We start from the raw sequence: 57,671 nt of genomic DNA on the forward strand, positions 1-57,671 counted from the left end.
TGCGTGTCGGCTTAATGTGCATCCGTCAGGATGCCCTGCACGTTTGGTTCGTTCATTCTTTGTTCAGTTTTCAAAGGCCAATCCGTTATCACGTGTTACGTGATGTTTCGTTCGTGACAACTTCTTAATATTATCACCTGCGCAACTCTTTGTCAACACTTTTTTAAAATTTATTTTTTCGTGTTTTCCATGAAGTGCTCGCGGCAACTTTTATATAATAGCATCTACCTTATAAATGGTCAAGAAATATTGATAGTTTTATATTGACTTATTTATTGTTATATCTTCTCATTATAATTAAAATGCTCGGTGCCACATTCTAAAGGAATGCAACACCGAGCCCCTAGAAGATGGGACATGCAGGGCTCGAACCTGCGACCCACTGATTAAGAGTCAGTTGCTCTGCCAACTGAGCTAATATCCCATACGATTCTCTTTATTTGAGAACATAGATTATTTTACTCCTGCATTAACAAAAATGCAATAAAAGAAACAAAAAAGAAGAATGAATTTCAAAAAAATTCATTCTTCTTTTTTTAAGCTGGCTCTGGGATATAGGACATCGAAGAAAACTTATTAAATTCCTTCTTGAATAGTAGCTTAACTGTCCCACGAGCCCCACTACGGTTTTTTTCTATGATAACTTCTACTATATTATTCTCGAATTCAGATTCATCTTTCTCTTCTGATCCTTCACGCTCATAGTAATCATCACGATATAAAAAAGCAACGATATCCGCATCTTGTTCAATAGAGCCTGATTCACGAATATCACTTAGAACGGGGCGCTTGTCTTGACGCTGTTCAACACCACGTGAAAGTTGGGATAATGCAATAACAGGCACTTTCAATTCTTTGGCTAATTTTTTCAATTGACGCGAAATGTCTGAAACTTCTTGTTGCCTACTTTCTCTATTATTACCTTCTATTAATTGAAGATAATCAATTACTATTAAGCCAAGTTGCCCTTGTTCTTGTTTCAATCGCCGCGCTTTAGCACGTATTTCAGCAATCCGTATTCCTGGAGTATCATCTATAAACACTTTAGATTGCCCTAGCGTTGCCATTGCCATAATCAAGTTAGACCATTCTTCTTCCGACATTTGTCCTGTACGCAAATGTCCTGCATCTATGTTTCCCTCAGCGCAAAGCATCCGGTTTACCAGTGATTCTGCACCCATTTCTAAACTGAAAATAGCAACAACTTGGTCTGCTTTCGTGGCTACATTTTGGGCAATATTTAAAGCAAAAGCTGTTTTACCCACCGCAGGACGAGCAGCTAGAATGATTAGTTCTTCTGGTTGTAGTCCGGCCGTCATTTTATCTAAAGCGATATACCCGGTTGGTATACCAGTAACGTCTCCGGTTTGTTGAGACAGCAGTTCGATATTTTTTAATGATTCATTAACGACATCAGAGATGCGAATGAATCCCGATCTGTTCCTTCGCTCCGATACCTGCAGAATACTCTGCTCTGCACTATCTAAAATGACTGCTAACTGATCATTTTCGTCAAATCCTTGTTGTACGATTTCCGTTGCTGATCTAATCAGATTTCTCAAAATTGATTTTTCTTCGACTATTTTGGCATAGTATTCAACGTTCGCTGCAGTAGGAACAAATGTGGCAATCTCACTAAGATAATCCAATCCTCCAACATTTTCCAATTGATCTTTACTTTCCAATTCATTTGTTACTGTAACTACGTCTATGGCTTCATTTCGATTAAACAAATTCATAACCGCATCAAATATAATTTGATGGTTTTTTCTGTAAAAATCTTTTGGTTCAAGGTATTCCAGAACATTTACTATTGTTTCAGGATCAAGAAAAATAGATCCAAGAACTGATTGCTCTGCTTCCATACTATGAGGTGGTGTGCGATCTCGGAATGTTTCTTCCATATTATCTTCATCCTTCTTTGATTACTATTGATACTTTTTTCTATTTCCGGCTCCACTATTGTACTTCAATTTCTCTTTGTTTACAAACCAAAAACAAGAACGAACGTTCGCTGTTAAAGTAAATAAAAAAGCTGCTCAGGCAGCTTTTTTATTCTTCCACTATGTGTACTGTTAATGTCGCAGTTACTTCAAGATGCAAACGGACATTCAACTTTGTAAACCCTAATGTACGGATTGGTTCTTTTAAATCAATTTTTCTTTTATCTAACTTAACTTTATATTGTTTATTAAGTTGTTCAGCAACTTGTTTACTTGTAACGGATCCGAAAAGACGTCCGTCTTCACCAGATTTAGCATTAATTTTTATTACTGTTTCATCTTTTTCCAGGAAAGCCTTTAACTCTCTAGCCTCATCAAGTTGCTCTTGTGCTTTTTTATCTTCAGCTTTTTTCTGACCTTTTAATGCGGATACGTTCGCATTAGTTGCCTCTTCTGCCATACCATTCTTAATCAAGAAGTTTTGTGCATAGCCATCAGCAACATTTTTTACCTCTCCCTTTTTACCCTTACCCTTTACATCTTGCAGAAATACTACTTTCATTTTGGTTCTCCTTTCGGTTCATCTTTATTAGTAATGACATGAACCAATTTTTCTTTAACTTCTAAAATGGTGCTATCACTAATTTGAGTTGCAGCATTTGATAGGTGTCCGCCCCCACCTAATTTTTCCATAATTCTTTGGACATTTACTTGCCCCAGGCTTCTGGCACTGATTCCAATTCTACCATCCTTACGTTGCGAAATGACAAACGAAGCTTCAACATTTTCCATTGAAAGCATAGTGTCTGCTGTTTGAGCCGCGACCACTGTATCGTAAACTTTTCCGTCTTCTCCATATACAACCGCCATTCCAGGGCTAACAAATTCCATAGTTTCCAATAGATGACTTCTCAATAAGTAAGTATCTAAATCTTCTTTTAGTGCCTTCTGGATTAGAATGGTGTCTGCACCATTAGACTGAAGGTAGCTGGCAGCGTCAAAGGTTCTTGACCCCGTTCTCAAACTGAAATTCCGTGTATCTACTATAATACCGGCCAGCATTGCCGTTGCTTCGATTTTCTTGATTGTGTCAATATCATTCGTTTGGTATTCAAATAGCTCTGTAATCAATTCTGATGCTGAAGAAGCATACGGTTCAATATAGACAAGAACTGGATTTTTGGGGAATTCTTCTCCACGTCGATGATGATCAATAATCACTACCTTATTTGAAATAGCCATTAATTCTGGCGCAGGAACCATGCTTGGTTTATGAACATCTACCAATACAATTAATGAATCTTCAGTCACCATTTCTTTCGCTTTTTCAGAATCGATAAAATATTTGGATATATTTGTATCTTTATCAATCACATCCATCATACGAATCATGTCATTTGATAATTGTTCTGTTTCCATTATTATCCAGGCTTCTTTATTATTCATCTGAACAATTCGTCGAAGACCTAAACAAGATCCCAAAACATCCATGTCTGGATAGTTATGACCCATGACAAAAACTTTGTCGGAATTTATGATTAATTCTTCCAACGCTTGGCTAATCATCCTTGCACGAATGCGCGTTCGTTTTTCCATAGGGTTCGTTTTCCCGCCATAAAAACGGGCTTCTTCATCTCCACCTCGGACAACAACTTGATCTCCACCACGAGCTAATGCTAAGTCAACATTAGTTTGTGCCAGCTGGGCAATATCTTTCCACTTCACCTGATTTGATGTTGACTGATGGGATATACCCATACTTAGTGTAAGCGGAAAATTTTGTTTGGAAGTTCTTTCTCTAATTTGATCAACAATTTCAAATTTACTTGCTTTAAGTCTCTCGAGTGCTTTTTTTGTCATTAACATAATGAAGCGATCATCATCGACTCTTTTAAGATAGACATTATTGACATTAGCCCAATTTGTTAATTGGTTAGTTACATAATTGTTAACATTGGATTTTTTTCGATCATTCATGGATTGGACTGCTTCATCGTAATTATCAATAATGATGTTACCAAAAACAACTTTATCATTTTCATATTTTTCTTCTATGATTGCGTATTCAGTAATATCCATTAAATAGAGAACGCCGATGTCATCCTGAATAATCATTTCAAAATAACGATCTCCCCACTTTATCTTCTTCATCTGGTCACTGTTATACTCCAGTATCCACTTTGCTAGTTCTTCATCAACCTCATCAATTTTCCTACCCAAAATATCCTTCTTTTGAAAATAACGAATTAAATAGGGATTGGTCCATTGAATTTCATGTTTTTCATTATAAAGAAGAATCCCTATAGGCATCTGTATCAGTGCCTCTTGTTCTCCTTTTTTGATTCTATAGGATAAATCAGACACATATTTATTCGTTTCCTCTATCAGATAATCAGTAGAATAGTATAACAACCAGGCCGTTGTAATTACCAATAGCGTAATTGCTATACCTATTTTCCAATCAGCTAAAAAAGTTAAAACGATTAACAGTACCAATGAAATCAAAATGATTGTTGATGGGGTTTTTATTCTCTCTTCCCGCAAAAAGGCAGGGAGGTTAGCAATCTTTTCCCTTATTTTCATTGTTACTCCTCTTCTATTTATAGTTGGGTTTAGTGTATTTATTTTAACATAAGGTCGTTTTTATAGCCACAATTGGAAAATGGCATCAACGTTCCACGTGGAACATTATCTTGCCTTTACCAGTGGCAGCTTCACTATTGTTTCACGTGAAACTTTTCATGCTTTTTTACTAATATGTTTCACATGAAACATATTAGTAAAAAAACCGTTGCTTATACTTATTCTATAATTTTTAGTCTACATACTTTTATAATAAATATGCTTGTTGATTACTCTATTAATTTTATATTTAAAAAGCTTCATGTTGTTGATAACTTTTAATTGTTATCCCCAAAAAAAGTTATCCAAGCTGTGCATAACTTTTTTTGGGGATGTTCATCTCCCTTACATACCAAGGTTATTTAAAGTTTATTCACATGTGGATAACAAAAAGAAATATTGATTCAATTATCTTTTGCATATGTGTATAACTTTTGACGCTTGTGGAAAACATTTTTTTGCAATTTTATCCCTGTATAAAAATTCCAGCAGATATGTATAGTCTAAAATACAATAAAAGACCCCAGATTATCATGTGATAATCTGGGGTCTTGATTTTAGAGTTATTATTCTGCAACAGTGAAAGGCATCAAAGCAATAATACGAGCACGTTTGATTGAAACAGTCAACGTTCTTTGATGTTTAGCACATGTACCAGTTACGCGACGAGGTAAAATTTTACCTTTTTCGGATACGTAACGTTTCATAAGATCAGTATCTTTGTAATCTACATGATCAATGTGATTTGCGCAGAAGTGGCATACTTTTTTACGCTTACGTCCGCGACGGGCACCACCACGTTGTTGAGCCATGTTATTTCCTCCTTTTTTACGATCCAATTAGTTCAAGATATTAGAATGGCAAGTCGTCATCAGAGATGTCGATTGACTGTCCGCTTGACAGGAATGGATCTTCATTCGAATTATAGTCATTAAAGTTGTTTGGTTGATTATTTTGGTTCGATTGGTAAGACGATTGATTATTATTTTGATTGTATTGATTTGAATTGTTATGGGAAGCAGGGCTAGAAGAATCATTTCCTTTTGGCCTTTGCTCTGTAACATTTCTCGATTCAAGTAGGGTAAAGTTTTCTGCAACAACTTCCGTAACATAAACACGTTGGCCTTGTTGGTTTTCATAGTTACGTGTTTGAATACGTCCTTGAATTCCTACTAATGAGCCTTTTCTAGTAAAGTTAGCAAAGTTTTCTGCAGCTTTTCGCCACATAACACAATTAATAAAATCCGTTTCACGTTCACCAGATTGGCTTTTGAACTGACGGTCCACTGCAATAGAGAATGAACCTATAGCTGTACCATTTGATGTATAACGTAAATCGACATCTTTGGTTAATCTACCTGTTAGAACAACATTATTAATCATCTTTTCTTACATCCCCCTTAAAATGTTTCACATGGAACATTTTATGCTTCTTGTTTGATGATGATATGACGAAGAATATCGTTATTGATCTTAGCTAGACGGTCAAATTCTTGAATCGCTGTAGCTTCAGAAGTTTCGATTGTAGCGATATGGTAGATACCTTCGCGGAAATCGTTAATTTCGTAAGCTAAACGACGTTTTGACCAGTCTTTTGATTCAATAATTGTAGCGCCATTATCAGTTAGGATTGTGTCGAAGCGTTTAACCAATTCAGCTTTATCTGCTTCATCGATGTTCGGACGGATAATGTAGTTAATTTCGTATTGAGTCATTGTACTGTCACCTCCTTATGGACTTTGGCTCTCACTTTGTGCAAGAGCAAGGAGAGTATTCTTTTGAAATACTCACGTTTAAATATTTTACCACAAGCCATCTAAAGTTGCAAGAAAATAATTAAACCCCCAGAAATAAATTTCTTCCGGGGGCTTTTAGACTATTCTTCTTCTGATTCCTCAAAAATCTCCTCTGCAAATTGTTGCATATCGGATTTGATTTCCTCATCAGATTTTCTTACGTGTGCTACTTCTAATTCATCAATCAATTCTTCCTCTTCAGGCTCTACTACAGCCATCGTTGAAACTTTAGATTCATCATCCAAGCGCATTAAACGTACACCTAATGTCGCTCTACCTGTTTGTGAAACATCTTTAGCATGGAAACGAATCATTACACCTTTATTGGTGATAATCATGATATCGTCTTCTTCCTTAACAGTTCTTAAACCTACCAGGTTACCGTTTTTCTCAGTAATATTGGCTGTCTTGATTCCTTTACCACCACGACCTTTAATGGCGTACTCATCAATATTGGTACGTTTTCCATATCCTTTTTCAGTAATGACAAGAACTGTTGTGTCTTCTTCAAGAATATCCATTCCTACAATGAAGTCATTTTCTCGTAACCTTGCCCCACGAACTCCTGTGGCAGTACGACCCATGGTCCGAACATCATTTTCATTGAAGCTGACGGAGTAACCGAAGTGTGTACCTAAAATAATGTTTTTATTGCCATCAGTTAAAACGACCTTGATTAATTCATCGCCTTCATTCAGATTAATAGCACGCAAACCACTTTGGCGTATATTAGTGAATTCAGGAGTTGCTGTCCGTTTAACAGTACCTTGTTTGGTTACGAAGAATAAATGTTCTCCTTCAACCGGTTTATTACCGGATAGGTTGATAATAGTTTGAATTTTTTCACCTGCATCAAGGTTCAATAAGTTAATAATCGGTAGTCCTTTAGCGGTACGGCCGTATTCCGGAATTTCATAACCTTTTGTTTTGTATACCTTGCCTTGATTTGAGAAGTAGAGAAGGGTGTCATGTGTAGAAGTGGTTAATAATGTCTCAATGAAATCATCATTATGAACACCCATACCTTGAACGCCCCGACCACCACGTCTTTGCGCACGGAATTCACTATTTGCCATGCGTTTAATATAGCCGTTGTATGTCAAACTGACGATGACTTCTTCTTCGTCAATCAAATCTTCATCGTCCAGAGATAACACTTCTCCGACCATCAACTCAGTACGACGATCATCCCCGAAACGTTCCTGGATTTCCAATAGTTCATCGTAGATAATTTGGAAAATACGTTGTTCGCTGGCCAAAATATCGGCTAAGTCAGCAATAAGTGCTTGTAGATCATTGTACTCACCTTCAATTTTGTCGCGTTCCAAGCCTGTCAAACGAACCATACGCATATCTAAAATAGCTTGTGCTTGTTTATCTGATAGACCGTAGTCATCTATAAATTTTTGTTTCGCGACATCTCCACTTGGAGAGCTTCTCAAAATATTAACGATTTCGTCAATATGATCCAGCGCAATTCTTAAACCTTCTAGAATATGCGCACGTGCTTCCGCTTTTTTCTTGTCATAACTCGTACGACGACGCAATACTTCTTTTTGATGTTCCAGGTAATGTGACAAAATGCTCTTTAGGCCTAATGTTTCTGGAATACCATTAACAATCGCAAGCATATTGAAACCGAATGAAGATTGTAGCGGCGTCAGTTTATATAAATTATTTAAAATAACTGAGGCACTAACATCTTTACGGACATCGATGACGATACGCATACCATCACGGTCTGATTCATCCGCCAAATCAGTAATACCTTCAATTCTTTTATCACGTGCCAATTCAGCAATACGCTCAACCAACTTGGCTTTGTTTACAACATAGGGTAATTCTGTAATCAAAATACGTTCTTTACCATTTTTCAATGTCTCAATTTCGACGCGTCCGCGTACAATAATGGAGCCACGACCCGTTTCATATGCTTTACGGATACCGGATTTCCCAATAACAATCCCACCCGTTGGGAAGTCAGGACCAGGTAAAACGTCCATCAAATCTGCCGTTGTAGCATCGGGATTATTCATTAATACATGAAGAGCTGAAATAACTTCTGTTAAGTTATGAGGTGGGATATTCGTTGCCATCCCAACAGCGATACCAGAAGCTCCGTTAACAAGAAGGTTAGGGAAGCGTGCTGGTAAAACATCTGGCTCACGTTCACTACCATCGTAGTTGTCATGAAAATCAATCGTATCTTTGTTAATATCACGTAATAACTCTAATGCGATTTTAGACATTCTTGCTTCAGTATAACGCATGGCAGCTGCACCGTCGCCATCGATTGATCCAAAGTTTCCGTGACCATCTACAAGCATATAACGGTAACTAAAATCTTGTGCCATTCGCACCATGGATTCATAAATTGCACTATCGCCGTGAGGGTGATATTTACCCATTACGTCCCCAACGATACGGGCTGATTTTTTATGGGACTTGTCAGGAGTAATTCCCAATTCATTCATACCATACAAAATTCGGCGATGTACCGGTTTTAACCCATCACGAACATCCGGAAGGGCACGCGAAACGATAACACTCATCGCGTATTCTAGGAACGATTTTCGCATTTCTTTGCTGAGATCACGGACTTCCATGCCAGCATCTAATTCTTTATTTTCTCCGTCCATTTACTTGATGACCATCCTTCCTACACATCTAGATTTTCTACGTATTCAGCATTTTCTTGAATAAAATTACGTCTAGGTTCAACTTTTTCACCCATTAACATACTCAATACGTTATCAGCATCGATTGCGTCATCAACTGAAACTTGGGCAAAACGGCGATTTTCTGGGTTCATTGTTGTTTCCCATAATTGTTCCGCGTCCATTTCACCTAAACCTTTATAACGTTGAACTGATGGTTTTGGTGAAGCTGGTATAGTTTTCAAATACGCATCCAACTCTTCTTGGCTTTGTAGGTATACTTCTTTTTTACCTTGTTTAACCTGGAACAAAGGAGGCTGCGCAATATAAACATATCCCGCTTCTACAAGTGGACGCATATAACGATAAAATAGCGTCAATAATAGGGTACGAATATGAGCCCCATCGACGTCCGCATCGGTCATAATCACCAATTTGTGGTAACGCGATTTGGATACATCAAATTCTGCCCCAAATCCTGTTCCCATTGCCGTGAATAAGGAACGAATTTCTTCGTTAGCCAAAATCCGATCCAAAGAAGCTTTTTCAACGTTCAAGATTTTACCTCGAATTGGTAAAATTGCCTGGAATATACGCGAACGACCTTGTTTCGCTGATCCGCCCGCAGAATCCCCCTCCACGATAAATAGTTCTGATATAGATGGATCCTTACTGGAACAGTCAGCCAGTTTACCAGGAAGGTTACTGATTTCAAGTCCACTCTTCTTTCGTGTTACTTCACGGGCACGTTTAGCTGCCAAGCGTGCTCTAGCTGCCAAAATTCCCTTCTCAACGATTCTTTTAGCTGTTTGAGGGTTTTCCATCAAGAATTTCTCAAGCATGCTTGAGAAGAGGCGATCTGTGATTGTACGAGCCTCTGAGTTACCTAATTTCGTTTTGGTCTGACCTTCGAATTGAGGATTGGGATGTTTGATGGATAGAACCAAGGTCAATCCTTCACGTACATCTTCTCCAGTCAAATTCTCTTCGTTTTCTTTCATGATTTTAGCTTTTTTAGCATAATCATTTATGACCCGTGTCAAAGCAGTTTTTGCACCCGATTCATGTGTCCCACCTTCGTAGGTATGGATATTATTGGCAAAACTGAATAAGCTTGTGTGATAGCCATCTGTATATTGAAGGGCAACCTCAACCTGAATGTCATCTTGTTCGCCTTCAACATATACAATTTCATCAAATAAGGGTCTCTTATTTTGGTTTAAGTACTCTACATAACTTTTAATACCGCCTTCATAGTGGTATTTATTCACGATTTCTTTTTCGGGACGCTTGTCTGTGATGGAAATATTTAATCCTTTATTCAAGAATGCTAGTTCACGAACACGAACGGTCAATTTCTCGAAATCGAAGACAGTCGTCTCTGTAAAAATCTCATCATCTGGCCAAAATTGTACAACTGTACCATGTCTATCTGTTTCACCCACAACATGCAATTCCTCAATAATATCGCCACGTTCAAAAGAAATTTGGTGAATCTGACCATTTTTATGGACTTGTACAGTCAATTTCTTGGAAAGGGCGTTAACTACTGAAGCACCAACACCATGCAAACCCCCAGAAACTTTGTATCCGCCACCGCCAAATTTACCACCTGCATGCAAAACAGTATAAACCGTTTCAACGGCAGGGCGACCTGTATTCGCTTGAATATCTATGGGAATTCCCCGACCATCATCGGAAACAATTACACTGTTGTCCTCTTCAATTGACATATTTATCTCAGATGCAAAACCTGCTAAAGCCTCGTCGATTGAATTATCAACAATTTCCCAGACCAGGTGATGCAAGCCTGCTGCACTTGTTGAACCAATATACATACCAGGACGCTTACGAACAGCTTCAAGTCCTTCTAAAACCTGAATTTGACTGGCATCATATTGCTGAGCTAATTCTTTTTTATTTTGTTCAAACTCTGCCATTATTTTATGCACCTTCCTTATTCACTGAACCGTTTTCGATATAAAATATCGTAGGTTCTTCAATTTTGTTCCGTTTTATACCATCCAGACTTGTGGTCGTTAAAAAGGTCTGGACTTTCTTCTCAATTGTTTTTAAAAGATGTGTCTGTCGATCGTCATCTAATTCCGACAAGACATCGTCCAATAAAAGAATTGGATATTCGCCCAAAACCTCATTCATGCATTCTATTTCCGCTAATTTCATACTCAAAACGGTTGTCCTCTGTTGCCCTTGAGAGCCGAATTGATGAACATTTTTATCATTCACATAAAAAACAAGATCATCGCGGTGCGGACCAAACAAAGTTGTACCTTGCTCACGTTCGCGTTCCCCAACCCGTTTCTGTTCAGCCAATAGCTTTTCAAACAGTTGGTCTTTGTCATCGTTTTTTTTATAGTCAATTGTTGACTTATAGCGAATCCGTAGATGCTCTTTTCCATTAGAAATTTGATTATGTAAGGGATCGGCCCATTTTTCCAATTGTTCCACAAAAGTCAGACGTGTTTTTATGATGCTTGTTGCCTGAAGGATCAGCTGCTCCGTCAGAACATCAAGATAGACCAAATCGCGTGCTTGACGCATCAACAATTGCTTTAAATATAAGTTTCGTTGCTTCAATAGTCTTTGATATTGCACCAAGTCGAATAAATAAACGTGGCTCATTTGGCCTAATTCCATATCCAAAAATTTCCGTCTATTGCTCGGGGGACCTTTTACTAAGTCCAAATCTTCCGGAGCAAATAAAACCACATTAAGTTTACCAACGTAATCAGACAGTCTTTTTTGTTCTAAATGATTCACTTTAGCTATTTTTCCCTTTTTAGTAAATTTCAACTCAAGGGGATAATCGCTGGCGCGTCTTTCTATCTTACCCGACAAAGTGGCAGTATCCTCTTGCCAACGAATCATCTCTTTTTCGTTAGCAGTACGAGGACTTCTTGCCATTGATAAAGCATAAATTGCTTCCATCAAGTTCGTCTTACCTTGGGCGTTCTCACCTAAAAAGACATTGATACCGGATGAAAAAGCCAGCGTCAATGCCTCATAATTACGGAATTGGCGAAGCGTTATTTCTTTAAGAATCATGGTGAAGATTCATCAACGGTTTCATTGCTTTGAATAAAAAATTTACCTTCGTTAGGTAATTCAACCATCATGCCCGGATATAGTTTCCGTCCCCGACGATTTTCTTTTTCATTATCTACAAAAACAACGTATTCAGATAAATACCATTTTGCCATTCCACCGCTGGAAATAACGTCTATGTGTTTAAGTAATTGTCCCAGTGTAATGAAATCTTCATCAATATAAACAATATTTTTCAAGATTTTCACCCTATTTCATTAAAATAAGCGTGGAACCTCTCGAATCCACACTTTCCACTTATTATTATACACTTTTTTGGGTGAAAATTCAAATAGAGGGCAAAAAAGTGCCTTTCTAACGATTATAGGTTATAAACGACAAATATATACAATTTGTTCAAAAGCCATATATAAATCAAAAAAGAAAGAAGCATGAACGCCTCTTTCTTTTTTTTGATTTATTAATATGTTCTCACAGGTGTAATTAATTGTATGAAAGATTGTGGTATTTCTGTATTGTCGTCGGCTGGTACAACCGTAAACGGACGAATTGGTGCAGTGAAACCAATGACAACATTTTGATGACCAAATGTTCTAAGCGCATCTTTCAAATAATCAGGGTTGAAAGAAATCACTAACGGATCTCCAGTTGCTTCCGTGTACTCTAATTCTTCCTCAACCGTTCCGATTTCAGGTGAATTCCCCGACAATTCAACATGATCAGCAGAAATAGACAACTTAATGACATTATTTTTGCCTTCATGTGATAGAAGGGAAGCGCGATCTGTAGCTTGCAACAAGTCATTCGCATTAATAGTCAACTCTGTAACTGAGTTTGCTGGTATTAATCGATTTGTATCTGGATAGTATCCTTCTAAAAGACGTGAGTAGAAGTACAGGTTTTCAGCTTTAAATAGAACTTGGTTCTGAGTAACCATCATTTCGATTGTATCTTGATCTTCTATTATTTTTGAAAGTTCGGTCAAACTTTTACCAGGAATAATAACTTTATAACTCTTGTCTTTTAATGATTCCGGAACATTAATCGGAATAATACGTTGACTTAAACGGTGACTGTCAGTCGCAACGGCTTTTAATTGACCATTTTCAATAGTGATGTTAACACCGGTCAGGATAGGGCGGCTTTCTTGGGTTGATGTTGCTATAACAGTATGCTGAATAACTTGTTTAAACAAGGTTGTTGGTAATGTAATAACTTCATTTGAATCAATTACCGGAAAGTTGGGATAATTATCGACATCAATACTATTGATATTAAAAGCCGCATGGGCAGACGTAATGGCTGTTTGGAAATTATCTCCCACTTCTATCGTTAATTTTTCATCCGACATTTTTCTTACAATTTCATTGAAGATACGGGCAGGAAGAACAATGCCGCCTTCTTCAATAACTTCTAATTGATTGTCTTCATCTGAGACTGGGACAAATATTTCGATAGAGATATCAGAGTCACTACCACTCAACATTAAACCACTTTGATCGATAGTCATTTTAACCCCGGTTAATACAGGAATAGTCGTTCGGGATGAAATAGCCCGTTGAACATCTGCTAGGTATTTCGTGAATTTGGATCGATTAATTGTAAACTTCATATTGCTTCCCTCCGTCATAAATTATATTAATAAAAAATAGTAGTAGTAGTAGGGGCTGTTGATAGTGTGGAAAACAGTTTGGAATGCATAAAAACAAAAGATTTCCACATGTGGACAACTTGTGCATAAAGATGTTTAAGAATAGTTGAATTATCCACACCCACCAAAATCTATTTATTTTTCAATTTTTCAGTGATGGTTTTTATTTCATGTTCCAGGCTGCTGTCTTTTTTGATGGCGGTCTGAATTTTATCATAAGCATGAAGAACTGTTGTATGATCTTTACCACCAAACTCCTGTCCAATTTTAGGCAAGGAGCTATCTGTTAACTCTCTGGAGAGGTACATAGCAATTTGGCGGGGAAGAACGATACCTTTTGTACGCTTTTTCCCTTTTAATTCTTCAATGGTTATTTGATAAAACTTGGAAACAGTTTGCTGAATCACATAAATACTGAGTGCTTTAGGTTTATCAGTCGGCAAGATGCTTTTTAATGCATCAGCAGCCAGGCTGGTTGTAATGTCTTTACCTTGAATAGCTGAAAAGGCTTGGACTCTTACCAAAGCACCTTCTAGTTCCCGAATATTGGAGTCGATTTGACCCGCAATGTAACTCAATGTGTCATCCGGGATTTCTAACCGTTCACTGTTTGCTTTATTTCTCAAAATTGCAATCCGTGTTTCCAAATCAGGTGGAGTTATGTCGACGGACAGTCCCCAAGCAAAACGAGAGACTAATCTTTCCTGCAATTTTGGAATTTCATTGGGTAACCGATCACTGGTTAGAACAATTTGTTTCCGTTCATCATATAAAGCGTTGAATGTATGGAAAAATTCTTCCTGCGTTCCTTCTTTATCGGCAAAGAACTGAATATCATCAACTAAAAGTAAATCGACACTTCGATATTCATTCCGAAATTGTTCCTGGGTTCGATTCTGAATGGAATTGATAAAATCATTAGCAAAAGTTTCACTGCTGACATATTTTACTTTGGCATCTGGGCGTAATTGCATCATTTGATGGCCAATCGCATGCATCAAATGCGTTTTACCTAAACCTACCCCTCCATAGAAGAAAAGGGGATTATAAATTGTTCCTGGTTCTTCTGCCACGACGAGTGCAGCAGCATGTGCCATTTGATTTCCTTTACCTATAACAAAAGTGTCAAAGGTGTATTTGCTATTTAGTTGTGCCTGTTTAAACGGTTTTTTTCCGTTAACATGAGGCCTTTCTTTTTCGATAGCAGGCATTTCTTCATTTTTTATCATGAAAATAGGCGATATTTCTTTATTTGTAAATTCATAGATGCCTTCGACAACCCTTGTAGCCAGATTATTTTGCCAATAATCCTTGTGAAGGGAAGACGGAACTTCGATAATGATATTTGTTTCCGTTAAACGAACAGGGACAGCACTATCGATCCATGTGTCGTAGCTGACTTTGGAAAGCGATTCTTTGAATTTTTCTTGTAGATAGCGCCAGAGAGAATAAATATCTTCCAATAGGAGCTTCCTCCTTCTTTTAAATTTTTGATTGTTTTCGCAAATATCAAGTATACATTATTTTAGCATTCCTGTGAAAGGTTTTCCACAACTCTTTAATCTGTGCATAAACATTTCCCAAGGCAGTTAAAAAGTTTTCCACAAGCTGAAAAACAGATGGGGATAATTTCATGAAAAAGAAAAACAGCTAACAAGAATTGTGGATAACCATCAGAAGACAAAGGTTGATATCGTTGGGTTTTCGATGCTTACCCACAAGTTGTGGAAGTTATCCCCTGTTTTTCATTAACAAACTGTTCCTATGTGGACAACTGCTGAAAAAGGTTGGGATAAGGGGTGGGGGGTATTTTGTTTATACCGGGGACTGTGCAAAATAGAGAGAGAATGTGGATAAAAAATATTTTATTTGTTTTAAAAAAAGGTTTATCAATTCAATAAAATGTGCTATTATAATCGAGTGAGTCAAAAATACTTAGTTTTACTTGACAGATAGCCTAATGTTTCCTTATAATGTTTGGGACTATCTAGAAGAATTTTGCATATGTCATTATAGAAGCAAACATTATCAGGAGGTGCAAAAAAATGAAAAGAACTTTCCAACCGAAAAAACGTAAACGTCAAACAGTTCATGGTTTCCGTAAACGCATGAGTACAAAAAACGGCCGTAATGTATTAGCAAGTAGACGCCGCAAAGGCAGAAAAGTATTGTCTGCATAAGATCACTGACCGTCAGTGGTCTTTTTTTTTACATAAAACTTATAGGAAAGAGGATACAGGATGCGTAAATCTTTTCGAGTAAAAAAAGAAAAAGAGTTCCAGAATGTATTCCATACTGGCTCTTCAAAAGCAAATCGCCAGTTTGTCATCTATAAAATGCCTAAAGAAGGACAGGACCATTTTCGAGTGGGGTTGTCCGTTGGTAAAAAAATTGGTAACGCAGTCACCCGTAATGCTGTAAAAAGAAAAATCCGTCAGGCTCTTTTAGAATTAAAACCGCAAATTAAGTCTGAAATTGATTTTATAATTATTGCACGCCAACCAACTGCGAATTTAACTACAGAAGAAATTAAAAAAAATCTGCTACATGTGTTAAAATTAGCACATGTAATATAGTTCAAAGGAGGAAATTTTGTTGTCTAAGCGGAAGCGATTACTTTTATCTTTGGGACTGGTTATGGTCATGCTGGTTTTGTCGGCATGTGGTAACACGGCTCCCATCACTTCTGAGAGTACTGGATTTTGGGATGGAATTGTTATTTATAATTTTTCTCGTTTCATTATTTTCCTATCAGAAATGTTCAATAATAGTTATGGTATGGGAATTATCATCTTTACATTTATTATTCGGGTCGTTTTAATCCCATTAAATTATTTCCAAACAAAGAGTACACGGAAGATGCAAAAAGTGCAGCCCCAAATCAAAGAGCTGCAAGCAAAATATGCATCCAAGGATACACAGACCCGTGAATTACTGCAATCGGAAATTTCTCGAGTTTATTCTGAAAATGGTGTGAATCCATACGCTGGTTGTTTACCAGCTGTTGTTCAAATGCCAGTGATGATTGCTTTGTATCAAGCCATCAGTCGTACAGAAGTACTACGTGAAGGAACATTCTTATGGATGAACTTGGGAGAACGTGACCCATACTTCATTTTACCGGTATTAGCTGCAATATTGACTTACTACACATCTAAATTGACGATGATGTCTCAACCAGATGGTGGTGGCCAAGCTAAAGCTATGCTGTATACAATGCCAGCAATGATTTTATTCGTAGGTATTTCTTTACCAAGTGCGTTATCATTATATTGGGTAGTAAGTAATGCATTCTCTGTTGGTCAAACATTGATCATGAATAATCCTTACAAAATCATTGCAGAACGCGATGAAGAGGAACGGGCTAAGAGAGAACGTGCAAAAGCGCTGGAAAAAGCTAGAAATCCGAAGAAAAAGAAAAGAAAATAATTTGTTCTTTGAAATGGAAGGATGGACAATTGATGGAAAACGAAAAAATTGTAGTGCGCGAGACAACGGTTGATCAAGCAATCAGCAAAGGGTTAGCTCAACTAAATTTAGGCAGCCATGAAGTAGACATCAAAATCATTTCTGAAGGGAAAAAGGGACTTTTCGGTTTTGGCCAAAAGGACGCTGAGGTGGAATTAACACCTAAAGTGCTCCCGGAAATGGATGAACCAGGTGACATTGCTATTTTTGAAAATGAGGAACGTGCCAATCATCTTGCTGAAAACCCGGAAACTGAAGCTCCTGTAACCCAAGAGGACAACTATGATTATTCTGATACGTTGGAATATGCTGATGAAGATGAAGAAGAGGAAGATTTCGATGAAGAACCTGCTTCTGAATCCTCACGCCAAGAAGCTATTTCAAGTGTTAGCGATTATTTAACAAAAACTGTTGAAGTTTATGGTGCACCTGCCGAAGTGACAGCAGAAGTAAAACATAATATCATCACTTTCCAGATCGATACCAACAAACCAGGTTTAGTCATAGGTAAACATGGAAAAATTATTAATGCGTTACAAATATTGGCACAAACTATTTTCCAACAACATGAACGCAGTCGCGTGTCTGTTGTGGTTAATGTGGGAGATTACCGGGAACGCCGGGCGAGCATCCTGGAAAACATTGCGGATCGTACAGCGGAACGTGTACTGCGTACAAAGCAACCAGTCTTCCTTGAACCGTTACCAGCTTTCGAACGGAAACAAATCCATGCTTATTTAAGCAAAAACAAACGTATTTCAACTCACTCTGAGGGTAAAGAACCACATCGTTACCTCGTAGTAGAAATATCAGAATAAAATTTTCAAAAAGCTATCTCTTCGTTTTGGAAGAGATAGCTTTTTTATTTGGGAAACAATAAACTGGTATTAAAAGGGAGGAGTTCACTGATGGAGAAAATGAAGTTAACCGCAAAAGATAGTTTGGGCATTTCTATTGCCATCTATGCGGTGGATGATCCTATTGGGGTGGTACAAATTATTCATGGATCAAAGGAGCATAAGGGCCGCTATGCCGATTTTTGTAGCTACTTGCAAAAAGAAGGTTTTGCGGTTGTTATAGCTGATATTCGTGGCCATGGTGAATCCATTAACGAAGCAAATCCATTTGGTTTCATGGATGGTCCAGATCGGGTCATCGAAGACCAATTATTGGTAACTGATTTTATTAAAAAACGCTATCCAGAAAAAGAAATTTATTTGTTTGGACACTCATTAGGGTCCCTGTTTGCCCGTATTTATATTCAAAATCATGACCATCTCATTTCCAAGCTGGTCATGACAGGAACGGTTAACTACGTGTATGGTGTAGAAATTGCTGAGATGTATGGCCGGTTATTGACGCGCTTGCGTGGTAAGGATGGCGACAGTCTCCTGATTCGTCTTATAAAAAAAATTCAGGGAGAAGAAGCAATGACATGGGTAAGTGTAAATAAAGATAATCTCATGGCAATCAAGAACGATCCAATGATAGTCAAGGAATATGCTAATATTTCTCTCTTAACCATCATCCAAGCAGACAGAATGATGCATCTAGAATCAATGTTTGAATGTAAAAATCCTGCTTTAAAAATACTGAGTCTGACCGGGGATGGCGATCCAGTGACGGGAAGAGATCGTGGATTGAGTGAATCACTCACGTTTTTGAAAAAGGTCGGTTATAAATATATAACAAAGATGGTTTATCATGGAATGAATCACGAAGTGCTGAATGAAGAAAATAATGGCTTGGTTTACAAGGATATTGTACGTTTTTTAAAAAAGTAGACAAAGAAGTTTTTTAATGATATTCTAATTTTAATTGAAAAAAGAGGTAGCAATGTAAAAAAGTAATCAATGGGAGAAGGCATTCAATGATCATTGATGAAAGGTAATCATTGCCGAACGATGCAGATTGGCAAATTTCCATCGTGGGGGTATAGGAAATACTTATATCACTCCTACTTGAAAAGTAGAGGCGCTGAGAAATTGTTACATCCACTGTAAAAATTTAGAAGGCGCCAGAAATGGCGTCTTTTTTGTACAAAAAAACCAGTATTCAGGAGGAAAATAAATGAAAGAACTCGTTATCGGAGGTATGACGGCGGGCGAATTGGTAGCTCAGTACGGGACACCACTTTACGTTTACGACCAAGCGAAACTTGAAAACAACTTGGAAGCTTATACGCAAAACTTTAAATCAGATTTATTTCAAACAAAGATACTCTATGCATCGAAAGCTTTCCAGACCATCGGAATGTTGGATTTGATTGCTAACTATGGTTTAGGCGTGGACGTTGTTAGTGGCGGTGAATTATATACGGCACTACAATCAGATGTGCCAGTTGAAAAAATTCATTTTCACGGAAATAATAAAACAACCGAAGAACTCCGTATGGCTTTTGAAAGTGGCATCGTGCATATTGTTGCTGACAACGTGATGGAGCTGGAAGAAATTGCGGAATTGGCGGAAGAATACCAACGAGCAGTCACTATTCAAATTCGATTGAATGTCGGCATTGAAGCGCATACGCATGAATATATCGTGACAACACATATTGATTCAAAATTCGGGATCGCCTTTGGTAGTGAAGATTATCAAGCTTGTCTGGCTATCTTTGAAAAGAGTGATTATCTTCATTTGGAAGGTTTCCATGTTCATATCGGCTCTCAAATTTTTGAAATGGATGCTTGGTATGCCGCCATCGATAAAATGCTTGGCTATTTGGCAACGTTCGATTATCCGATGACTCTCAACTTGGGCGGAGGCTTTGGCGTGCGTTACACAGATGAAGATCAACCCATGCCTATTAAAGAAAATATGGAACAGATTTTATCTTATTTAGAGGGGAAATTACAGGAAACTGGCGTTACGATCAATGAAGTAGTGATTGAGCCTGGTCGCAGTTTAGTAGCAGAAGCCGGGATTACCCTTTATGAAATTGGTTATCAAAAACAAACACCCAATAAGCATTATTATTTTGTGGACGGTGGAATGGGGGATAACATCCGACCAAGCTTGTACCAGGCAAAATATGCCTGTGATGTTGCCAATAAAATAGATGCAGAAAAAACAGAATTAGTGACGGTAGCAGGAAAATACTGCGAATCCGGTGATGTTTTGATTCATGATGTCCATTTACCACCTGTTGAAAAAGGCGATGTGTTGGTGGTTTATTCAACCGGAGCGTATGGTTACTCGATGAGCAGTAACTATAACCGCAATCCGACGCCAGCCGTCGTTTTCGTAAAAGATGGTAAAGCGAGAGAAATTGTTAAGCGACAAACCTTGGCAGATTTAATCAGGAATGATGTAAAAAACGGAGGCGAGTGGAAATGATTGAAGGATCGATGGTTGCATTGGTTACCCCAATGAATGAAGATGGTAGCATCAATTATACGAAGACGGCAGAATTGCTGGAATGGCATATTCAAAGCGGGACGGACGGTATCGTTATTTTGGGTACGACCGGAGAAGCTTCAACAATGACCTTTGAAGAGGAAAAAGAATTGCTCGCCTTCTGTAACGAGAAAATTGCCAAACGCGTGCCGATGATAGTGGGTAGCGGCAGCAATAGCACCGCCACGGCGATTTCCAACAGCCAGGCTTTTACGGCATTGGGAGCCGATTATCTGTTGGTGGTCACCCCGTATTACAATAAAGCAAACGATGCTGGCATGATCCGTCATTTTGAGATGGTGGCCGACAGTGTGGATGTGCCGATTATCATGTACAACATCCCGGGTCGTACGGGCTGCAGCATTGCGCCAGAAGTGGTGGGCAAACTGGCCCAGCACCCGAATATCGTGGGGCTCAAGGAAGCGTCCGGTGATATCAGTTATGTGATGAACGTTGCCCAATACGTGAGCGCTGATTTTGCGCTTTACAGCGGCAACGACGATATGATTATACCGTTATTGAGTGCCGGTGGAACGGGAGTCATCAGTGTCTGGGCAAACATCATGCCGAAAACGGTCCATGATATGGTCCGCCTGTATTTGGATGGAAAAACAGGAGAGGCGTTGGCAATTCAATTGAAATATCTGGAACTCATCCACTCCCTGTTCTATGATGTTAATCCGATTCCAGTCAAATATGCCATGAACTGGATGGGCTGGGATGTCGGTTCCTTGCGCATGCCACTTGGGGAAATGGAAGAGGCCGCCTACCAACGGATGGTAAAAGTTTTGGAGCGGTTTGAGGAGGAATTGCGTTGAAAATTGGACTAGTAGGTTATGGCGCCATGGGTAGGGTCGTGGAACAATGTGTCGATTCAAAAGATGAATTAATTATTTTTGCACCAGAAAAAGATTCAACTTTGACAAGTGAAAGTGAGAAAGTGGATGTGTTGATCGATTTCTCAAATCCACGTGCATTGGATGCGATTTTAGCCTATGTGAAAGAAAATAACGTACCATTAGTCGTTGCGGCTACGGGGCATAGTGAGGAGCAGCTGGCGCAAATACAGGAGCTTTCTGAAACCGTTCCGGTACTTAAAAGTGCAAACTTCAGCTTGGGTGTGATTTTGGTAAACCGGATGTTACGGGATTATTCACCCATATTGAAAGATTTCTTTGATATTGAAATCATCGAAAAACATCACCGGTTGAAAGAGGATGCTCCTTCCGGTACGGCAAAAATGTTCGCGGACACCATCAATGAGACGTTAAATTATGACTTCATTTATGGACGCGAAGGCAGCAGCAAACGACAGGATAAGGAAATTGGCGTGCATGCTGTTCGGGGCGGTTCAATCGTTGGTGAACATGAGGCGATTTTTGCCGGCCAGGATGAAGTGATTTCGATTAAACACGAAGCATTCTCTAAAAAAATATTTGCCAATGGTGCCTTGAACGGTGCCAAGTGGTTGGCGGATAAAGCTCCGGGTATGTATGACATGGAAGATGTCTTATTTGGATAATTAAAAAAGACGAATCACAGTTATCGAGCTGCGATTCGTCTTTTATTGTGTGAGTTTAGTTTCAAAACGTTTGGTGGTGCGGCATTTAGGAATTTATGAAGCCCCGAACGCCGCATTTTCGGAAAAAATGCGGCGTTCCCATCCAAAATATTTTCTAAAAGCCGCAATTTAGCGAAAAGTGCGACGTTCCCGAAAAAAATACTTCAGGAACGCCGCACTAGCTGTTAAATTTTACGTTTTTCCAAAATCCCCAGCGCTAATCCCATGGCCAAACCCTTAAATATTCCGATGAAAGCCGGGGCAAAGATGACCCATCCATTCGGTCCAAAGGTGTCTTCAAAGAAGTTCATAAAGCTACTGCCATAAATCGGCAAATAGTCATAAAGAAAACCACCTATCAGGAATACAACAGCCCCAATAGTTGCAAATAAAATGGCCCCTCGCAGTTTTCCAATAATACCACCGAAGATGAGACCCATCACGATTCCCATAATCATATAACTGATATAACGAGGAACTGGGAGACTAAGCCCAATGAAGGAGCCTAAAAAATAAGAAATAAAAGTTGCAATAATCGCAGCGATCACTACTTTCCAAATTTTGAAACGATCGGGGACGAAGAAACCAAGAATTAATCCCCAAATCGTACCTTCAACAATTGAACCAAGAGGTAATTCAAATTGTGTCAAGATAAGCCCATTGACCACTCCAGCAATAGTAAAAGCCAGTATTCCCATGAGTGCCAGAAACAAGATGTGTTTATTATCGCGTTTCATTTCCATGACACTGACCTCCAATCTAATCAAGCCATGCGTTATTCCTCACACCTATTATATCACGGTACGGTTCCTGACTAGGTGTGGTTAGCTTAAATGTATAGCAACAGATTCACCCATTATCGTTCTTCTCTGTCGTTTTTATTCAAAAACCTAACCATCAAAAATTTAATTGACATTAGATAGATGGAAGTCTATATTTTAGATAGAAGAACATCTATGTAGAATGAAACAAGATTATAAATCAGGAAGAAGGAAAACGAAATGAAACAATTCACTATTTATGAACCAGCGATGTGTTGTAGTACAGGGGTGTGTGGCCCTTCTATCGACGAAAACTTGATACTGTTTACCTCAGCGATGGAGGCACTCAATTCTGTCAAGGATTTAGAGGCTGTAAGATATAATTTATCCAATAACCCGCAAGCCTTTGTTGCGAATGAAAAAGTGAGCGCACTCTTGCAAGAAAGAGGCGCTTCAGCCTTGCCGATTACGGTCCTTGACAACGAAATCAAAAAAGTGGGCGAGTATCCTTCATTAGATGAAATCACCGCCTATACGGGGATTGTATTTGTGAAGACTGGCCAAGAAGGAAGTTGTTGCGGTGGAGACGCCGGCTCATCCTGTTGTTAAGAAGAACTTTTTTGGGAGATGAAAAAAATGGAAATGTATCAACCTAAAGACCATATTTTAACAAAATATTTGTTTTTTACCGGTAAAGGGGGCGTAGGTAAAACATCTACGGCTTGTGCTACTGCAATAAGCCTAGCAGATAGTGGAAAAACTGTCATGCTGGTCAGCACAGATCCAGCAAGTAATCTACAGGATGTGTTTGGACGCGAATTGGATAACAAAGGAACAGCTCTTGAAGAAATACCAGGATTAGTTGTAGCAAACTTTGATCCGATTACAGCTGCTCAAGAATATATGGAGTCCGTTGTCGGACCCTATCGAGGTCTGCTTCCTGAATCAGCAATTGCCAACATGGAGGAGCAACTTATGGGTTCATGTACGGTTGAAATTGCTTCTTTTAACGAGTTTGCTGGTTTTCTGACCAACCCACAAGTAGAAGAAAAATTTGATTATATTATTTTTGATACGGCACCAACAGGCCATACTTTACGGATGCTTCAGTTGCCTTCTGCCTGGAACGATTTTTTGGATGAAAATACCACGGGAACTTCCTGCATGGGTCAGCTTTCTGGACTAGGGGATAAAAAAGAAAGTTATGAACAGGCCGTAAAAACGCTGGCAGATAGTACGAAAACAACGCTGCTATTGGTCACCCGTGCACAAGAGGGTCCGATTCTGGAAGCAAACCGCGCTTCCAAAGAGTTGGGCGAATTAGGGATTAAAAACCAAAAATTAATTGTAAATGGTTTGTTGGAACGTGCCACGGATTTCGTTTCTCAAAAGTATGCGGATGATCAAGAAAAGGTGCTCCAAAGCATGCCAAAACATTTACGCCAATGCCCTGCTTTGAAGATTCCGCTTCGTGCTTACAATTTAACCGGAATCGATAATTTACGAAATTTATTAAAAGATCACCAAGAAGTTCCCGCTGTAAAAGAATCACAAGCGGAAAAATACCCACGTTTACAAACAATCATTGATGACTTGGCTGATTCCCATAAGCGTGTTATTTTTACGATGGGGAAAGGTGGGGTTGGAAAAACAACTATAGCTGCGACCATTGCATTGGGATTGGCCGAAAAAGGGAAAAAAGTTCACTTGGCCACAACTGATCCTGCTGCCCACTTGGACTTTATCATTCAAGAATCCAATCAAATCAAAATGAGTCATATCGATGAAAAATTGGAACTAAAAAAATATACCGAGGAAGTCTTAAGTAAGGCGCGTCAAACCATGTCAGGTGAAGACCTCGCTTACGTGGAAGAAGATTTACGTTCACCATGTACGCAAGAAATCGCCGTCTTTAGAAGATTTGCTGATATTGTTGCAACGGTAGATGCAGATGTAGTTGTCATTGATACTGCTCCGACCGGGCATACGCTATTGTTACTCGATTCTTCTCAAAGTTATGCGAAAGAAGTAGAACGCTCATCAGGTGAAGTTCCAGAATCAGTGGTGAACTTGCTTCCTGTGTTACAAGACCCTGAACAGACAGAAGTAGTGATGGTGACTTTACCGGAAAACACACCGGTATACGAATCTCTTCGTTTGCGAGACGATTTGGACCGTGCGCAAATAGCTCACACTTGGTGGGTCGTCAATAATAGCATGCTTTCTAGTGGAACTACTAACGACTTACTATTGGCTCGTTCCCAGAATGAACGCGAATGGATTGAGCGGGTTGCTGAAACATCCAACAATCACTTTGCAGTAGTGGAGTGGAGCCCTGTTGAATTAAAAGGAAAAACATTAACAACAATTTTATAATGTTATTAAAAAGGAGGAAGCTCATTGAATTATGAAGAATATGCAAAGGCTATGAAGGCCTTATCTGACCCAAATCGTGTTAAGATATTGGATTTACTTTCTTGTGGTTCGCTTTGCGCGTGTGATGTATTGGAACATTTTGATTTTACCCAACCCACCTTATCGCACCATATCAAAGTATTGGTAGAAGCTGGGTTTGTTACTACAGAAAAAAAAGGCCTGTGGCACAACTATTCAATCAATCAAGAAAATGCTGATGCCTTAATACAAAATACGATGGCCTTGTTACAAAGCACGGAAAGATGTGTGTGCGCAACCGAAAGAACGGTAGAAAGGATGTCAAGTGATGAAAAAGTTAGCACTCTATGAAACAGCCTTATGTTGTAGCACAGGCGTTTGTGGCCCTTCCGTTGATGATAATCTTATCCGGATTACTGCTGTCATGCAGCAAGTCAAGAAAACCGACGGCGTCATGATGGTTCGATATAATTTGGCCCAAAATCCGAATGCTTTCATCCGGAATGAACAAGTGAGACAAATGCTACAGGACAAGGGAGCGGACTGTCTCCCAATCACCGTTGTGGAAGAGCAAATTGTCCACTTCGGGAGCTATCCGACCAACGAAGAAATCGAAGCGTTCTTAGCTATCGAACTCCATGAAGAAGTAAATTAAATAATGAAAAGAGGGTAATAGATGAAAATTATTATTATTGGTTCGGTTGCAGCGGGGACATCAGTGGCTGCCAAGGCACGAAGAAATACAGAAGAAGCTGAAATTGTTGTATACGATCAAGGTAAAGATATCTCCTATTCAGTTTGTGGCATCCCTTACCAAATTGGTGGGGAAGTAGAGACTATTGAACAATTGACGCCACGTAATGTGGCCTGGTTCAAGAAACGTTATGAAGTAGACATCTTCACAGAACACCGCGTAACCCGCGTAGACCATGATAATAAGACGCTTGAAATTACCGATTTAGCGACTGGTGAAACGAAAAAAGATCATTATGATGTGTTGGTGTTGGCTACGGGCGCATCGCCAGTTACACCACCTCCATTTGATCAAAATGAATACGATAATGTTTTCCAAGTACGTAATATCCAGGATAATCGTGATATTTCAGCTTTCCTTTCTTTGAATCAACCAAAAAGAGCCCTTGTAGTGGGGTCTGGCTTTATCGGTTTGGAACTAACTGAGCAGTTGGTACATAAAGGTTTGGAAGTAACGCTTGTTGAAATGCAGAATCAAGTGATGCCCCCGATGGATGCGGACATGGCATTTCGTGTTGAGGAACAGTTAGAAGCTAATGGGGTTCATCTTCTACTTGGCGACACCGTCAAGAGTATTGAAGGCGAAGGTACAGCCAAACGCGTAGTTACTTCAAAAGGCGAAAGTTTGGAAGCAGATGTTGTCTTCCTTTCCGTCGGCGTTCGCCCGAACACAGAACTGGCTAAACAGATTGGTGTGGAAATCGGTGCTACTGGCGCTGTGAAAGTGAATAAAAAAATGCAGACGAATGTTCCTGATGTCTACGCTGTCGGGGATGTAGCAGAAAGTTTCTCTGTTATTACCGGAAACCCGATTTACCGTCCGCTTGGTTCAACGGCGAATAAAATGGGTAGGATTGCTGGGGATGTCATCACAGGTGGCAACTTGGAGCATCGTGGTGTGCTGGGAACAGGGATTTTCCGTATCTTTGATTGGCATGTAGGCCAAACAGGGCTGACTGAAAAAGAAGCAGTCAAAGAAGGCTTTGACTTTGAGGTTCTATACAATATTAAACCGGCTCATGCCGAATATTTAGGTGGTAAGGAAATGACCATCAAAGCATTGGCTGACAAGAAAGACGGACGCATCCTGGGTGCTCAGGTAATTGGTAAGGGCGGCGTGGATAAACGCGTTGATGTGATTGCAACTGCAATTACGTTTGGTGCCAAAGCAGAAGATTTATTCCATCTGGACTTAGCTTATGCACCGCCATTTGCGACAACAAAAGATCCTGTTCTTTATACGGGCATGGCTCTTGATAATGCGTTACACGGCAATCCTTTAATCACGCCTGAAAAATTAATTGAAAAAAGCAATGAAGAAAAGAGCCTTCAAATTATTGATACGCGCTCCAAGAAAGATTTTGAGAAATCGCACGTCGAAGGCGCGGTTCATATTCCTCTGGGAGAGTTACGCCAACGTGCCGATGAGTTGGATAAATCACGTCCGACCGTGACTTATTGCAACAAAGGGGTAACCGGAAATGCAGCGCAAAATGTACTCTTGAACCTTGGCTTTACGGAAGTTTATAACCTTTCCGGTGGAAATAAAAACTATCAAAGTTATATCAAGATGCTAAATAAATAAAAAAAACGCCATCAGCTAAAAAAGCTGATGGCGTCTTTCTATTTACTCTACTTTATCAGGAATAACCTTCATTAACATGATGGTCAAGAATACCATCAAACCAACCAAAATTAGTTTGACCCAATAAATCGGGGCAGCCCAAACGGAAATACCCATTAAAAAATATATGTTAAATAGGATTTGCCATTTCTTGCGACGGGGAATAGATTTTGTTTTGGCATAGTCTGCAACGTAAAAGTTATAAATTTTCGTTTTTTGTAACCAGACATGAAACCGACTGGAGCTATTGGCAAAACAATAACCAGCCAACAACAAAAAGGGCGTTGTCGGTAAGACGGGAATAATCGCCCCAATGCTTCCTAAACCGAAAGAAATGAGTCCTATAGTAAGTAGGAATGTACGTTTAATTGTAATTCACCCTTTTTATGAAAAAAATTGGCGTAACAGGTTCATGGTTAGTGGTGCGATGACGACAGTAACAATACCGGTAATGACAATTGCCAAACTGGACATGGCCCCTTCAACTTCACCGATTTCAATCGCTTTTGAAGTTCCCATTGCATGAGCACCCGCACCCATACCAATACCTTGAGCAACCGGATCATCAATTTTAAATATTTGAAAAAGACGCGGACCAACTAAAGCCCCAAAAATCCCTGTTAAGACAACAAGGGCAACCGTTAGGGAAGCAATCCCCCCGAGTGACTCTGAAATCCCAACCGCAATGGCGGTTGTGATTGATTTTGGCAGCAGGGTTGCAACCATGGTTTGATCAAGTCGGAATAACAAAGCCAAGGTAATAATCAAGAACGAATGAATAAGAACGCCTAAAAAAATACCGGTGATGATCGCAGGATAATATTTTTTCAAATAAATAATGTTTCTCTCCAACCGAATTGCTAAAGCAACCGTAGCTGGCGTAATAAACATGGTCAAAAATTTCCCGCCAATATCAAAGTTCTCGAATGGAATATCGAGTGTCATTAACAGAATGATAATAGTAACAAAACCAAAAAGCAAAGGAGTAAAGATAACGATTGGCCATTTTCTATAGAGTTTGTCCCCAAGTAAGTACATTGCAAATGTCAGCAAAATACCAAATAGAGGTGTAGTCGTTAATAAATCGATCATTCTTTATCACCTCGTGTTTTCAATTTGATAAATTGGACTATTTTTCCAACTGAAACCATCATAATGATGGTCGTAATAAATGTGATAACCAATAATTGCCACCAGTAGTCTGCCAATAGATCGAAATTTGTCATCAAGGCAACTCCGGCAGGTACGAAGAAAAGAGCCATATTTGAAGTAAGCCAATTCCCTACTTCTTCTACTTGTTCCATTTTCAACCATCCGTAATGCAGGACGATGAATAATAAAATCATCCCAATCACACTACCAGGTATAGGAAAGGGTAACAAGGCGGAAATGAACTCCCCGATAAATGAGAACAAGAGAATCCAGAATAACTGTTTGAAAATTTTCATGTGTGCGCCACCCCAAAATTTAATATGTAAATATTATCACAAACTTGATAATAAAGCATTACTTGGTACCGTTTTAAAAATGAACTTTATTTAAAATGTTATAATATGAGAAAATCCCAAGACCTTATAAATAGATTTGGAGTGACTTTAATGAAAAAACTACTACTCATTCTTGTTGGATTATTCCTTGTATTAAGTGGATTATATATTTTTATGCAGCCTCAATCATTTGTCGCTGAGGTTAGGGTTAAAGCCGATTATGAAGCGGTTATGACAGAAGATGTTGCTTATTTATACTTCGGGCGCGATACTTGCTCTTATTGCCGGGAATTCGAGCCGTTGATGAATGAAGCTATCCAAGAAACGGGAACGAAAGTCTATAAATATGATACGGATAAACATAAGAATGACGGTGATTTCCAGGATATTTTGGATGCGAATGAAGTCAAAACAGTTCCCAAACTGGTCCGCTTGGAAAAGGGCGTCGTGACAGACTATGTTGATCACACGCATACGCAAGCGCAGATCACTGCTTTGTTAACAGAAAACTAAAAGAACTCAGAAAAAGCCAAATTAGCTTTTTCTGAGTTCTTTTTGATTACTCATATGCGAAAACACCTTTGAGTAATCACTTCTTGTCCTAAAGTGATTACTCGAGCAGAAAAACCTCGTTGAGTAATCACTTTTTTGGAAAAATGATTACTCGGAGCGCTAAACATGCCCTGAGTAATCACCTTTAAAATCACAACTGACGATATGGTCGTTTACCATTCCGATAGCCTGCATATAGGAATAAATGATGACGGGACCCACGAACTTGAACCCGCGTTTCTTCAAGTCTTTGCTGATTATCTGGGATATTTCCGTTTGAGCAGGAACTTCGGATTCATGTTCCCAGTCATTATTGATTGGTCCTGAAAATGACCAAATGTAGGCGGAAAAGCTACCGAATTCTTCTTGTATGGCCTGAACCGCAAGCGCGTTCGAACGCACGGAGCGTATTTTAAGTTTATTTTTTACGATATCAGAATTTACCCGTATTTCTTCCAAATCAGAATCGGAAAGCTCAGCACATTCTTCAATTGAGAAGTTATGAAAAGCCTCCCGATACGCCTCACGTTTATTAATGATTAATTGCCACGAAAGACCAGCTTGGGCTCCTTCCAAAGTCAGCATCTCAAATAAGTACCGATCATCATGGTTCTCAACACACCATTCGTTATCGTGATAAGCTTGCATGCGTGTATCTTCTCCTGCCCAGCTACAACGTTTTATCATGGAAACACCTCCTTTTACTCGGCACTATAACATAATTGTGGCCTTCGTATCTCATGAAAAACAATAGAAATATAATTCAATAATGATATTAAACTTATTATCATTATAACCGATATAAATAAAGGTACGTAATTAAATATCTGGATAGGAAGTGTTAAAAATTGGAAACTACAGGATTGAAGAAGCGTAGGAATCGGTGAATTAATAATCACAAATAGTTTTAAACAGCCTTAAGATTTGGTGTAACTTACCGATAAAAAAGCTATTGTAAAAAATGGAAAAATAGGAGTGAATCGTTTGGATTTATCAAAGCAAGGGACTAGTAGTGAATTAAAAGAAAAGAAAAAATGGGTTTCTCAACAAAATGGAAAGGTGAATTTAAATCATTCTCTGAGAACAGGAAAGTTTTCATATAATAATTTAAATATCAAGCAACGCTTATTGTTAATATTCTCCATTATTATGCTCTTTATGACGAGCATTGGTCTAAGTAACCTCTATTCCTTCCAAAAGGTTTACAGCGATGTCGATGAAATGGTGGCGGGTGATATCATAACCATGAAAATCTATGACAATGTTAATTATTATTCCGCACGTCGTTTAGCAGCGGTCCGTGGCTACTTTTTAACAAGCAAAAAAAGTTATGTTGATCAAATTGAGAAGTATACCGATTTACTTAATATCGAAATTAATAAGATATTAGGAAAAGGAGTATCTAAAGAAGTCGAAAAGACTTTTGAAGATTTTTTCTTGCTTGATATTATGCTTGAAGAACAAATTAAATCCGTAATGGAAGGCGGAAATCGTGGAGAAGCACTCAGAGTAGTGAACAGTTACTACAATCCTGAAATTGAGCAATTGACAGAAAATATCCTAACTTATTCAAGCATACAAGCCGATCGGGCAAAAGCAAAAACACAAGATGTTTTATCACAAATTAAATCCAGTATCATAATGATGATAATCATGCTTGTCATTGCTTTTATTTTGAGTGTGATTTTAATTATCATTTTTGCTAATAGTCTTACTAGACCCATCATAAATATCATGAATCGATTGAAATCCATTTCAGAAGGAATCTTAGGTCAAAAACCATTGGAAGTTCCTGGAAAAGGTGAAATATCTGAATTGACGAAGACAACAAATGAACTTCAAGAACGATTCACGAATATGATTACAAACATTTCCGGAGCTGCCGTTGAATTAGCACAACATAGTGAGGAATTATCCCAATCTTCCAATGAAGTAAAGACTGGTGCTGAACAAGTAGCCATGACCATGCAGGAATTGGCGATTGGAACAGAAAACCAAGCACATACAGCCAGCCAAATGGCGACAAACATGGAACAGTTCGGAACCGATTTTGAAAATGCTTCGAAAACCGCTACTGAAATTGGTCATGCATCAAAACAAGTTGTGTCTTTATCCCATCAAGGGAAAGATTTAATGGATTCATCCAGCCAACAAATGGGGCGTATCAATGAAATCGTCCAAGAATCAGTGGGGATGATGACTGCTTTAGATAAGAGTACACAAGAAATCAATAAACTAGTAGTCATTATTCGGGGCATAGCAGATCAGACAAATCTATTGGCGCTTAACGCGGCAATCGAGGCAGCACGTGCCGGCGAACATGGTCGTGGCTTTGCGGTGGTAGCGGATGAAGTTCGTAAATTGTCTGAACAAGTAGGGGATTCGGTGAAAGAAATCACCGGCTTTGTAGAAAACATTCAGAAAGAATCCACTTATGTAGCTAGTTCTTTAGCAGAAGGCTCGTCAGAAGCTAAAGCAGGCCTGGAGAGTATTATTGAAACACGGACGACATTCGACCAAATTTCCCAATCACTAGACCGTATGGTGGAAGAAATAGAAACCATCAACAAAGATATTCTTAACTTGTCCGAAACAAGTGGGGAAATGGGACATGCTATTTCAGAAATCGCTTCTGTTTCCGAAGAGTCTGCTGCTGGTGTAGAAGAAACTTCTGCTGCATCTCAAGAAATTACAAGTACCATGGAAGAAGTAGCTGCTAATGCTAACCAAATTGCCGAACAAGCAGAAATGCTGAACGGAATGGTGGCACAATTTAAACTGTAAGTAATCCAATCTAGGAAAGAGGGATGGCATGACAAAGTTTATAAATTTTATTTGTAACGAACAACATTTTGCCCTTTCGATTGATGGTGTCGAAAAAATATTGCTTTATGGCAATCCAACAATTATTCCCGATACGTCAGATTACATTAGCGGTTTTCAATCTTATAATGAAGCACCGCTAATACTTATTGATATGAAAAAGCGATTATTTAAAGAAAAATTGCAACCCAATGAACAAACAAAAGTCATTGTTACGAATTGGAACGGCAATAAAATTGGACTTATCGTTGAACAAATAACGACTGTGAGAGAATATCCCCAAATAGATACGGACGTTTCAGAAAATGAAAATGCTAAAACAGCCTATTTAGTTGGAACTTTTCAGGAAAATGCTGTCATCACTCTGCATATCGATGTGGAGAAGTTGTTTACCTCAGAAGGCGAACAAGAAATAGTGGGACTAATTGAAAAGCAAAGGAGCTAATGGGGATGGAAAACAGCGTCAAGGTTGGAATTGGTGAATATAAATCTTCTCGCTCCCCGCAATCATTGGTAACTATTGCTTTGGGATCATGTGTAGGCATTGCACTATTTGAGTCACAAACACAAGTAGGCGGTTTGAGTCACATTATGCTGCCGGACAGCACAGCTTTTCATGGCGAAAAAAAACCAGGGAAATTTGCTGATTTGGCTATCCCGTCATTAATCGAGGAGATGCGATTGTTGGGAGCAAGGGGCAATATGACCGCTAAAATCGCTGGTGGTGCAAGCATGTTTAAAGGTAAAAAAACATCTTCTCAAATGCAAATTGGTCAACGGAATATCGAAGCGGTAAAAAGAATTTTACTGGAACTGGATATTCCTATTTTAGGAGAGCACACGGGTGATCATATTGGTCGTTCGATGCTGTTTGACCTTGAGAAGCAAACGGTTCTTATTCGTACTGCGAACCGCGATTACATTGGTTTATAAAAGAGGTGGATGGGATGGCAGTACGTATTTTAGTCGTTGATGATTCAGCATTCATGCGAAAAATATTATCGGCGCAGATTAATAATATTGACGGCTTCGAAGTTGTTGCTACGGCTGTAAACGGCGAAACGGCTTTACAGAAATTGGCTATCTATCAACCAGATGCCATTACCCTGGATGTCGAAATGCCCGGAATGAATGGACTGGAGACCGTAAGACGTATCCGCGAGAAGAGTGATGTTCCTGTATTTATGTTGAGTTCCTTGCAAGGAAAGGATATCACGATTCAAGCTCTGGAATCAGGCGCAACAGATTTTATCGAAAAACCAAAAAATCTCAGAGAAAATCCTGATTCTTTCAAAAAAGAGCTTGCTTCTCATATTCGTGCGATTTTTCAAAAAAAAGAATCACAAACAGAACCTATCAGGCCCATTAAAAAAGTATGTATAGATAATAAACGCTTTAAAGCAGTCGTCATAGGTGCTTCAACGGGTGGACCAAGAGCCCTCCTGGAAGTGATAAGCAAACTGCCAAAAGATTTAGCTGTTCCTGTATTCATTGTTCAACATATGCCCGAAGGTTTTACCAACTCTTTTGCACAGCGTCTGAATCAGAATGGACCCGTTCCAGTAAAGGAAGCAGAGCAAGGTGAAAAAATCATTCCCGGAACGGTCTATCTGGCACCGGGAAACTATCATATGTCGCTTGCTAACGATGGAATCGTACTGACCCAATCACAAAAAGTAAATGGTGTCCGGCCGGCAGTTGATATTCTATTCCATTCAGCTGCCTATAAATACAGCAAACAATTATTGGCAATTATCATGACCGGCATGGGTAAAGATGGCACGTTAGGAATGGAAGTAGTGAAAGCTAAAGGTGGATGCACAGTCGCTCAAAATGAAGCCAGCTGTGTCGTTTACGGTATGCCAGGTAATGCTGTAAAGGCGGGCGTAGTAGATGTCATTTCGGATTTAGATGAGATGACGAAAATACTGAATGACATTGAAAGGTGAGTTTATGACACAACAATTTGAAGCATTTTACGACTGGTCCAAACGGGAACTTAATTTACAATTAGATGGCTATAAACAAAAACAATTGCAACGACGCATCAGCACTGTGATGAAGAAAAGCGGAGCCAAAGATTTAAAAGAGTATGCCCTGTCCATTAAAAAAAATGCGGAAATAAGGCAGGAGTTTCTTGATTACATCACCATTAACGTCACTGAGTTCTATCGCAATGCCCAAATTTTTGCTGAATTCGAGCAAATTTTGTTAGAAAGAGTGGCTCCTAAATACCCAGACTTAAAGATATGGAGTGCAGCTTGTTCGACCGGAGCAGAGGCATATTCAGTTGCGATGGTCTTGAAAAATAATAACCTGCACCACCGCAGTAAAATTATTGGGTCTGATATCGATGCGACGATTATTCGAAAGGCTCGTGATGGGGTTTACCGCGATGCGGAAGTAAAAAATGTTCCCATGGGTGATCTTAAAAAAAATTTTTCAGTTGATGAAAAAAAATACTATCTGAATTCCGAAATAAAGGATTTAGTCCAATTCAAAAAGCACGACCTTATCCAGGATCGCTATGAAAAAGGCCATCATGCGATTATTTGCCGCAATGTCACGATTTATTTTAATGACGAAGTAAAAGAAGCGATCTATCAGAATATTAGCGATGCATTAGTTCAGGGCGGAATCTTCTTTATAGGTGCAACGGAAACCATTTATAATCCTAAAAAGTACGGATTCAAAAAAATAGGTTCTTTTATTTATGAGAAAGTTGAATAGGGGGGACAAAGTTGGACGATAACAGCCAGTACTTAGAATTATTTTTCGAAGAAACAGATGAACATTTACTGAAACTGAATGAATTGGTTTTGGAATTCGAGAAAGATGCGACTGATACACAAATCCTGAATGATATATTCCGTTCTGCCCACACCTTAAAAGGCATGGCAGGAACCATGGGCTTTGAGAAAATGACGGAAGTCACACATAAACTGGAAAATGTCTTTTCAATCCTGAAAGAAGAAAAATTGATAGCGGATGAAGAGATAATCAATGTCGTATTCAATAGCCTAGATGCATTAGCAGAAATTGTTGAAAATATTCGAAATGAAGTTGAAGAAGGTGATTATTCGCAAATCCTGACGGTCTGTGACCGTATTGTAGCGCGAGCGGATGGTAAAGCAGAAGGAATACAAATAAAAGTAAGCCAACCTGATTTTTTTGCGTTAGATGAATCAGACTGGAGTATAATAGCGGCTGCTCAAGCAAGCAATTACAACACTTTCCAAATTACAGTAACAATTGAAGAGGATAGCATGATGGTGAATGCTCGTGCTTTTCTTGTCATCAACAAATTGGAAGAGGTTGGGGAAGTCATGAAGACTGATCCCGTTTCGGAAATATTGGAAGCAGGAGACTTTGGTCGTACCTTTCAACTTCTGTATATCACGGAACGCGACCAACAAACGGTATCTGACATCATCAATGAACAAAGTGAAGTTGAAGCAGTTGAAGTTATGACAATTGGAGAAAGACGACAAGACGAGCTGGCTGTCATCGAATCAACTGCAGAGGTAAACAAGAAAGAAAAAACAACCATGATAAATGGGCACAACCATAATCAGTCTGTGCGCGTTGATTTAGAAAAATTGGATTCGTTTATGAGCCTTGTTTCTGAATTGATTATCTATCGCACACAATTGGAAGATATCAGTGAAAAAACTAACAATAAAAAGATGCAAGAAACCTTAAGTTATGTTTCACGTGTAACAAATCAACTGCAAAACTTAGTTCTAAACATTCGTATGCAACCGTTACAAACCGTCACAAATCGTTTCCCACGCGTCGTTCGTGATTTGAGTAACGACTCCGGAAAACCGATGGAATTGGTGATTGAGGGTGATGATACAGAGTTAGATAGAACAATTGTCTCGGAATTAAATGAGCCTTTGATTCACCTGATTCGCAATAGTGCCGATCATGGCATTGAGTCGCCGGAAATTCGTCGGGCTTTGGGTAAACCAGAAAAAGGAACCATCAAAATTTCAGCATATCAAGAAGGAAATCGTGTCTTTATTACGGTTTCAGATGATGGCAAAGGGCTGGATGCCGAAGCAATTAAGCAAAGCGCCGAGAAAAAAGGAATCGCCACAGCAGGATTATCTCCAAAAGAAATTCAAGAACTTATTTTCCATCCCGGTTTTTCAACAGCTGAAAAAGTAACGAAAATTTCCGGCCGTGGTGTCGGGATGGACGTTGTGAAGACGAAAATCCAGGAATTAGGTGGCATGATTGATATCAAGAGTGAACCAAGTGTCGGGACATCCTTCCGCTTGAGTTTGCCGTTGACGTTATCAATCATTCCTGCTCTACTGGTCCAAGTTGAAGCGCACACTTTTGCGATTCCCTTGAGTGTCATTAACAAAGTCATTCACACCAACCCGGATGATATTAAAGCGATTCATGGTGGCGAAGTATTGCTTGAAAATGATAAGACTATCCCAGTTATTCGTTTGGAAAACCATCTAAATATTTCTCGGGATCACCGCCAAGATGAGCACCTGGTCCTTGTGACGATTGATGGCAACGAATATGGGCTTTCCGTGAATGCCATCATTGGCCAGCAAGAAATTGTCATTAAAGAATTAGGCGAAGAATTCGAGGAACAAACGGATTACCTCGGTGCCACAATCATGGGAGATGGCAGTATCGTCCTTATCTTAAACGTGACTGCGATTTGTATGGAAAGGAAAACAATAGCGCATGTCTAATACCTTTACTGAAATGGAAATAGACATTATGAAGGAAATCATCAATATTGGTGGTGGGAATGTCGCAACGAGTATTTCTAACATGTTCGGAAAAAAAGTTCATATGGAGCTGCCGTTTATAACACAAATGACTTATGATGAAATATTTGCCTCTATCATGCCGGCTGAAGAAATCGTGAAGGCTGTGCAAATGGAAGTTGATGGCGCCATCAAAGGACAATTTTTATTATTATTGGATGAAGAAGGCCTCATTAAATTTAATCGTGAACATGAAAAATTGATTCAGGATAACGAAGAGCTCGCCAATTCAGCAGTATGCGAACTGGCAAACATCTTGGTGAATCAATTTATACAGGCGATTGTAAAACTATTTGATGTTCCAATGAGTGCTTCTGTACCCTATTTAACCGAGGATATGTTTGGCTCGCTGTTAAGTAGCGCCTATATGGAAGAGTTTCAATATGACGATTATGTCTGGATATTCAAAAATGAATACTGGATTGAGGATGAGAAGTGGGATTCTTCCTTTATTTTGTACCTCAAGCAGGGGTTTTGGAAAAATTCTTAAATTATATCAGAGAAAAAGGGGAAATATAAAATGGTAAAAAACATATTGGTTGTAGATGATGCGGCATTCATGCGCATGAAATTAAAAGACATTCTTGAAAAAAATGGTTATACAGTAGTTGGAGAAGCAGCTAATGGTCTTGAAGCAGTTTCTCTTTACCAAGAAGTAAAACCTGATTTAGTTACGATGGATATCACAATGCCTGAAATGGACGGGATTGATGCCTTGAAACGAATTAAGGCATTGGATGCGGGTGCAAAGGTCATTATGTGTAGTGCCATGGGGCAACAAGGGATGGTTATGGATGCGATTAAGGCGGGTCCGAGCCATTCGTGATTTGAGTTTCGCGATTGAAGAAGGGGAATTCGTCTATCTATTGGGTGCGAGTGGTTCAGGGAAATCAACCTTGATCAAAGCTTTGTACCGGGATGAAAAAATCAGTACAGGCTCGGTAAGGGTTGGCGATTTTGATTTATCTAAAATAAAAGCACGTGATTTACATAAACTTCGTCGCGATATCGGTGTTATTTTTCAGGAATACCATTTGTTACCAAAGAAAACCGTTTATGAGAATGTGCGTTTTGCCCTGGAGATTTTGGATGTTCCTGAAGAAGAAATGGATGCCCGTATTAGACAAACGCTGACGTTAGTGGAGTTGGCTGATAAGGCGGATTCTTATCCGGATGAATTGTCAGGGGGGCAGCAACAACGCGTGGCGATTGCCCGCGCCTTGATTAATGAACCGCGTTTATTATTGGCAGACGAGCCGACCGGAAATTTGGACCCTCATACATCGCTGGAAATCTTTCGTTTGTTGATGCGCATTAATCGCCGTGGCACCACGGTACTACTGGCAACTCATGATCAACATATTTTCCAACGCTTTCAATTTCGTTCTTTGACGATGGCGGATGGCATGCTGATTGCGGATGAATCCAAAAAAGCAGTAGGATCCTTGCAATACGACTATAAGAAAAAAGATTTTTATATTGTTTAGAAGGGAAGACAGCCAGTGAAATTTACACCTGTTATTATGGGTGCGAACCGCGGCTCATACGGATTGGCACGCGCTTTTTATGAAAAATATGGCGTAAAAACCATCATCATCAGTCCGTTTCAAACCGGTCCCGTACGCTATTCCCGAATTCTTGATTTCTATGTTCAGTCCCATATGCAAGACGTCACCGCGCTTCGTGAAACAATGGCTGCAATTGAACAGGATTATCCCGGGACAAAAAAACTAATCTTTGGTAGTGACGATCGGTATGTGGAATTATTGATTAAACATAAATCGTGTTTTTCAAAAGATTGGCTTGTTCCTTATTCGGATTATGAGTCCTATCTGACTGTGACCGATAAAACCTATTTTTATGAATTGTGTGAACGCCTGGATATTCCCTACCCGAGAACCGCGATAGTGAGAAATTCTGAAACGTTCGAGTTGGTTTATCCCGTTATCATTAAACCGGCTCAATCATCCAGCTATCATAATCTGCAATTTGATGGGAAAGAAAAAGTTTATTTATGTCAAAATAGTGAGGAAGCACAGGCTGTGGTTACCCGTATCCGTCAGGCCGGCTATACGCAGAAATTAATCGTTCAAGAATATATTCCGGGGAATGATACGCATCTGGGCATCGTAACGGTTTATGTTTCCCAAAAGGATTTGCAGATAAAATTGTTTTCCTATGCCAATGTATTAGTAGATGATCCCACTCCTTCGGCTATTGGAAATAGTTTGGCGGGGTGGGTCCGTGAGGAGAAGCGTATCGAGGAACCCATTTCCCGTTTAATAGAAGCAACGGGTTTTTATGGATTTGCAACGTTGGATGTGAAATACGACGCACGACGGAATGAATACATCTTTTTTGAATTAAACGGACGCTTGGGCTTGAGTAACTATTATGTTACCGCAGCAGGGCATAACGTAGCTGCTTACTATATAGAAGACTTTCTGCTTGGGAAGAATTTGCAGTTGGCTTCGTTTAATAAAGAAATCATCTACAGTTCCCTAACGAATCATCTGTTGGAAAAACATGTGGAGATGCCACATGCAAACATTATGCCGGTAATAAATCCTTTGGCCGCACCCTATGAAACGCATTGGTTACGTAAAATGTATATAGGCATTTCCTCCCTTAATTTTTATCGAAAACTGTGGAAATATGAGTCTCTTGAAGAGAAAGTACAATCGGACGAGACAAAAGATAGGCATTATAAACCGCACCTATTGCAATCTAAAAGGCTGTAAACAGATTTCTGTTTACAGTCTTTTTCGGTTATTGGTTGTTAGGTGTTGTGAAGGAAATGCCCTTCGGCCTGCGTGTTTGCTTGTGTACTGCCGTGGGACCGCCCTGAGCCGGTAGTCTCCGGGCTTGCAAGCCTCAAAGGGATCGTAGACGCTGAAGTATCAACGGTCCCTACTTTCGCATTGCCTCCTTGACACGGCCACAAGCAACCCCACCGTCCTACGGGATTTCCGAGAAGAATACCTGCCACCACCATAGATGATAGACCCCTTTTCTTATAGGTTCTGGATCGAAATAACACGTTGGAACTTTTTTTAAAAACGCAATGGTAAACGTTTGCAAAATAAAATGAGTTGGGTTATGATTAAAGTATCAATGACTTGTATAGACAAGTTAAAAGGAGGAGAAAAAATGGCAGATTTTAAGAAAGATGCTGCAGATTTGCTCGAGCATATCGGGGGATCTGAAAACATTTCCGCAGTCTCTCACTGTGCAACTCGGATGCGTTTTGTATTAAACGACCCATCCGCGGCAGATGTTAAGAAAATCGAAGAAATTCCGGCTGTCAAAGGAACATTTACCCAGGCTGGTCAATTTCAGGTAATCGTCGGTAACGAAGTGCCAACATTCTATAACGAGTTCACGAAGGTATCCGGTAAAGAAGGCGTTTCAAAAGATGAAGCGAAATCAGCCGCAAAACAAAATCAAAATCCAGTTCAACGCGCCATGTCCGTTTTAGCAGAAATTTTTAGTCCACTTATTCCGGCGATTGTTGTTGGGGGTCTTATTTTAGGTTTCCGTAACGTTTTAGAGGGTATTGAATTTGCCAACGGTACAATTGTATCGAATTCCCAATTCTGGGCAGGGGTTAACCATTTCTTGTGGCTAATCGGTGAAGCGATCTTCCACTTCCTACCAGTCGGTATTACCTGGAGTGTAACCAAAAAAATGGGAACCACTCAAATTCTGGGTATTGTTCTAGGGATTACCCTAGTTTCACCACAATTATTAAATGCGTACGGTGTTGCTGACGCAGCTGCCGCGGGCGAAATTCCATTCTGGGATTTTGGATTCTTCCAAATCGACATGATTGGTTATCAAGCGCAAGTATTACCTGCCATGTTGGCTGGTTTCACCTTGGCTTATTTGGAAATCTGGCTACGTAAGTGGATCCCACAAGCTATTTCCATGATTTTTGTTCCACTGTTCTCTTTGGTACCAACGGTAATTATTGCCCATACCATCCTGGGTCCTATTGGTTGGCAAGTTGGTAACTGGATTTCCAACATTGTTTATTCAGGTATTACAAGCAGTTTCAGTTGGTTGTTTGGCCTTGTGTTTGGTGCACTGTACTCGCCTCTGGTTATTACAGGGCTTCACCACATGTCAAACGCTATCGACTTACAATTGATTGCTGACTTCGAAGGAACACAACTATGGCCAATGATTGCTTTGTCAAACATTGCGCAAGGTTCTGCCGTATTATCAGTCATCTGGATGCATAGAGGAAACAAGAAAGAAGAGCAAGTTTCAATTCCAGCCATGATTTCTTGTTACTTGGGTGTAACGGAACCAGCGATGTTCGGTATTAACATCAAGTATATCTATCCATTTGTGGCAGCTATGATTGGTTCAGGTATTGCAGGTTTGGTATCTGTATTGACAGGTGTTACAGCAGCATCCATTGGTGTTGGTGGTATTCCTGGATTCTTGTCTATCCAATTTGAACACTGGCCAATGTTTTTCGTATCCATGGCTATCGCAATCGTGGTACCATTCCTATTGACTGTCGTGTTTGAAAAGAATGGTATCCTGGTACCAAAAGGCGAAGTTGACGAATCACCAGTTATTGAAACAGCAAACTAGTATATTTAATAAGCAAGCTTAAACTGAGGAGCAAAGGTGAAGTTAACTTTTGCTCCTGTTTTAATGTATGAGGGGGTTTATCATGGGACACTTTAAAGAAAAAGTTATTTATCAACTCTATCCAAAATCTTTTAAAGACTCGGATGGGAACGGCATTGGTGATATCAAAGGTATCATTGAAAAACTACCATATTTGGAAAAGTTAGGGATTGAAATGATCTGGATGAATCCAGTGTTCAAATCACCGCAAAAAGACAATGGTTACGATGTGACGGATTATTATGCGATTGACCCGCTGTTTGGGACAATGGAAGACATTGATGCCTTAATTGCAAAAGCAAAGGAACACGGCATTGCCTTAATGTTTGATATGGTGTTTAACCATACTTCCACAACGCACGAGTGGTTCCAAAAAGCATTGGCAGGCGATAAAAAATACGAGGATTATTATATTATCAGAGAGCCTAAAGAAGACGGCAGCTTGCCTACAAATTGGCAATCGAAATTCGTTGGTGATGCTTGGGCTCCTTTTGGGGATACAGGTAAGTATTACCTATGTCTCTATGACAAAACACAGGCGGATTTGAACTGGCGCAACCCTGAAGTTCGCGAAGAACTTTATAAAGTGGTTAATTTCTGGTTGGAAAAAGGCATTGCTGGTTTCCGTTTTGACGTTCTGAACGTTATCGGAAAAGACGAAGTGTTGGTTGATAGTGAAGGCGGCAACGAAAAGAGTTTATATACAGACACACCGATTGTCCATGACTGGGTCCGGGAAATGAACCGCGAAAGTTTCGGGAATTACGAAGGCATAGTCACGGTCGGAGAAATGTCTTCAACAACAGTAGAGAACGGTTTGCTGTATTCGGATCCAGCCCGCAATGAGCTATCGATGATTTTTAGTTTCCATCATTTAAAAGTGGATTATGTAGATGGCGAAAAATGGAGTAACAAGCCCTTTGATTTCCTTGAATTGAAAAGTTTGTTGGATGAGTGGCAAGCTGGCATGTCCAATGGCAATGGTTGGAATGCCTTGTTCTGGAATAACCATGACCAACCCCGTGCCAACAGTCGGTTTGGTGATCCTGAAAACTATCCTTACGAAACGGCGACGATGCTTGCGCAAACGATGCATTTATTACGGGGAACACCTTATGTTTATCAAGGTGAAGAGATTGGGATGGCCAATCCGGACTACGCCGATATCAATGCGTATGTGGATGTTGAATCACATAATGCCTATGAAAATTTACGTTTGAAAGGCCAAACGCATGAAGAGGCAATGACCATTATCCGCCAAAAATCACGCGACAATGGACGTTCACCCATGCAATGGGATAATAGTGAACATGCTGGCTTTACGACCGGAACACCATGGTTGAAAGTCGCAGAAAACTACCCACATGTTAACGTGGAAAAAGAAGTGTCCGAGGGGAAAATATTCCCTTACTATCAAAAACTGATTCAGTTGCGGAAGGAAATGCCGATTATTTCTGATGGTTCCTACCAAGGCATTTTATTGGACGACAAAGAAGTTTATGCCTATATTCGTGAGAAAGACGGCCAACGTTTACTTGTCTTGAACCACTTTTACGCCAATGACTATACGCTTGAGTTGCCTCAAGAGTATGTTGATGAAACAGCGGAAGTAATCATCGGAAATTACCCCGATGCTAAACTTGAAAAATCGCTGACGCTTCGTCCCTACGAAACAGTGGCGTTTTTACTTGTTTGATAAAAAAATTAGAGCGGTCTTTGGTGGGATGAACCACTAAAGACCGCTTTTTTCGTAGGGGTAAAGATTGGTTATGGTATAATGAGCGTAAGAAAAGACATTATTTGGAGGGCGTTATCATGGAAAAGAAACATTTATTGTCACTGGTAATTGTTGGTTTATTCGTCACAGGATGTAGACCCACTGGTACAGATGTTGAATCGTCCGACTCCGTAATAAGTTCTGAATCACAAGTCGAATCAAGTTCCCAAAGCAGTTCAGAAGTTGAATCATCCGAATCATCCGAATCTTCTGAACCGGCAAATGAAACTGCCTCTATCGCAGCCTATTTCCCATTTGAAGAAAACGTAGCTTATTCATTTGTCGGTATGGGAAATGAATTTGCGACTTATACGAAATACCCTCAATATCTAGAAAATAATCGGATTCAGTATGTAACCAACAATGGTGGGACTGAGACTGTTGAAGTTTTGGAATATGCAGACGGTACCTTGACTCAAGTTTTCCAACGTCCGGAAACATATTTCCGTGAAAATATGCTGAATAAAACCAGCGATGATGCCGGTACAATTCTATTGAAAGAACCGTTAGCGCTTGGAACTGCTTGGGACAATCCATCCGGGTCCGCTTCCGAAATTACGGCCATGAGTCTCTCGATAGAAACAATGCTTGGTACGTTTCCGGCTATCGAAGTGACAACAACCGATGACGATACTATCACGAAACAGTATTATGTAGAGGGTATGGGATTGGTAAAAGAATTATTTACCGATAATGCCGGCTCATATGAAGTGACTTCCACTTTGGAAACCCGGAACGAAGACGCACCGGAAGCTAAAGTTATCCTTACTTTCTACCCGGACGCAAACGTGATGGGCTTGGAATCATCGGAGGTAAATGTCGCCTTCAATACGAATGATGTTACCCGCCATACCTTGACTGATTTGTTTAGACAAATTCCAGGAGTAGAATACGGGCGTCTCATTCCAGATTCAGCAACCATCAATAGCTTATATTTGAATGATGATGGGCGCGTGTATATTGATTTCAATAACGCCTTGATTACGGATATGAATACTGGTTCTTCGGGAGAATCCCTTATCCTGCAAGGAATCGTCAATACAATCGGTACCTACTACGGGGTAGAAGAAGTAGTGTTGACGGTTGAAAATGAACCATACGAATCCGGTCACTTCTCTTTTGAAGAAGGCGAAGCGATGCGGGTTGATATGGAAGATGTCATTAAATAAATACAAAAGACTGGAATCTCGCTATTCGGGCGAAATTCCAGTCTTTTGTCATTTTTCAGTTCAAACTATGTTTTCGGCGTGCAAACTCAACAAATTTAAAACGGTCGAGGCGGTGACGCGATTCCGTATATTGGAAGAGGCGTGTATCTTCCAAGTATACTTCACTCTTCACTGCGACAACGTGGGTATCATTATCCAATTTCATCAACTTACGATCTTCAAGTGTTGCGGGTTCAACCACAAACACCTTCTTGGCGTAAGCAATGTTAAGTCCCAATTCGCCTTCTAAATAATCATAAAGTGAATTTTCCGCTGCCTCAGAGGGTACAGCTTCAACTATTTCAGCGAGTAAGTAATCTTTATCCAAAATAATAACTTCACCAGAAATTTTTCGTAAACGAAGCAAAGAAATGACTTCCTGATTCGCTGGTAAATTTAATGTCTCCGAAAGAAATTCGGAAATTTTTTCACGTTTATTCTTTATGACGATAGTCTCGCTCTCCATATTTTGCGCTTCCTGTATCTCTTTAAAGCTCGTCAATCCTGAAACAGGGAAATTAAAACGTTGGATATCCAGAACGATTGAACCTTTACCTTGTTTTTTCTGAATATAGCCATTCTCCAATAATAGAGCTAAAGCTTTCCGGGTCGTTTCTCGGGATACACCATATATTTCAGACAGTGCTGTTTCGCTTGGTAATAAAGAGCCTGTCGCATATTCGAATTTTTCAATTTTACATCTAAGATCTAGATAAATGTCATAAAATTTATTCATGGTATCCAGCTCCTTTTATGATATGTATTTTACTATTGCATCAATTATGTATGGGCTTTCACACCTTTATTCTACCACACTTTCATAGATAAAACGCCGGGGACCATTATACCATCAAAAGCAGAAAATAGTATATCAAAATTGCGAAAAAATAATAGGCCAATCATAAATACTTGCAATTAGTTAGTAATCCCTGTATAATTTCTGAGAATCAAAAACCGAGAATATATACATGTGTGTGACGCAGTCAAAGTGCTTAACCACCCCAAATGCCAAGGGGTGGAGTGGGCACTTTTTTCATGCATAAAAATACATAAATCCAGGAAGGAGTGCGTTTCATTGAATATTACTGAATTTGATACAATTGCTGCCATTTCAACGCCACCAGGAGAAGGGGCAATCGGAATTGTCCGCTTGAGCGGGGATGATGCCATTGCTATTGTGGATCGTTTGTATCAAGCGGGATCAAAAAGCTTGGTCGACGTAGAAAGTCATACTATCAATTACGGCCATATCTATAATCCCAAAACGGGCGAAATGATTGATGAAGTGATGGTGAGTGTTATGCGCGCACCTAAAACCTTTACCCGCGAAGATATTGTGGAAATCAATTGTCACGGTGGGGTTGTCAGCGTCAACCGTTTATTACAAACTGTCTTGCAACATGGGGCTCGAATGGCTGAACCTGGTGAATTCACGAAACGTGCTTTCCTGAATGGCCGAATCGATTTGTCTCAAGCAGAAGCAGTCATGGACTTGATTCGTGCTAAAACAGATCGGGCGATGGACGTTGCCTTACGCCAGTTGGACGGTGATTTGTCCAGCCTGATCCGTAATATCCGCCAAATTATTTTGAACACGTTGGCGGAAGTAGAAGTAAACATCGACTATCCCGAATATGACGATGTCGAAGAAGTCACGACCCAATTATTAAAAGAAAAAACGATTGAAGTAAAAGGACATGTGGAACAATTACTCCGTACGGCTAAACAAGGTAAAATCTTGCGGGAAGGTTTGGAAACAGCGATCATCGGACGCCCAAATGTTGGTAAATCAAGTTTATTGAACCGTTTGATCCGCGAGGAAAAAGCGATTGTAACGGATATTGCGGGGACAACCCGGGATACTATCGAGGAATATGTGAACGTAAATGGTGTACCTTTGAAACTGGTCGACACAGCGGGTATTCGTGAAACAGATGACGTCGTGGAACGTATTGGCGTGGAACGGAGCCGTAAAGCGTTACAGGATGCTGATTTAATCTTACTCCTTCTTAACCAAAGTGAAGGTTTAACACCGGAAGATATCGAATTGCTGGAAATAACGCAACAAGTGAATCGGATTATTTTATTGAATAAGAGCGACCTTGAAGCGAAAGTGACACCGATCGATTTGATGGCTTGGAGCGCACCAGAAAAAGTCATTTCAACCTCCATGCTGGAAAAAGTCGGCCTGGATTTGTTGGAAAAACAAATTTCGGACATGTTCTTTGCGGGGGAAACGGGTGAGCAGGATGCCACTTATATTTCCAACGTCCGTCATATCGCTTTGTTGAATGATACCGTGTCCTCATTAGAAGAAGTGCTGCAAGGTATCGAGGCGGAAATGCCGGTTGATTTAGTTCAAATCGATTTCACGCGTGCTTGGGAACTACTGGGAGAAATAACCGGTGATACAGTCCAGGACGAACTACTTACACAATTATTCAGCCAATTCTGTTTAGGTAAATAAAACGAGCTATCATCATAGAAAGGAATTAAAATATGAATCACTATGAAGCAGGAAATTTTGATGTGATTGTCGTCGGTGCAGGTCATGCAGGCTCAGAAGCAGCTTTAGCGGCAGCACGGATGGGACAATCCACATTACTTTTGACGATTGATTTAGATATGGTTGCATTTATGCCTTGTAACCCCTCCATTGGCGGTCCAGCCAAAGGCGTTGTAGTCCGTGAAATCGATGCGATGGGTGGCGAAATGGGCCGTAACATCGATAAAACCTACATTCAAATGCGGATGTTGAATACCGGTAAAGGCCCAGCTGTTCAAGCGTTGCGTGCCCAAGCGGATAAAAACGAATACGCACAAGAAATGAAAAAAACAATCGAGAATCAAGAGAACTTATTGCTACGTCAAGGAATTGTAGAAGAGTTGATTGTTGAGGACAAAACAGTTAAAGGTGTCATTACGCATACGGGGGCTGTTTACCGTAGTAAAGCTGTCATCTTGACGGCCGGGACATCCTCTCGTGGTCAGATTATTATCGGGGAACTCAAATATTCTTCTGGTCCCAACAACTCGCAACCTTCAATCAAGTTATCAGAAAACTTATTGGATCTAGGTTTTGACTTGGCGCGTTTCAAAACGGGGACACCGCCACGTATTTTGGCATCTTCCATCGATTATTCGAAAACGGAAGAACAACCGGGTGATGAAACGCCAAATCACTTTAGCTTTACTTCCAAAGATGAAGATTACTTGAAAGAACAATTATCTTGTTGGTTGACTTATACAGGGACTGAGTCTCATCAAATTATTCGTGATAATCTACACCGTGCCCCAATGTTTACCGGAATCGTTGAAGGTGTCGGAGCACGTTATTGCCCATCCATTGAAGACAAAATTGTACGCTTCAGTGATAAACCGCGCCATCAATTGTTCTTGGAGCCAGAGGGACGCAATACCCAAGAAGTTTATGTGCAAGGCTTGTCTTCATCTTTACCGGAAGAGGTACAAGAAGCCGTGCTTCATTCTATCGCTGGGTTGGAAAATGCGAAAATGATGCGGACGGGTTATGCTATTGAATACGATGTCGTAAAACCACACCAATTGCGTCCATCCTTGGAAACGAAAGTTATTAAAAACTTGTTCACAGCCGGTCAAATGAACGGGACGTCCGGTTACGAAGAAGCAGCGGGTCAAGGACTTATTGCAGGGGTTAATGCGGCCTTAACAGTTCAAGGTAAAGAGCCTCTTGTTTTAAAACGTAGCGATGGTTACATCGGTGTGATGATTGACGACTTGGTTACCAAAGGGACATTGGAACCTTATCGTTTGCTAACGTCTCGCGCTGAATACCGTTTGATTTTGCGTCATGATAACGCGGATATGCGTCTTTCAGAAATCGGACACGAAATAGGTCTGTTGTCTGAAGAGCGTTACCAAGCCTTTATTAATAAACAAATTGCAGTTGAAGCAGAAATCGCCCGTCTGAAAAAAATACGTTTGAAACCGACGCAAGAATTACAAGCTTTCTTGGCAGAAAAAAATTCTACCCAGTTGAAAGATGGTTTCTTGTTCGCTGATTTGTTGAAACGTCCAGAATTGGATTATGTCAGTCTCTATCCATTCGCACCACTGGAAGAGGCATTGCCAAGCGATGTGACACGCCAAGTTGAAATTCAAATTAAATACGATGGCTACATCAACAAAGCTTACAGTAAAGTAGAAAAACTGAAACGTTTGGAAGAGAAACGCATTCCGGAAAACATCGATTACGATTCTATTAACGGAATAGCAAACGAAGCCAAAGAAAAACTAAAGAAAATCCAACCTGAAACAATCGCCCAAGCGAGCCGTATCAGTGGGGTTAACCCAGCGGATATTTCCGTATTGATGGTCCATGTTCAAAGTGGGAAATTTTCTTACGTAAATTAAAATGTGTTTTGAATGAAAGTACCAAAAATCCAAACGCCACATTAACAAATTAAAAACCGAAGCGGAATGCTTCGGTTTTTTTTGTGCAATTTTTACATGTAAAACAACAAAATGTAAAACGGTAACCGCTTTATGTAAAGAATAGTTAAGAAAAAAGAGGAGAAAGGACAAAAATTGACAAAAAGTTGACCGGACATTTACGGTTTATTAACAGAAAATCTATATTAGACCTTTATAATTTGAGGCGTAGCAAACACAGAGCCAAACGATAAATCAGTAAATAATAGGGGAGAAAAATATGAGTGGTATTGAATTAAGAAATATTTACAAAGACTATGTCCCGGGACAGCACTCCGTAAATAACGTCAGCCTGGATATCAAGGACGGAGAATTTGTCGTTTTGGTTGGGCCATCTGGTTGTGGCAAGTCGACCACCTTGCGGATGTTGGCAGGACTCGAGGATATAACGGCAGGTGAAATTTTGATAAATGGTGAAGTCGTTAATGACACGCATCCGAAAGACCGCGACATTGCGATGGTTTTTCAAAATTACGCTCTATACCCTCATATGACGGTCGCAGGCAATATGGGCTTCGGTCTCAAAATGAAAAATTATGATAAAGCGGAAATCGATAAAGCGGTCAAAACTGCAGCTGCGACCATCGGGCTGACGGAATACTTGGATCGCTTGCCCAAAGAACTTTCTGGTGGGCAACGGCAAAGGGTGGCACTTGGTCGGGCGATTGTCCGCCAGCCAAAAGCGTTCTTGATGGACGAACCCTTGTCTAACTTGGATGCGAAACTTCGGGTTCAAACCCGTGCTGAGATCGTGCAACTGACCAAGCAATTAGGAATCACCACGGTTTATGTTACACATGACCAGGTAGAGGCCATGACCATGGCGGACCGAATTGTCATCATGGAAAGTGGTGTCATCCAACAAGTCGGGACACCGTGGGAAGTTTACCTGCACCCAAGAAACATCTTTGTGGCAGGTTTCATGGGGTCGCCGGCCATGAATTTCGTGGATGTGACCATCACGGGAACGGGGATTGAACGGGGCGGCAAACACATGCAAATTCCGACAGCAATCGTTGAACATTTGCAAAATCTTGGTTATGAGAACCGGGAAATGACGATGGGAATCCGTCCCGAAAACATCCATCTTTCTCGTTACGCAACGGAAGCAGTGCAGCAACATGGCTATACAGCCACCATCACATTGCCGGAAATGCTGGGAAGCGAAAGTTTGCTTCACTTTGACATGGTCGGACAACCGGTTGTCGCCAAAGCATTTACTATGGAGGCTTTTGCAGTCGGTCAAGAAGAACGTTTCTGTATCGATTTTGCTTATGTCCACTTCTTCGATAAGGAAAGTGGCGCACGCATTGCGATTCCTGGCTACGGTATAAACGCGGATCACCACCCTGTGTTGGAAGGAGTTTAGAAGGTGTTAGCAGAACAAAAGAGTTTAATTCAAAGGATTATGGACAAGGGTGTGAAACAGCCGCAATTCGATTCCGAAACGGATCCTGATTTCCGACCCCATAAAGTGACACTTAAGCAAATCTGGAAAAAGTATGGCACGTTTTACTTGATGTTACTGCCCGCCATCATTTTTTTCCTGGTGTTTTCCTATTGGCCCATGACCGGAATCATCCTGGCTTTCCGGGATTTCACTTTTACGTCCGGTATGTACGGGGAAGGTTGGGTAGGATTGGAATATTTTACCGATTTCTTCAGCCACCGGGAAACGCCAATGTACATCCGGAATACCTTGATCGTTTCCAGCATCAAGTTGTTCCTCTACTTACCTTTTCCCATCCTGTTGGCCTTGATGTTCAATGAAATAAATAAAACGAAGCTTCGGAGTGTCTATCAAAGCATTTCCTACCTCCCTTACTTCATTTCCTGGGTCGTGGTGATTGGCATCATGAACCGTTTATTCGCACCTGACACCGGGTTGATGAACATTTTGTTGGCGAATTTGGGCATCACCGATGGCTCGACTTTCTGGGCGATGGAGAATTCATTTTTCTACCCCGCCATTTTCGGGAGTTACTTATGGAAAAACATTGGGTGGGATTCCATCATCTATTTCGCGGCCATCATGGGTATTTCCGCTTCGTTATATGAAGCAGCCGTCATCGACGGCGCCAACCGCTTGAAACAGACTTGGCACATCACCTTGCCGGGCATCCGTTCCACCATCGTAATCTTATTCATTCTTTCATTGGGGAGTATCTTGACGGCGGGATTCGATCAAGTGTACTTGATGCAAAATCCCGGTAACTATGCCGTTTCTGAAACCATCGATACATATATCGTCAAGACCGGGTTGGAGCAGGCGAAATACGGACCGGCGACTGCCGTAGGATTAGTCCAAGGCGTGGCGGGCTTGATTTTAACGCTCATTGTCAACAAAGTCGCAGATAAATTTGATAGTGCTGTTTGGTAAAAACATAAAAAATTGGAGGATTCAAAAAATGAATTTTAAAAAATTACTGGGTGCAGGTGTCTTGTTTTCTTCTGCCCTCGCATTGGCCGCTTGTGGCGGTAGTGAAATTGCAGAATCATCAAACGAAACGGCAGAAAAACCGACAGACGCTCCTGAAATATGGATTGCGGACCGCACTATTACTGGGTTGGTATTCCAATCCGCAGGTGATGCCGGGGTTGATTCCATGTCACCCGAAATCGCAGCATACATCAAGGAGCGCACCGGAATCACCCTGGAACTGCAAACCGTAACGAGTGAAGATTCCACACAGGCTTTGGCAGCTGGACTGGCAGCGGGAGATTTACCCGATTTTGTTGCCTTTTACTTGAACCACTCCGGCAGACCGGAATTCCCGATTTTGTTGCAAGCATCCAACCAAGGCATGTTCCATGATATCGCCCCTTATTTACAAGAAGGAGAAACGTACGGCAAATATTACGAGGAAGGTTATTTGCCAAGAGATACCAAAGAAAATATCATGATGCGTGAAGATCAAGACGGCGCAACATACTTGGTGCATATGGCCATCGATGAAGAAGCAGCCGATCCAGGCATGAAAACAGTCGGAGGACCTTACATCCGTGCGGATATCGCCGACGAACTCGGCATTGATCCATTGGAAATTGATACGAGTGAAGAAGTTGAACAATTATTGAAAGATATCAAAGCAGCAGGTTTTACCGATGATAATGGGGCACCGATTACACCTCTTGGACCAACGGTATGGGGCGGTTCCGAAAGACCGTTCATCTACAATGATTTAGTATGGCAAGGTGAAGGCGGCGAAAAATTCTGGAAAGATGGCAAAGAAGTGAAGCATGAATCCATGACGGATTTTGCCGAGCAACGTGTTGCCCATGTCCGTGAATTGCTGGCTGAAGGTTTGATGCATCCTGAGTTCTACACCATGGAAGAAACACGCGCTTCCGAGGGCGTGACTAACAAATCATTCGCAATCGTTGCGGATATGTACAATTACCGTCCAGAAATCGGCGACATGGATTACATTCCTTTGGGACCAATCAATCGTGTTGACGGTAACAACCACATGGTAATGCCTTACAAATCCGGTTATGCCGGCTGGGCTGTCCCTTCCACAACCGAAAATCCTGATGAAGTGGTCGAATTTGCGGATTGGTTGGCAAGTGAAGAAGGTAAGACTCTTTACATGTATGGTCTTGAAGGTGAACACTATGACATCGGTGAAGATGGCAAACCAGTTCCTAAAGAAGAAATTGTAAAACTAAAAGATGAACAACCTGATGAAGCCAACAAAATGGGCTTCCGTGGCGTACGCGCTTGGTGGGGTGAACACTTGGCTTGGACCAATATGAACAACCTGGATCACTTTGGTGAAGCGAGCTGGGGGGATAAGGTCAGAGAAACTGACGGTGATAGCCAAACAGCCGCCCAACAAATAATCGAAATGTACAAATGGGATGAACGCTACGAAAACAAAGAAGTCATCGACGGCTTGTATCCACGTGCTTATTTGTTTGAATTCGAAGGTGATGCGGGTGACTTGAACGCTGCCCTTGACCGTTGGGAAGAGGATATCGTGAAGGCTTACTACGCTTCAACGGAAAAAGAAGCACAAGCCATCCTTGATGCGGCGCGTCAAGAATTGGTGGATGCCGGCGTGGAAGAATTCAGTGATTTCCTGGAAGAAAAAGAAGCAGAAGGCGATGTCATTTTCTACTAATACATGACGTATGAGGAGGCTGCAGGCTAGTTGTAGCCTCTTTATTTTTCGGAGTCACCATTAATTGGAGGAATTAAAAATGTCAAAAACAATGCAGACGAATCCTATGATACGTCTCATCATCAACATATTGATTGTGTTACTCTGTTTGGCCGTCATCTTGCCATTCATGCATATCTTGGCGTTGGCCTTCAACAGTGGAAAAGATGCTGCCACGGGTGGTATCTGGTTTTTCCCCCGGGCGTTCTCGTTGGAGAATTTCCAGGAGGTGTTCAAGCAAGACAACTTGCTGACGGGATTGGGCATATCGATTTTCCGGACCGTTTTAGGCACGACACTGGGTATTTTCTTGATGTCCATGTGTGCCTGGGCATTAGCGATTCGGGAATTACCTGGCAACGGAAAAATAACGTTCTTCATTTTCTTCACGATGCTTTTTGGTGGGGGAACCATTCCTTACTATTTAGTCTTGAGTGAATTGGGGCTGACAAATTCCATTTGGGTTTATGTCATCCCGAGTTTGTATAGTGTCACGAATATCCTGTTGTTGCGTTCCGCCTTTAAGCAATTGCCAATGTCAATTGTGGAAGCAGCCCGGATTGATGGCATGAGTGAATTCAAGATTTTCACCAGCATGGTGTTGCCGATGAGTAAACCGACATTGGCAACGGTCAGCTTGTTCACGGCGGTAGGCCACTGGAATGACTGGTTCGCCGGTTCCTTCTATGTCCGTCGTCCGGAAATCAAGCCATTGGCAACCATCTTGCAAGACATGTTGACCAGACAAGCCGGTCTGGCTGACATCTTATTGCGCAGTGGTGGGGGAGATGCTGCTTATCAACAACTGGAATCCATTCAAGTAACAGGACAATCCCTGCAAATGGCGACGATCATCGTGGTTATTTTGCCCATTGTCATCCTGTATCCCTTCATCCAGAAATATTTCGTCCAAGGAATTACCATTGGATCGGTTAAAGAATAAACATTTAAAGGAGTCATTATGGAACTGAGACTAAGAGAAGACGGGACCTTCCGGATTGTGCAGTTTACTGACACACACATCGGAAACAGACCCTATAATGCAGAGGATTTAGAAACTTTTTCTTTGGTGAAAGATGCATTAGCGTATTTTGATGCTGATTTAATTATGCATACCGGTGATGTTATCTGGTCCGAAGGCGTGAAAGATGCAGATTTAATATTTGAGGAATTGATGGGTTATTTCAATACATCGGATATACCGATGGCTCTAACTTTTGGGAATCATGACAGTGAAGAAATAATCACCCGTAGTGACTTAAGACGCTTATTCGAGAAAAACGTTTCTAATCGGGCCGATAAAAAAGATGTGTTTGTGCACGACGACCGCGAAAGTTATACCTTACAGATTTTAGCGCATGATAGTGATGAAGTGGTACAGGTAGTATACGTGCTCGATTCAGGAGCGGATGCGCCGGTGCCAATTGGAATTTATGATTGGAATCAACCGGAACAAGTGGAATGGTTCAGAAAAACATCCGCAAAATATCGTAAAGGTGATGGTGTAAAACGGAATTTAGTCTTCCAGCACATTCCTGTTCCGGAGTATTGGCAAGCAGCGACTAACATTTTGGCTGGTTTCAATAACGAAACGAATGAAGCAATCAGTGCACCGCATCTGAATACCGGCCTTTTCACCAACATGTTATTGGATGGCGAAACGTGGGGCATGTTCGTAGGACACGATCATGAAAATAACTTTGACGGTTTGCACCATGGCATCCATTTAGTATATGGCAATGTCAGTGGCTTTAATACGTATGGTGAGATGGAACGTGGGGTACGGGTGATTGAACTGGATGCCAAGACAAATACCATCACCACTGAAGTAGTGAAGTACCATGCCTTTAAGAAATAGTATGACGCAAGCGACTTATCGAAAAATGCTTTTTCCCTTGATTATTGAACAACTTTTTATGATGTTGATCGGTAATGTAAATGTTTATCTTTTCTCGTTGTATAGTGATCAAGCCGTTGCGGCTACGGGATTGGCAGACCAAATCCTGGCAATTGGTACGATGGCAATGGGAATTATCAGTCTCGGTAGCGTGGTTTTGTTTTTACAAAACGCTGATGATAAGAAGTTGTCTTATATTCAGGGAGTGACGCGTCAGACATTTGTTTTGAATTTTGTATTGTCTGCTTTGTTATTTTTCACCGTTTTTCTTTTTGGCGATGTGTTGTTGGGATGGATGCAGACGCCAGTGGAACTACGTTCATTATCCTTGACATATCTGCGAATTGTCAGTAGTAGTTTATTGTTCCAAGGTATTTCAACAAGTACAAGTGCCTTGTTGCGTAGTTATGGCAAAGTGAATATTGCCATGGCCATTTCAGTTGTCAGCACATTGATTACGATTTCGGGTAATGCTTTGGTCATTTTGACACCCCTTGCCATTTTTGGTGAAGGAGTCCTGGGAATTAGTGTGGCGACAGTAGTAACACGGTTTATTGGAGCGGTGATCAGTATGATTGCGATTCGCACGCAGTTGCGGAAAGTATGGGATGGGTTGTGGCGTTTTGGTAAAGAGGATAAACAAATTGCCAAAAGCATTTTAAAATTGGGTGTTCCTTCTGGGATGGAAAATGTTTCGTATAATTTCTCGCAAACCATTATAACAGCCGTGATTGCCTCGCTTGGAGCGGCAGCGATCAACTCCAAAATTTATACCCAGACCATTACCGCAGTCGTCTTCACCATCTCAGTCGCTGCGGGGCAAGCGGGCCAGATTTTGATTGGAAAATATATCCGTGAAAAGGATCATGAGAAAGCGCAACATTTTGCTCTACAAAATACAGGTTTATTTATGGGAATAGCTGTTTTAATGAATATATTATTGGCTTTAGCTGGACCGTGGCTTATCCAGATTTTCACGACAGATCCCGCTATTGTCACAATCGTTCGGACGTTATTGTGGATGAATGTTTTATATGATCCCTTTCGCGTTGGAAATGAGATATTGATTGCGAATTTGAATGTAAAAGGGGATGTGCGTTACCCGGTATTAATAGGATTACTGGTCACGTATTTATTTACGGTTCCGGCCAGTCTCCTCTTTGCGGGGTATCTGAATGGTGGCCTGTTTGCTATTTGGGTCATTTTCATCCTTGATGAAGGGATGCGTGCCTTTATTTTCTACAGACGCTGGAAAAAAGGAATTTGGAAAATTATAAATTAAAGGATGAAAAATAGATGGAGTACAAAGAAAGTAAGTTACAAATAGGACTGGCATGGGTCTTTGGTATTGTGATGGCAACCTTGTTTTGGATGGCTGGTGTTTTACTGGGTGCAGGTCTTTTTGGGTTGGTGCCGTCAACCGTTACTGTTTTTCAATTTATCCAAAAGATGCGCCTGGATTCCCAGCGTGCACAGCTGAAGTTGATTGTAAACTGGTGGAATCATTACCAAATGAATTTGAAAAAATACTGGCGTGTGAGTGGTCTTTTCGGTTCTACAGGTATTGTATTGACTGCCAATTACTTGTTTTTGAATACGCAAACGAATTATGTGACGTACCTGGCATTTTACCTGACGCTAGTCATGCTTGTTCTTGTTTTCTTTGTTTTCCTGTGGTTTAGTTTCCTTTGTTCTTATTATCCCGAAAAATCCATAAAGGAAATTGGAAAAAACGCTGTTGCCTATCCGCTAGCATTTGCTTTGGAAATGCTTGTTTTGATGGTGTTGAGTGTAGCCGTTTTGATGCTTATTTGGGCGGTTACACCTGGTATGGTAGTGTTTACTGGAGTAGGCGCTTGTTTCGTGGAATGGCATTGGGTGTTCAAGAAATTGCATGACACAGATGGACGTTACCGCTTGAAGCAGTATTGGTACCGTGCAGAATAAGGAAGGGGAGGCAAAATGAAATATTACGATCAGCATATGCATACTTATTATTCCTATGATAGTGAAGAACATTTTGAAAATTATCTACCCTTGGCGGACGATAAATTTCTGGTGACGACTGAGCATTTGGATTTTCATAATCCTTATACGGGCTATCAGGATGACAGTCCGGATTACGAAGCTTATGCGGCGGAAATTGCTAAATTGAATGA

The 57,671-nt window shown here is 40.3% G+C and carries 54 protein-coding genes, 1 tRNA gene, 1 pseudogene and 1 riboswitch (1 of these 57 running past the window's edge); of the genes and pseudogenes, 37 read left to right on the forward strand and 19 right to left on the reverse strand.

The genetic code is table 11. The annotated features are described in order from the left end of the window. Positions 1–351: 351 nt before the first annotated feature. The 13 genes from ACTU7M_RS09395 to dnaA form a co-directional block, all read right to left on the reverse strand. Positions 352–424 (reverse strand) — tRNA-Lys (locus ACTU7M_RS09395). A gap of 112 nt (positions 425–536) precedes the next feature. Beyond that, a complete protein-coding gene (gene dnaB, locus ACTU7M_RS09400; protein WP_443474138.1) occupies positions 537–1,904 on the reverse strand; it encodes a replicative DNA helicase in 1,368 nt (455 codons plus the stop codon). Between the two features lie 148 nt (positions 1,905–2,052). Beyond that, entirely contained in the window at positions 2,053–2,505 is a 453-nt protein-coding gene (gene rplI / locus ACTU7M_RS09405) for a 50S ribosomal protein L9 (RefSeq protein ID WP_443474139.1), read from the reverse strand. After that, a complete protein-coding gene (locus ACTU7M_RS09410) occupies positions 2,502–4,526 on the reverse strand; it encodes a DHH family phosphoesterase (RefSeq protein ID WP_443474140.1) in 2,025 nt (674 codons plus the stop codon). Before ACTU7M_RS09410 ends, rplI begins: the two co-directional genes overlap by 4 nt. A gap of 605 nt (positions 4,527–5,131) precedes the next feature. Continuing rightward, complete coding sequence (gene rpsR / locus ACTU7M_RS09415) at positions 5,132–5,377, reverse strand: 30S ribosomal protein S18 (protein ID WP_443474141.1); 246 nt, start codon at positions 5,375–5,377, stop codon at positions 5,132–5,134. A gap of 40 nt (positions 5,378–5,417) precedes the next feature. After that, positions 5,418–5,948, reverse strand: coding sequence for a single-stranded DNA-binding protein (ssb, locus tag ACTU7M_RS09420; RefSeq protein ID WP_443474142.1), 531 nt, complete (start codon positions 5,946–5,948; stop codon positions 5,418–5,420). Positions 5,949–5,989: 41 nt separating this feature from the next. After that, on the reverse strand, positions 5,990–6,280 hold the full coding sequence (gene rpsF / locus ACTU7M_RS09425; protein WP_443474143.1) for a 30S ribosomal protein S6: 291 nt from the start codon (positions 6,278–6,280) through the stop codon (positions 5,990–5,992). A 161-nt stretch (positions 6,281–6,441) separates the two neighbouring features. Then, positions 6,442–9,000, reverse strand: a complete 2,559-nt coding sequence (gyrA, locus tag ACTU7M_RS09430) for a DNA gyrase subunit A (protein ID WP_443474144.1) — start codon at positions 8,998–9,000, stop codon at positions 6,442–6,444. Between the two features lie 20 nt (positions 9,001–9,020). Then, positions 9,021–10,958, reverse strand: coding sequence for a DNA topoisomerase (ATP-hydrolyzing) subunit B (gene gyrB / locus ACTU7M_RS09435; RefSeq protein ID WP_443474145.1), 1,938 nt, complete (start codon positions 10,956–10,958; stop codon positions 9,021–9,023). A gap of 4 nt (positions 10,959–10,962) precedes the next feature. Beyond that, positions 10,963–12,084 carry a DNA replication/repair protein RecF gene (recF, locus tag ACTU7M_RS09440; protein WP_443474146.1) on the reverse strand — a complete coding sequence of 374 codons (1,122 nt, stop codon included), beginning with the start codon at positions 12,082–12,084 and terminating at the stop codon, positions 10,963–10,965. Next, positions 12,081–12,323: a S4 domain-containing protein YaaA gene (gene yaaA, locus ACTU7M_RS09445; RefSeq protein WP_443474147.1), complete on the reverse strand. Its 243-nt coding sequence runs from the start codon at positions 12,321–12,323 to the stop codon at positions 12,081–12,083. The genes recF and yaaA overlap by 4 nt, the downstream gene beginning before the upstream one ends. A gap of 221 nt (positions 12,324–12,544) precedes the next feature. Continuing rightward, positions 12,545–13,696, reverse strand: coding sequence for a DNA polymerase III subunit beta (gene dnaN / locus ACTU7M_RS09450; protein WP_443474148.1), 1,152 nt, complete (start codon positions 13,694–13,696; stop codon positions 12,545–12,547). Positions 13,697–13,866: 170 nt separating this feature from the next. Then, the gene (dnaA, locus tag ACTU7M_RS09455) at positions 13,867–15,198 is read right to left on the reverse strand and encodes a chromosomal replication initiator protein DnaA (protein ID WP_443474149.1); all 1,332 of its coding nucleotides are present in this window, start codon (positions 15,196–15,198) and stop codon (positions 13,867–13,869) included. A 582-nt stretch (positions 15,199–15,780) separates the two neighbouring features. Between dnaA and rpmH the strand changes: the two genes are divergently transcribed. From rpmH to dapB, 8 genes are all read left to right on the forward strand, one after another. Beyond that, positions 15,781–15,915, forward strand: coding sequence for a 50S ribosomal protein L34 (gene rpmH / locus ACTU7M_RS09460; RefSeq protein WP_076767859.1), 135 nt, complete (start codon positions 15,781–15,783; stop codon positions 15,913–15,915). A gap of 60 nt (positions 15,916–15,975) precedes the next feature. Then, on the forward strand, positions 15,976–16,311 hold the full coding sequence (rnpA, locus tag ACTU7M_RS09465; protein ID WP_443474150.1) for a ribonuclease P protein component: 336 nt from the start codon (positions 15,976–15,978) through the stop codon (positions 16,309–16,311). Positions 16,312–16,330: 19 nt separating this feature from the next. Next, complete coding sequence (gene yidC / locus ACTU7M_RS09470; RefSeq protein ID WP_443474151.1) at positions 16,331–17,164, forward strand: membrane protein insertase YidC; 834 nt, start codon at positions 16,331–16,333, stop codon at positions 17,162–17,164. A 32-nt stretch (positions 17,165–17,196) separates the two neighbouring features. Continuing rightward, positions 17,197–18,021 carry an RNA-binding cell elongation regulator Jag/EloR gene (gene jag / locus ACTU7M_RS09475; protein WP_443474152.1) on the forward strand — a complete coding sequence of 275 codons (825 nt, stop codon included), beginning with the start codon at positions 17,197–17,199 and terminating at the stop codon, positions 18,019–18,021. A gap of 90 nt (positions 18,022–18,111) precedes the next feature. Then, a complete protein-coding gene (locus ACTU7M_RS09480; protein ID WP_443474153.1) occupies positions 18,112–18,987 on the forward strand; it encodes an alpha/beta fold hydrolase in 876 nt (291 codons plus the stop codon). Between the two features lie 33 nt (positions 18,988–19,020). Then, a riboswitch (Lysine riboswitch) is annotated at positions 19,021–19,187 on the forward strand. Between the two features lie 86 nt (positions 19,188–19,273). Further along, a complete protein-coding gene (gene lysA / locus ACTU7M_RS09485) occupies positions 19,274–20,539 on the forward strand; it encodes a diaminopimelate decarboxylase (RefSeq protein WP_443474154.1) in 1,266 nt (421 codons plus the stop codon). Beyond that, positions 20,536–21,417 (forward strand): 4-hydroxy-tetrahydrodipicolinate synthase, encoded by an 882-nt coding sequence (dapA, locus tag ACTU7M_RS09490; RefSeq protein ID WP_443474155.1) that lies wholly within the window; start codon positions 20,536–20,538, stop codon positions 21,415–21,417. The genes lysA and dapA overlap by 4 nt, the downstream gene beginning before the upstream one ends. After that, complete coding sequence (gene dapB, locus ACTU7M_RS09495) at positions 21,414–22,121, forward strand: 4-hydroxy-tetrahydrodipicolinate reductase (protein WP_443474156.1); 708 nt, start codon at positions 21,414–21,416, stop codon at positions 22,119–22,121. Before dapA ends, dapB begins: the two co-directional genes overlap by 4 nt. A gap of 224 nt (positions 22,122–22,345) precedes the next feature. Here dapB and ACTU7M_RS09500 read toward each other — a convergent pair whose 3' ends face one another. Further along, positions 22,346–22,903, reverse strand: coding sequence for a hypothetical protein (locus ACTU7M_RS09500; RefSeq protein ID WP_443474157.1), 558 nt, complete (start codon positions 22,901–22,903; stop codon positions 22,346–22,348). Between the two features lie 258 nt (positions 22,904–23,161). On the opposite strand from ACTU7M_RS09500, the gene arsD (ACTU7M_RS09505) reads away from it, so the two are divergent. Genes arsD (ACTU7M_RS09505) through ACTU7M_RS09525 form a run of 5 tightly spaced genes read left to right on the forward strand, consistent with a single transcriptional unit; the run spans position 23,162 to position 27,653 of the window. Continuing rightward, entirely contained in the window at positions 23,162–23,530 is a 369-nt protein-coding gene (gene arsD / locus ACTU7M_RS09505; protein WP_443474158.1) for an arsenite efflux transporter metallochaperone ArsD, read from the forward strand. Positions 23,531–23,557: 27 nt separating this feature from the next. Next, on the forward strand, positions 23,558–25,297 hold the full coding sequence (gene arsA / locus ACTU7M_RS09510; RefSeq protein ID WP_443474159.1) for an arsenical pump-driving ATPase: 1,740 nt from the start codon (positions 23,558–23,560) through the stop codon (positions 25,295–25,297). Between the two features lie 24 nt (positions 25,298–25,321). Then, on the forward strand, positions 25,322–25,666 hold the full coding sequence (locus tag ACTU7M_RS09515) for an ArsR/SmtB family transcription factor (protein WP_443474160.1): 345 nt from the start codon (positions 25,322–25,324) through the stop codon (positions 25,664–25,666). Further along, positions 25,644–25,970, forward strand: coding sequence for an arsenite efflux transporter metallochaperone ArsD (gene arsD, locus ACTU7M_RS09520; RefSeq protein ID WP_443474161.1), 327 nt, complete (start codon positions 25,644–25,646; stop codon positions 25,968–25,970). The genes ACTU7M_RS09515 and arsD (ACTU7M_RS09520) overlap by 23 nt, the downstream gene beginning before the upstream one ends. Positions 25,971–25,991: 21 nt before the next feature. Then, positions 25,992–27,653, forward strand: coding sequence for an FAD-dependent oxidoreductase (locus ACTU7M_RS09525; protein WP_443474162.1), 1,662 nt, complete (start codon positions 25,992–25,994; stop codon positions 27,651–27,653). Between the two features lie 42 nt (positions 27,654–27,695). On the opposite strand, the gene ACTU7M_RS09530 is transcribed toward ACTU7M_RS09525, so the two are convergent. Genes ACTU7M_RS09530 through ACTU7M_RS09540 form a run of 3 tightly spaced genes read right to left on the reverse strand, consistent with a single transcriptional unit; the run spans position 27,696 to position 29,140 of the window. After that, positions 27,696–28,061, reverse strand: a complete 366-nt coding sequence (locus tag ACTU7M_RS09530; protein WP_443474216.1) for a YbaN family protein — start codon at positions 28,059–28,061, stop codon at positions 27,696–27,698. 15 nt (positions 28,062–28,076) lie between these two features. Beyond that, entirely contained in the window at positions 28,077–28,784 is a 708-nt protein-coding gene (locus tag ACTU7M_RS09535) for an LrgB family protein (protein WP_443474163.1), read from the reverse strand. Continuing rightward, positions 28,781–29,140 (reverse strand): CidA/LrgA family protein, encoded by a 360-nt coding sequence (locus ACTU7M_RS09540; RefSeq protein ID WP_443474164.1) that lies wholly within the window; start codon positions 29,138–29,140, stop codon positions 28,781–28,783. The genes ACTU7M_RS09535 and ACTU7M_RS09540 overlap by 4 nt, the downstream gene beginning before the upstream one ends. A 150-nt stretch (positions 29,141–29,290) precedes the next feature. Here ACTU7M_RS09540 and ACTU7M_RS09545 point away from each other — a divergent pair, with 150 nt between their 5' ends. Continuing rightward, the gene (locus ACTU7M_RS09545; RefSeq protein WP_443474165.1) at positions 29,291–29,692 is read left to right on the forward strand and encodes a thioredoxin family protein; all 402 of its coding nucleotides are present in this window, start codon (positions 29,291–29,293) and stop codon (positions 29,690–29,692) included. Positions 29,693–29,851: 159 nt separating this feature from the next. Here ACTU7M_RS09545 and ACTU7M_RS09550 read toward each other — a convergent pair whose 3' ends face one another. After that, on the reverse strand, positions 29,852–30,415 hold the full coding sequence (locus tag ACTU7M_RS09550) for a DNA-3-methyladenine glycosylase I (protein ID WP_443474217.1): 564 nt from the start codon (positions 30,413–30,415) through the stop codon (positions 29,852–29,854). A 300-nt stretch (positions 30,416–30,715) separates the two neighbouring features. Between ACTU7M_RS09550 and ACTU7M_RS09555 the strand changes: the two genes are divergently transcribed. The 13 genes and pseudogenes from ACTU7M_RS09555 (at position 30,716) to ACTU7M_RS09615 (ending at position 44,943) form a co-directional block, all read left to right on the forward strand. Next, on the forward strand, positions 30,716–32,515 hold the full coding sequence (locus ACTU7M_RS09555; RefSeq protein WP_443474166.1) for a methyl-accepting chemotaxis protein: 1,800 nt from the start codon (positions 30,716–30,718) through the stop codon (positions 32,513–32,515). 28 nt (positions 32,516–32,543) lie between these two features. Further along, complete coding sequence (locus tag ACTU7M_RS09560) at positions 32,544–32,999, forward strand: chemotaxis protein CheW (protein WP_443474167.1); 456 nt, start codon at positions 32,544–32,546, stop codon at positions 32,997–32,999. A gap of 5 nt (positions 33,000–33,004) precedes the next feature. Then, positions 33,005–33,487, forward strand: a complete 483-nt coding sequence (locus tag ACTU7M_RS09565; protein ID WP_443474168.1) for a chemotaxis protein CheD — start codon at positions 33,005–33,007, stop codon at positions 33,485–33,487. A 14-nt stretch (positions 33,488–33,501) separates the two neighbouring features. Continuing rightward, a complete protein-coding gene (locus tag ACTU7M_RS09570; RefSeq protein ID WP_443474169.1) occupies positions 33,502–34,503 on the forward strand; it encodes a protein-glutamate methylesterase/protein-glutamine glutaminase in 1,002 nt (333 codons plus the stop codon). A 4-nt stretch (positions 34,504–34,507) separates the two neighbouring features. Next, on the forward strand, positions 34,508–35,284 hold the full coding sequence (locus ACTU7M_RS09575; protein ID WP_443474170.1) for a CheR family methyltransferase: 777 nt from the start codon (positions 34,508–34,510) through the stop codon (positions 35,282–35,284). 11 nt (positions 35,285–35,295) lie between these two features. After that, on the forward strand, positions 35,296–37,275 hold the full coding sequence (locus ACTU7M_RS09580; protein WP_443474171.1) for a chemotaxis protein CheW: 1,980 nt from the start codon (positions 35,296–35,298) through the stop codon (positions 37,273–37,275). Next, positions 37,268–37,843: a chemotaxis protein CheC gene (locus ACTU7M_RS09585; protein ID WP_443474172.1), complete on the forward strand. Its 576-nt coding sequence runs from the start codon at positions 37,268–37,270 to the stop codon at positions 37,841–37,843. Before ACTU7M_RS09580 ends, ACTU7M_RS09585 begins: the two co-directional genes overlap by 8 nt. Before the next feature lie 30 nt (positions 37,844–37,873). Beyond that, positions 37,874–38,179 (forward strand): response regulator, encoded by a 306-nt coding sequence (locus ACTU7M_RS09590; protein WP_443474173.1) that lies wholly within the window; start codon positions 37,874–37,876, stop codon positions 38,177–38,179. Then, positions 38,148–38,840, forward strand: coding sequence for a cell division ATP-binding protein FtsE (locus ACTU7M_RS09595; RefSeq protein ID WP_443474174.1), 693 nt, complete (start codon positions 38,148–38,150; stop codon positions 38,838–38,840). Before ACTU7M_RS09590 ends, ACTU7M_RS09595 begins: the two co-directional genes overlap by 32 nt. A gap of 15 nt (positions 38,841–38,855) precedes the next feature. Continuing rightward, entirely contained in the window at positions 38,856–40,094 is a 1,239-nt protein-coding gene (locus ACTU7M_RS09600; RefSeq protein ID WP_443474175.1) for a carboxylate--amine ligase, read from the forward strand. Between the two features lie 409 nt (positions 40,095–40,503). Next, positions 40,504–41,955: pseudogene (gene treP / locus ACTU7M_RS09605) on the forward strand (PTS system trehalose-specific EIIBC component); the annotation flags it as partial. A gap of 85 nt (positions 41,956–42,040) precedes the next feature. Then, complete coding sequence (treC, locus tag ACTU7M_RS09610) at positions 42,041–43,693, forward strand: alpha,alpha-phosphotrehalase (protein ID WP_443474176.1); 1,653 nt, start codon at positions 42,041–42,043, stop codon at positions 43,691–43,693. A gap of 119 nt (positions 43,694–43,812) precedes the next feature. Next, positions 43,813–44,943, forward strand: a complete 1,131-nt coding sequence (locus ACTU7M_RS09615; RefSeq protein WP_443474177.1) for a GerMN domain-containing protein — start codon at positions 43,813–43,815, stop codon at positions 44,941–44,943. 55 nt (positions 44,944–44,998) lie between these two features. Here ACTU7M_RS09615 and treR read toward each other — a convergent pair whose 3' ends face one another. Next, on the reverse strand, positions 44,999–45,718 hold the full coding sequence (treR, locus tag ACTU7M_RS09620) for a trehalose operon repressor (RefSeq protein ID WP_443474178.1): 720 nt from the start codon (positions 45,716–45,718) through the stop codon (positions 44,999–45,001). Positions 45,719–46,057: 339 nt separating this feature from the next. On the opposite strand from treR, the gene mnmE reads away from it, so the two are divergent. From mnmE to ACTU7M_RS09670, 10 genes are all read left to right on the forward strand, one after another. Continuing rightward, positions 46,058–47,449 (forward strand): tRNA uridine-5-carboxymethylaminomethyl(34) synthesis GTPase MnmE, encoded by a 1,392-nt coding sequence (mnmE, locus tag ACTU7M_RS09625; RefSeq protein WP_443474179.1) that lies wholly within the window; start codon positions 46,058–46,060, stop codon positions 47,447–47,449. Positions 47,450–47,481: 32 nt separating this feature from the next. Continuing rightward, positions 47,482–49,374 (forward strand): tRNA uridine-5-carboxymethylaminomethyl(34) synthesis enzyme MnmG, encoded by a 1,893-nt coding sequence (gene mnmG / locus ACTU7M_RS09630; protein WP_443474180.1) that lies wholly within the window; start codon positions 47,482–47,484, stop codon positions 49,372–49,374. Positions 49,375–49,672: 298 nt separating this feature from the next. After that, positions 49,673–50,821, forward strand: a complete 1,149-nt coding sequence (locus ACTU7M_RS09635) for an ABC transporter ATP-binding protein (RefSeq protein WP_443474181.1) — start codon at positions 49,673–49,675, stop codon at positions 50,819–50,821. Between the two features lie 3 nt (positions 50,822–50,824). Beyond that, positions 50,825–51,832, forward strand: coding sequence for an ABC transporter permease (locus ACTU7M_RS09640; protein ID WP_443474182.1), 1,008 nt, complete (start codon positions 50,825–50,827; stop codon positions 51,830–51,832). A gap of 28 nt (positions 51,833–51,860) precedes the next feature. Beyond that, positions 51,861–53,576 (forward strand): extracellular solute-binding protein, encoded by a 1,716-nt coding sequence (locus tag ACTU7M_RS09645; protein ID WP_443474183.1) that lies wholly within the window; start codon positions 51,861–51,863, stop codon positions 53,574–53,576. A gap of 79 nt (positions 53,577–53,655) precedes the next feature. Then, positions 53,656–54,558 carry a carbohydrate ABC transporter permease gene (locus ACTU7M_RS09650; RefSeq protein WP_443474184.1) on the forward strand — a complete coding sequence of 301 codons (903 nt, stop codon included), beginning with the start codon at positions 53,656–53,658 and terminating at the stop codon, positions 54,556–54,558. Between the two features lie 18 nt (positions 54,559–54,576). Then, positions 54,577–55,473 (forward strand): metallophosphoesterase family protein, encoded by an 897-nt coding sequence (locus ACTU7M_RS09655; protein WP_443474185.1) that lies wholly within the window; start codon positions 54,577–54,579, stop codon positions 55,471–55,473. Continuing rightward, a complete protein-coding gene (locus ACTU7M_RS09660) occupies positions 55,457–56,794 on the forward strand; it encodes an MATE family efflux transporter (RefSeq protein WP_443474186.1) in 1,338 nt (445 codons plus the stop codon). The genes ACTU7M_RS09655 and ACTU7M_RS09660 overlap by 17 nt, the downstream gene beginning before the upstream one ends. Before the next feature lie 14 nt (positions 56,795–56,808). Beyond that, positions 56,809–57,459, forward strand: a complete 651-nt coding sequence (locus tag ACTU7M_RS09665; RefSeq protein ID WP_443474187.1) for a DUF624 domain-containing protein — start codon at positions 56,809–56,811, stop codon at positions 57,457–57,459. Between the two features lie 15 nt (positions 57,460–57,474). Continuing rightward, a protein-coding gene (locus ACTU7M_RS09670) for a PHP domain-containing protein (RefSeq protein ID WP_443474188.1) crosses the window boundary here: on the forward strand, positions 57,475–57,671 show its 5' end (the start). Its footprint extends 586 nt past the window's final position; only the first 197 of its 783 coding nucleotides appear in the window; the start codon lies at positions 57,475–57,477; its stop codon lies off the right edge, out of view.

The organism is Jeotgalibaca sp. A122 (genome assembly GCF_052266715.1).
Classification (GTDB): Bacteria; Bacillota; Bacilli; order Lactobacillales; family Aerococcaceae; genus Jeotgalibaca.

Excerpts from the sequence above, each read along its gene's own strand:
- dnaB (WP_443474138.1), bottom strand. The coding sequence starts at position 1,904 with ATGGAAGAAACATTCCGAGATCGCACACCACCTCATAGTATGGAAGCA.
- rplI (WP_443474139.1), bottom strand. The coding sequence starts at position 2,505 with ATGAAAGTAGTATTTCTGCAAGATGTAAAGGGTAAGGGTAAAAAGGGA.
- ACTU7M_RS09410 (WP_443474140.1), bottom strand. The coding sequence starts at position 4,526 with ATGAAAATAAGGGAAAAGATTGCTAACCTCCCTGCCTTTTTGCGGGAA.
- rpsR (WP_443474141.1), bottom strand. The coding sequence starts at position 5,377 with ATGGCTCAACAACGTGGTGGTGCCCGTCGCGGACGTAAGCGTAAAAAA.
- ssb (WP_443474142.1), bottom strand. The coding sequence starts at position 5,948 with ATGATTAATAATGTTGTTCTAACAGGTAGATTAACCAAAGATGTCGAT.
- rpsF (WP_443474143.1), bottom strand. The coding sequence starts at position 6,280 with ATGACTCAATACGAAATTAACTACATTATCCGTCCGAACATCGATGAA.
- gyrA (WP_443474144.1), bottom strand. The coding sequence starts at position 9,000 with ATGGACGGAGAAAATAAAGAATTAGATGCTGGCATGGAAGTCCGTGAT.
- gyrB (WP_443474145.1), bottom strand. The coding sequence starts at position 10,958 with ATGGCAGAGTTTGAACAAAATAAAAAAGAATTAGCTCAGCAATATGAT.
- recF (WP_443474146.1), bottom strand. The coding sequence starts at position 12,084 with ATGATTCTTAAAGAAATAACGCTTCGCCAATTCCGTAATTATGAGGCA.
- dnaN (WP_443474148.1), bottom strand. The coding sequence starts at position 13,696 with ATGAAGTTTACAATTAATCGATCCAAATTCACGAAATACCTAGCAGAT.
- rpmH (WP_076767859.1), top strand. The coding sequence starts at position 15,781 with ATGAAAAGAACTTTCCAACCGAAAAAACGTAAACGTCAAACAGTTCAT.
- rnpA (WP_443474150.1), top strand. The coding sequence starts at position 15,976 with ATGCGTAAATCTTTTCGAGTAAAAAAAGAAAAAGAGTTCCAGAATGTA.
- jag (WP_443474152.1), top strand. The coding sequence starts at position 17,197 with ATGGAAAACGAAAAAATTGTAGTGCGCGAGACAACGGTTGATCAAGCA.
- ACTU7M_RS09480 (WP_443474153.1), top strand. The coding sequence starts at position 18,112 with ATGGAGAAAATGAAGTTAACCGCAAAAGATAGTTTGGGCATTTCTATT.
- lysA (WP_443474154.1), top strand. The coding sequence starts at position 19,274 with ATGAAAGAACTCGTTATCGGAGGTATGACGGCGGGCGAATTGGTAGCT.
- dapA (WP_443474155.1), top strand. The coding sequence starts at position 20,536 with ATGATTGAAGGATCGATGGTTGCATTGGTTACCCCAATGAATGAAGAT.
- ACTU7M_RS09500 (WP_443474157.1), bottom strand. The coding sequence starts at position 22,903 with ATGGAAATGAAACGCGATAATAAACACATCTTGTTTCTGGCACTCATG.
- arsD (WP_443474158.1), top strand. The coding sequence starts at position 23,162 with ATGAAACAATTCACTATTTATGAACCAGCGATGTGTTGTAGTACAGGG.
- arsA (WP_443474159.1), top strand. The coding sequence starts at position 23,558 with ATGGAAATGTATCAACCTAAAGACCATATTTTAACAAAATATTTGTTT.
- arsD (WP_443474161.1), top strand. The coding sequence starts at position 25,644 with ATGAAAAAGTTAGCACTCTATGAAACAGCCTTATGTTGTAGCACAGGC.
- ACTU7M_RS09525 (WP_443474162.1), top strand. The coding sequence starts at position 25,992 with ATGAAAATTATTATTATTGGTTCGGTTGCAGCGGGGACATCAGTGGCT.
- ACTU7M_RS09535 (WP_443474163.1), bottom strand. The coding sequence starts at position 28,784 with ATGATCGATTTATTAACGACTACACCTCTATTTGGTATTTTGCTGACA.
- ACTU7M_RS09540 (WP_443474164.1), bottom strand. The coding sequence starts at position 29,140 with ATGAAAATTTTCAAACAGTTATTCTGGATTCTCTTGTTCTCATTTATC.
- ACTU7M_RS09545 (WP_443474165.1), top strand. The coding sequence starts at position 29,291 with ATGAAAAAACTACTACTCATTCTTGTTGGATTATTCCTTGTATTAAGT.
- ACTU7M_RS09560 (WP_443474167.1), top strand. The coding sequence starts at position 32,544 with ATGACAAAGTTTATAAATTTTATTTGTAACGAACAACATTTTGCCCTT.
- ACTU7M_RS09565 (WP_443474168.1), top strand. The coding sequence starts at position 33,005 with ATGGAAAACAGCGTCAAGGTTGGAATTGGTGAATATAAATCTTCTCGC.
- ACTU7M_RS09570 (WP_443474169.1), top strand. The coding sequence starts at position 33,502 with ATGGCAGTACGTATTTTAGTCGTTGATGATTCAGCATTCATGCGAAAA.
- ACTU7M_RS09575 (WP_443474170.1), top strand. The coding sequence starts at position 34,508 with ATGACACAACAATTTGAAGCATTTTACGACTGGTCCAAACGGGAACTT.
- ACTU7M_RS09585 (WP_443474172.1), top strand. The coding sequence starts at position 37,268 with ATGTCTAATACCTTTACTGAAATGGAAATAGACATTATGAAGGAAATC.
- ACTU7M_RS09590 (WP_443474173.1), top strand. The coding sequence starts at position 37,874 with ATGGTAAAAAACATATTGGTTGTAGATGATGCGGCATTCATGCGCATG.
- ACTU7M_RS09595 (WP_443474174.1), top strand. The coding sequence starts at position 38,148 with ATGCGATTAAGGCGGGTCCGAGCCATTCGTGATTTGAGTTTCGCGATT.
- treC (WP_443474176.1), top strand. The coding sequence starts at position 42,041 with ATGGGACACTTTAAAGAAAAAGTTATTTATCAACTCTATCCAAAATCT.
- ACTU7M_RS09615 (WP_443474177.1), top strand. The coding sequence starts at position 43,813 with ATGGAAAAGAAACATTTATTGTCACTGGTAATTGTTGGTTTATTCGTC.
- treR (WP_443474178.1), bottom strand. The coding sequence starts at position 45,718 with ATGAATAAATTTTATGACATTTATCTAGATCTTAGATGTAAAATTGAA.
- mnmG (WP_443474180.1), top strand. The coding sequence starts at position 47,482 with ATGAATCACTATGAAGCAGGAAATTTTGATGTGATTGTCGTCGGTGCA.
- ACTU7M_RS09635 (WP_443474181.1), top strand. The coding sequence starts at position 49,673 with ATGAGTGGTATTGAATTAAGAAATATTTACAAAGACTATGTCCCGGGA.
- ACTU7M_RS09645 (WP_443474183.1), top strand. The coding sequence starts at position 51,861 with ATGAATTTTAAAAAATTACTGGGTGCAGGTGTCTTGTTTTCTTCTGCC.
- ACTU7M_RS09650 (WP_443474184.1), top strand. The coding sequence starts at position 53,656 with ATGTCAAAAACAATGCAGACGAATCCTATGATACGTCTCATCATCAAC.
- ACTU7M_RS09655 (WP_443474185.1), top strand. The coding sequence starts at position 54,577 with ATGGAACTGAGACTAAGAGAAGACGGGACCTTCCGGATTGTGCAGTTT.
- ACTU7M_RS09660 (WP_443474186.1), top strand. The coding sequence starts at position 55,457 with ATGCCTTTAAGAAATAGTATGACGCAAGCGACTTATCGAAAAATGCTT.
- ACTU7M_RS09665 (WP_443474187.1), top strand. The coding sequence starts at position 56,809 with ATGGAGTACAAAGAAAGTAAGTTACAAATAGGACTGGCATGGGTCTTT.